64 protein-coding genes, 1 tRNA gene and 1 other RNA gene (1 of these 66 cut by a window edge) are annotated in these 56450 nt (G+C 41.1%); 52 read left to right on the top strand and 14 right to left on the bottom strand.

Annotation, left to right across the window (positions count from 1 at the left end; genetic code table 11):
• The first annotated feature begins 10 nt into the window (after positions 1 to 10).
• The 16 genes from O2Q26_RS10585 to O2Q26_RS10655 all read left to right on the top strand — a co-directional run bounded on the left by O2Q26_RS10585 (position 11) and on the right by O2Q26_RS10655 (position 10205).
• A tRNA-Arg gene (locus tag O2Q26_RS10585) sits at positions 11 to 86 on the top strand.
• Positions 87 to 294: 208 nt separating this feature from the next.
• The gene (locus tag O2Q26_RS10590; RefSeq protein ID WP_289215876.1) at positions 295 to 1287 is read left to right on the top strand and encodes a tyrosine-type recombinase/integrase; all 993 of its coding nucleotides are present in this window, start codon (positions 295 to 297) and stop codon (positions 1285 to 1287) included.
• Between the two features lie 173 nt (positions 1288 to 1460).
• Complete coding sequence (locus tag O2Q26_RS10595) at positions 1461 to 1685, top strand: hypothetical protein (protein ID WP_289215877.1); 225 nt, start codon at positions 1461 to 1463, stop codon at positions 1683 to 1685.
• A gap of 45 nt (positions 1686 to 1730) precedes the next feature.
• Positions 1731 to 2231 (top strand): hypothetical protein, encoded by a 501-nt coding sequence (locus O2Q26_RS10600; RefSeq protein ID WP_289215878.1) that lies wholly within the window; start codon positions 1731 to 1733, stop codon positions 2229 to 2231.
• 76 nt (positions 2232 to 2307) lie between these two features.
• Positions 2308 to 2691: an endonuclease domain-containing protein gene (locus O2Q26_RS10605; protein WP_289216028.1), complete on the top strand. Its 384-nt coding sequence runs from the start codon at positions 2308 to 2310 to the stop codon at positions 2689 to 2691.
• Between the two features lie 379 nt (positions 2692 to 3070).
• Complete coding sequence (locus tag O2Q26_RS10610) at positions 3071 to 3646, top strand: tyrosine-type recombinase/integrase (protein ID WP_289215879.1); 576 nt, start codon at positions 3071 to 3073, stop codon at positions 3644 to 3646.
• A gap of 455 nt (positions 3647 to 4101) precedes the next feature.
• Entirely contained in the window at positions 4102 to 4248 is a 147-nt protein-coding gene (locus O2Q26_RS10615; RefSeq protein WP_289215880.1) for a hypothetical protein, read from the top strand.
• A 279-nt stretch (positions 4249 to 4527) separates the two neighbouring features.
• Complete coding sequence (locus tag O2Q26_RS10620) at positions 4528 to 5046, top strand: hypothetical protein (protein WP_289215881.1); 519 nt, start codon at positions 4528 to 4530, stop codon at positions 5044 to 5046.
• A 163-nt stretch (positions 5047 to 5209) separates the two neighbouring features.
• Complete coding sequence (locus O2Q26_RS10625) at positions 5210 to 5422, top strand: helix-turn-helix domain-containing protein (protein WP_289215882.1); 213 nt, start codon at positions 5210 to 5212, stop codon at positions 5420 to 5422.
• Between the two features lie 578 nt (positions 5423 to 6000).
• Positions 6001 to 6897, top strand: a complete 897-nt coding sequence (locus O2Q26_RS10630; RefSeq protein WP_289215883.1) for a hypothetical protein — start codon at positions 6001 to 6003, stop codon at positions 6895 to 6897.
• Positions 6898 to 6911: 14 nt separating this feature from the next.
• On the top strand, positions 6912 to 7124 hold the full coding sequence (locus tag O2Q26_RS10635) for a hypothetical protein (protein ID WP_289215884.1): 213 nt from the start codon (positions 6912 to 6914) through the stop codon (positions 7122 to 7124).
• A 556-nt stretch (positions 7125 to 7680) separates the two neighbouring features.
• On the top strand, positions 7681 to 8100 hold the full coding sequence (locus O2Q26_RS10640) for an HNH endonuclease (RefSeq protein WP_289215885.1): 420 nt from the start codon (positions 7681 to 7683) through the stop codon (positions 8098 to 8100).
• A gap of 125 nt (positions 8101 to 8225) precedes the next feature.
• Positions 8226 to 8579 (top strand): cysteine-rich VLP protein, encoded by a 354-nt coding sequence (locus tag O2Q26_RS19155; RefSeq protein WP_491624959.1) that lies wholly within the window; start codon positions 8226 to 8228, stop codon positions 8577 to 8579.
• A gap of 138 nt (positions 8580 to 8717) precedes the next feature.
• On the top strand, positions 8718 to 8930 hold the full coding sequence (locus tag O2Q26_RS10645) for a hypothetical protein (protein ID WP_289215886.1): 213 nt from the start codon (positions 8718 to 8720) through the stop codon (positions 8928 to 8930).
• Between the two features lie 322 nt (positions 8931 to 9252).
• Positions 9253 to 9558, top strand: a complete 306-nt coding sequence (locus tag O2Q26_RS10650; protein WP_289215887.1) for a hypothetical protein — start codon at positions 9253 to 9255, stop codon at positions 9556 to 9558.
• Between the two features lie 29 nt (positions 9559 to 9587).
• A complete protein-coding gene (locus O2Q26_RS10655; RefSeq protein WP_289215888.1) occupies positions 9588 to 10205 on the top strand; it encodes a hypothetical protein in 618 nt (205 codons plus the stop codon).
• A gap of 288 nt (positions 10206 to 10493) precedes the next feature.
• On the opposite strand, the gene O2Q26_RS10660 is transcribed toward O2Q26_RS10655, so the two are convergent.
• The gene (locus O2Q26_RS10660; RefSeq protein WP_289215889.1) at positions 10494 to 11126 is read right to left on the bottom strand and encodes a hypothetical protein; all 633 of its coding nucleotides are present in this window, start codon (positions 11124 to 11126) and stop codon (positions 10494 to 10496) included.
• Between the two features lie 254 nt (positions 11127 to 11380).
• On the opposite strand from O2Q26_RS10660, the gene O2Q26_RS10665 reads away from it, so the two are divergent.
• The 13 genes from O2Q26_RS10665 to O2Q26_RS10725 all read left to right on the top strand — a co-directional run bounded on the left by O2Q26_RS10665 (position 11381) and on the right by O2Q26_RS10725 (position 22573).
• Positions 11381 to 11617, top strand: a complete 237-nt coding sequence (locus O2Q26_RS10665; RefSeq protein WP_289215890.1) for a hypothetical protein — start codon at positions 11381 to 11383, stop codon at positions 11615 to 11617.
• 156 nt (positions 11618 to 11773) lie between these two features.
• On the top strand, positions 11774 to 12331 hold the full coding sequence (locus O2Q26_RS10670; protein ID WP_289215891.1) for a DUF3990 domain-containing protein: 558 nt from the start codon (positions 11774 to 11776) through the stop codon (positions 12329 to 12331).
• Positions 12315 to 12575, top strand: a complete 261-nt coding sequence (locus O2Q26_RS10675; RefSeq protein WP_289215892.1) for a hypothetical protein — start codon at positions 12315 to 12317, stop codon at positions 12573 to 12575. The genes O2Q26_RS10670 and O2Q26_RS10675 overlap by 17 nt, the downstream gene beginning before the upstream one ends.
• A gap of 565 nt (positions 12576 to 13140) precedes the next feature.
• Complete coding sequence (locus O2Q26_RS10680; RefSeq protein WP_289215893.1) at positions 13141 to 13368, top strand: hypothetical protein; 228 nt, start codon at positions 13141 to 13143, stop codon at positions 13366 to 13368.
• Between the two features lie 455 nt (positions 13369 to 13823).
• Entirely contained in the window at positions 13824 to 14057 is a 234-nt protein-coding gene (locus O2Q26_RS10685) for a glutaredoxin family protein (protein ID WP_289215894.1), read from the top strand.
• Positions 14058 to 14210: 153 nt separating this feature from the next.
• Positions 14211 to 15239 (top strand): sugar-binding transcriptional regulator, encoded by a 1029-nt coding sequence (locus tag O2Q26_RS10690; RefSeq protein WP_289215895.1) that lies wholly within the window; start codon positions 14211 to 14213, stop codon positions 15237 to 15239.
• Positions 15240 to 15274: 35 nt separating this feature from the next.
• Entirely contained in the window at positions 15275 to 16282 is a 1008-nt protein-coding gene (gene gap / locus O2Q26_RS10695; RefSeq protein ID WP_289215896.1) for a type I glyceraldehyde-3-phosphate dehydrogenase, read from the top strand.
• Between the two features lie 192 nt (positions 16283 to 16474).
• Complete coding sequence (locus tag O2Q26_RS10700; protein WP_289215897.1) at positions 16475 to 17656, top strand: phosphoglycerate kinase; 1182 nt, start codon at positions 16475 to 16477, stop codon at positions 17654 to 17656.
• 20 nt (positions 17657 to 17676) lie between these two features.
• Positions 17677 to 18438, top strand: coding sequence for a triose-phosphate isomerase (gene tpiA, locus O2Q26_RS10705; RefSeq protein ID WP_253935342.1), 762 nt, complete (start codon positions 17677 to 17679; stop codon positions 18436 to 18438).
• The gene (gpmI, locus tag O2Q26_RS10710) at positions 18431 to 19969 is read left to right on the top strand and encodes a 2,3-bisphosphoglycerate-independent phosphoglycerate mutase (protein WP_289215898.1); all 1539 of its coding nucleotides are present in this window, start codon (positions 18431 to 18433) and stop codon (positions 19967 to 19969) included. Before tpiA ends, gpmI begins: the two co-directional genes overlap by 8 nt.
• A gap of 14 nt (positions 19970 to 19983) precedes the next feature.
• On the top strand, positions 19984 to 21270 hold the full coding sequence (gene eno / locus O2Q26_RS10715; RefSeq protein WP_289215899.1) for a phosphopyruvate hydratase: 1287 nt from the start codon (positions 19984 to 19986) through the stop codon (positions 21268 to 21270).
• A gap of 112 nt (positions 21271 to 21382) precedes the next feature.
• Positions 21383 to 21964 (top strand): YdcF family protein, encoded by a 582-nt coding sequence (locus O2Q26_RS10720; RefSeq protein ID WP_289215900.1) that lies wholly within the window; start codon positions 21383 to 21385, stop codon positions 21962 to 21964.
• Between the two features lie 15 nt (positions 21965 to 21979).
• Positions 21980 to 22573 (top strand): nitroreductase family protein, encoded by a 594-nt coding sequence (locus O2Q26_RS10725; RefSeq protein WP_289215901.1) that lies wholly within the window; start codon positions 21980 to 21982, stop codon positions 22571 to 22573.
• A 5-nt stretch (positions 22574 to 22578) separates the two neighbouring features.
• On the opposite strand, the gene ytzI is transcribed toward O2Q26_RS10725, so the two are convergent.
• The 6 genes from ytzI to O2Q26_RS10755 form a co-directional block, all read right to left on the bottom strand.
• Positions 22579 to 22752 (bottom strand): YtzI protein, encoded by a 174-nt coding sequence (ytzI, locus tag O2Q26_RS10730; RefSeq protein WP_289215902.1) that lies wholly within the window; start codon positions 22750 to 22752, stop codon positions 22579 to 22581.
• A gap of 96 nt (positions 22753 to 22848) precedes the next feature.
• Complete coding sequence (gene ptsP / locus O2Q26_RS10735) at positions 22849 to 24567, bottom strand: phosphoenolpyruvate--protein phosphotransferase (protein WP_289215903.1); 1719 nt, start codon at positions 24565 to 24567, stop codon at positions 22849 to 22851.
• A gap of 4 nt (positions 24568 to 24571) precedes the next feature.
• Positions 24572 to 24838 carry a phosphocarrier protein HPr gene (locus O2Q26_RS10740; RefSeq protein WP_253935335.1) on the bottom strand — a complete coding sequence of 89 codons (267 nt, stop codon included), beginning with the start codon at positions 24836 to 24838 and terminating at the stop codon, positions 24572 to 24574.
• A gap of 57 nt (positions 24839 to 24895) precedes the next feature.
• Complete coding sequence (locus O2Q26_RS10745) at positions 24896 to 26797, bottom strand: PTS fructose transporter subunit IIABC (protein ID WP_289215904.1); 1902 nt, start codon at positions 26795 to 26797, stop codon at positions 24896 to 24898.
• 15 nt (positions 26798 to 26812) lie between these two features.
• Positions 26813 to 27727, bottom strand: coding sequence for a 1-phosphofructokinase (gene pfkB / locus O2Q26_RS10750; protein ID WP_289215905.1), 915 nt, complete (start codon positions 27725 to 27727; stop codon positions 26813 to 26815).
• Positions 27724 to 28473: a DeoR/GlpR family DNA-binding transcription regulator gene (locus O2Q26_RS10755; protein ID WP_289216029.1), complete on the bottom strand. Its 750-nt coding sequence runs from the start codon at positions 28471 to 28473 to the stop codon at positions 27724 to 27726. Before O2Q26_RS10755 ends, pfkB begins: the two co-directional genes overlap by 4 nt.
• Before the next feature lie 219 nt (positions 28474 to 28692).
• Here O2Q26_RS10755 and secG point away from each other — a divergent pair, with 219 nt between their 5' ends.
• From secG to rnr, 3 genes are all read left to right on the top strand, one after another.
• Positions 28693 to 28926, top strand: coding sequence for a preprotein translocase subunit SecG (secG, locus tag O2Q26_RS10760; protein WP_253935332.1), 234 nt, complete (start codon positions 28693 to 28695; stop codon positions 28924 to 28926).
• Positions 28927 to 29082: 156 nt separating this feature from the next.
• Positions 29083 to 29829, top strand: coding sequence for an alpha/beta hydrolase (locus tag O2Q26_RS10765; RefSeq protein WP_289215906.1), 747 nt, complete (start codon positions 29083 to 29085; stop codon positions 29827 to 29829).
• Between the two features lie 39 nt (positions 29830 to 29868).
• Complete coding sequence (rnr, locus tag O2Q26_RS10770) at positions 29869 to 32154, top strand: ribonuclease R (RefSeq protein WP_289215907.1); 2286 nt, start codon at positions 29869 to 29871, stop codon at positions 32152 to 32154.
• A gap of 37 nt (positions 32155 to 32191) precedes the next feature.
• On the opposite strand, the gene O2Q26_RS10775 is transcribed toward rnr, so the two are convergent.
• A complete protein-coding gene (locus O2Q26_RS10775) occupies positions 32192 to 32917 on the bottom strand; it encodes a GNAT family N-acetyltransferase (protein ID WP_289215908.1) in 726 nt (241 codons plus the stop codon).
• A complete protein-coding gene (locus O2Q26_RS10780) occupies positions 32871 to 33053 on the bottom strand; it encodes a hypothetical protein (RefSeq protein WP_289215909.1) in 183 nt (60 codons plus the stop codon). The genes O2Q26_RS10775 and O2Q26_RS10780 overlap by 47 nt, the downstream gene beginning before the upstream one ends.
• A gap of 143 nt (positions 33054 to 33196) precedes the next feature.
• On the opposite strand from O2Q26_RS10780, the gene smpB reads away from it, so the two are divergent.
• The 6 genes from smpB (at position 33197) to glpK (ending at position 39664) form a co-directional block, all read left to right on the top strand.
• On the top strand, positions 33197 to 33661 hold the full coding sequence (gene smpB, locus O2Q26_RS10785; protein ID WP_289215910.1) for an SsrA-binding protein SmpB: 465 nt from the start codon (positions 33197 to 33199) through the stop codon (positions 33659 to 33661).
• 94 nt (positions 33662 to 33755) lie between these two features.
• Positions 33756 to 34118: a transfer-messenger RNA gene (gene ssrA, locus O2Q26_RS10790) on the top strand.
• A 314-nt stretch (positions 34119 to 34432) separates the two neighbouring features.
• Complete coding sequence (locus O2Q26_RS10795; RefSeq protein ID WP_289215911.1) at positions 34433 to 36430, top strand: acyltransferase family protein; 1998 nt, start codon at positions 34433 to 34435, stop codon at positions 36428 to 36430.
• 377 nt (positions 36431 to 36807) lie between these two features.
• Positions 36808 to 37107, top strand: coding sequence for a hypothetical protein (locus tag O2Q26_RS10800; RefSeq protein WP_289215912.1), 300 nt, complete (start codon positions 36808 to 36810; stop codon positions 37105 to 37107).
• Between the two features lie 206 nt (positions 37108 to 37313).
• The gene (locus O2Q26_RS10805; RefSeq protein ID WP_289215913.1) at positions 37314 to 38144 is read left to right on the top strand and encodes an MIP/aquaporin family protein; all 831 of its coding nucleotides are present in this window, start codon (positions 37314 to 37316) and stop codon (positions 38142 to 38144) included.
• Positions 38145 to 38170: 26 nt separating this feature from the next.
• Positions 38171 to 39664 carry a glycerol kinase GlpK gene (gene glpK, locus O2Q26_RS10810; protein ID WP_289215914.1) on the top strand — a complete coding sequence of 498 codons (1494 nt, stop codon included), beginning with the start codon at positions 38171 to 38173 and terminating at the stop codon, positions 39662 to 39664.
• A gap of 50 nt (positions 39665 to 39714) precedes the next feature.
• Here glpK and O2Q26_RS10815 read toward each other — a convergent pair whose 3' ends face one another.
• Both O2Q26_RS10815 and murB read right to left on the bottom strand, forming a co-directional pair.
• Positions 39715 to 39990 (bottom strand): hypothetical protein, encoded by a 276-nt coding sequence (locus O2Q26_RS10815; RefSeq protein ID WP_289215915.1) that lies wholly within the window; start codon positions 39988 to 39990, stop codon positions 39715 to 39717.
• Positions 39991 to 40102: 112 nt separating this feature from the next.
• Positions 40103 to 41026, bottom strand: a complete 924-nt coding sequence (murB, locus tag O2Q26_RS10820; RefSeq protein WP_289215916.1) for a UDP-N-acetylmuramate dehydrogenase — start codon at positions 41024 to 41026, stop codon at positions 40103 to 40105.
• 287 nt (positions 41027 to 41313) lie between these two features.
• Between murB and ilvD the strand changes: the two genes are divergently transcribed.
• The 6 genes from ilvD (at position 41314) to hpaB (ending at position 50017) form a co-directional block, all read left to right on the top strand.
• Positions 41314 to 43014: a dihydroxy-acid dehydratase gene (ilvD, locus tag O2Q26_RS10825; protein WP_289215917.1), complete on the top strand. Its 1701-nt coding sequence runs from the start codon at positions 41314 to 41316 to the stop codon at positions 43012 to 43014.
• A 1166-nt stretch (positions 43015 to 44180) separates the two neighbouring features.
• The gene (locus O2Q26_RS10830) at positions 44181 to 45113 is read left to right on the top strand and encodes an aldo/keto reductase (protein ID WP_289215918.1); all 933 of its coding nucleotides are present in this window, start codon (positions 44181 to 44183) and stop codon (positions 45111 to 45113) included.
• 263 nt (positions 45114 to 45376) lie between these two features.
• Complete coding sequence (locus O2Q26_RS10835) at positions 45377 to 45502, top strand: hypothetical protein (protein WP_289215919.1); 126 nt, start codon at positions 45377 to 45379, stop codon at positions 45500 to 45502.
• A 68-nt stretch (positions 45503 to 45570) separates the two neighbouring features.
• The gene (aceB, locus tag O2Q26_RS10840) at positions 45571 to 47157 is read left to right on the top strand and encodes a malate synthase A (protein WP_289215920.1); all 1587 of its coding nucleotides are present in this window, start codon (positions 45571 to 45573) and stop codon (positions 47155 to 47157) included.
• Between the two features lie 12 nt (positions 47158 to 47169).
• A complete protein-coding gene (gene aceA / locus O2Q26_RS10845; protein WP_289215921.1) occupies positions 47170 to 48462 on the top strand; it encodes an isocitrate lyase in 1293 nt (430 codons plus the stop codon).
• A gap of 118 nt (positions 48463 to 48580) precedes the next feature.
• Positions 48581 to 50017 (top strand): 4-hydroxyphenylacetate 3-monooxygenase, oxygenase component, encoded by a 1437-nt coding sequence (gene hpaB, locus O2Q26_RS10850; protein ID WP_289216030.1) that lies wholly within the window; start codon positions 48581 to 48583, stop codon positions 50015 to 50017.
• Positions 50018 to 50038: 21 nt separating this feature from the next.
• Here hpaB and O2Q26_RS10855 read toward each other — a convergent pair whose 3' ends face one another.
• Entirely contained in the window at positions 50039 to 50173 is a 135-nt protein-coding gene (locus O2Q26_RS10855; protein ID WP_289215922.1) for a hypothetical protein, read from the bottom strand.
• Between the two features lie 217 nt (positions 50174 to 50390).
• On the opposite strand from O2Q26_RS10855, the gene O2Q26_RS10860 reads away from it, so the two are divergent.
• Entirely contained in the window at positions 50391 to 50606 is a 216-nt protein-coding gene (locus tag O2Q26_RS10860) for a YozQ family protein (protein ID WP_289215923.1), read from the top strand.
• Positions 50607 to 50622: 16 nt separating this feature from the next.
• Here the strand turns inward: O2Q26_RS10860 and O2Q26_RS10865 are convergent, their stop codons facing one another.
• Positions 50623 to 51015, bottom strand: a complete 393-nt coding sequence (locus O2Q26_RS10865) for a hypothetical protein (protein ID WP_289215924.1) — start codon at positions 51013 to 51015, stop codon at positions 50623 to 50625.
• Between the two features lie 134 nt (positions 51016 to 51149).
• Between O2Q26_RS10865 and O2Q26_RS10870 the strand changes: the two genes are divergently transcribed.
• The 7 genes from O2Q26_RS10870 (at position 51150) to O2Q26_RS10900 (ending at position 56019) form a co-directional block, all read left to right on the top strand.
• Positions 51150 to 51842, top strand: a complete 693-nt coding sequence (locus O2Q26_RS10870) for a response regulator transcription factor (protein ID WP_289215925.1) — start codon at positions 51150 to 51152, stop codon at positions 51840 to 51842.
• Positions 51839 to 53191: a sensor histidine kinase gene (locus O2Q26_RS10875; RefSeq protein WP_289215926.1), complete on the top strand. Its 1353-nt coding sequence runs from the start codon at positions 51839 to 51841 to the stop codon at positions 53189 to 53191. The genes O2Q26_RS10870 and O2Q26_RS10875 overlap by 4 nt, the downstream gene beginning before the upstream one ends.
• A 47-nt stretch (positions 53192 to 53238) precedes the next feature.
• On the top strand, positions 53239 to 53940 hold the full coding sequence (locus O2Q26_RS10880; protein ID WP_289215927.1) for a PepSY domain-containing protein: 702 nt from the start codon (positions 53239 to 53241) through the stop codon (positions 53938 to 53940).
• A gap of 137 nt (positions 53941 to 54077) precedes the next feature.
• Positions 54078 to 54230: a small acid-soluble spore protein P gene (locus O2Q26_RS10885; RefSeq protein WP_289215928.1), complete on the top strand. Its 153-nt coding sequence runs from the start codon at positions 54078 to 54080 to the stop codon at positions 54228 to 54230.
• A 222-nt stretch (positions 54231 to 54452) separates the two neighbouring features.
• Complete coding sequence (locus O2Q26_RS10890) at positions 54453 to 54992, top strand: PepSY domain-containing protein (RefSeq protein ID WP_289215929.1); 540 nt, start codon at positions 54453 to 54455, stop codon at positions 54990 to 54992.
• A 106-nt stretch (positions 54993 to 55098) separates the two neighbouring features.
• Positions 55099 to 55704 carry a serine/threonine-protein kinase gene (locus O2Q26_RS10895; RefSeq protein WP_253935312.1) on the top strand — a complete coding sequence of 202 codons (606 nt, stop codon included), beginning with the start codon at positions 55099 to 55101 and terminating at the stop codon, positions 55702 to 55704.
• 75 nt (positions 55705 to 55779) lie between these two features.
• A complete protein-coding gene (locus tag O2Q26_RS10900) occupies positions 55780 to 56019 on the top strand; it encodes a hypothetical protein (protein ID WP_253935311.1) in 240 nt (79 codons plus the stop codon).
• Positions 56020 to 56068: 49 nt separating this feature from the next.
• Here O2Q26_RS10900 and O2Q26_RS10905 read toward each other — a convergent pair whose 3' ends face one another.
• Positions 56069 to 56450, bottom strand: partial view of a TrmB family transcriptional regulator gene (locus O2Q26_RS10905; RefSeq protein WP_289215930.1) — the 3' portion only. It continues 377 nt past the right edge of the window; 382 of the gene's 759 nt are visible here — the last part of the coding sequence; its start codon lies beyond the right edge, outside the window — the gene reads right to left on this strand; it ends in the stop codon at positions 56069 to 56071.

The following is a 56450-nucleotide window of genomic DNA, read 5'->3' on the forward strand; positions in this document are numbered from 1 at the left end:
GTTTTCATATGCGCCCGTAGCTCAGTTGGATAGAGCGGTAGATTCCGGTTCTACGTCAGTCGGAGGTTCGAATCCTCTCGGGCGCGCTAATTTAACAAAACCACCGGTATTACGGTAATCTAATCCGAAAATTTAAGCGTAATCGTCTTCGAGGAGATGACGGAGGGACCTAAACCCCGGGAAAACGGAAAGCGTTGTTTCCGTTGGGTTACCGTCACCTACCTACTTCGAATATACGCCATTCCGAGGCCTCTCGCCCAACCAAACGGTTGTGGTCGGGAGGCCTCTTTTTGTATGCCGAAAATGAATCGTAGAAACTCACGGAAGTCAGGCGTGATGAAACGGTGGGAGCCGACAACTTATGCAAGGTCCACGCAATTCATTTCCGCCGAGGATGCTATCGAAAAGGTAATGCTCGTCTATGAGACGGAGGGTTACCGCGAGAAAACTTTGAAAGGTTATCGAGCTTATTACGATGAATTTATTAGGATCATCGGAGTCAATGAAGTTGAACGCATCCGCAAAGACGATATAAGGGGTTATATAAAGCATTCGTTGGATGTGAGGAACCTTTCCCCTGTTACCGTCAATATACGTCTTGCGAGCCTTCGCAGCGTCTTTAATCGAATGGTTGCCGAAAACATTATCGAAGAGTCGCCATTTAAAGAAATTCGAAAATTACGTACGGATGAAGGGCAAATTTTTTCCTTGACCGATCATCAAGTGAAGCGTCTATTTTCAGTAATCGACTTAGATACTTACGCTGGTTACCGAGACTATGTAGCGATGCTAACGATGTTGAAAAGTGGGCTTCGCTCGAATGAAATTAATTCGTTGGAGATATCCGACTTGGATTTAGATAACCGTGTGATGTTGTTACCTGGCGCTAAGAACAAGAATCGGAAGACGCGAAGCATTCCTATGACCTTACAGTTAGCTGAGGAAATTCGGGGATTGATCGCAGAACAACGAGAGTATTTCGGGCCTGATCTATCTTTTGTGTTCGTTAATCAATTCGGTCAGCAGTTAAGAAACGATCACTTACGTAAGAGAGTAGATAAATACGCCCGTGAAGCAGGACTAAAAGGTGAATGTAGAGCTTCTCCGCATTCTCTTAGACACACGTTTGCTGTTCGTTTCCTAAGTTCAGGGGGCGACATTAAGACCTTACAATCGATTCTCGGACATTCCGATTTAGCTTCAACAGAAGTGTACATCAAATACACAGACGAAAGGGTGAAGCAGAACTTCGATAAAGTATTTAGTGCAGACGATAAGCGTTTGTAGACAAAAAAAAGGCACAATCGCCGAACAAATGGACTTGCCATCTGCCAACGATATGCACCTACGCCTATAGAGAGCATAACGAAAAACGAGCGGTTAGTCAAATTGGATACGTCTGTGATTTTTTAGAACGTATGTTCGGTTATTGTGCCTTCTATTCAAGGAGGCTAAACGGAATGAATTACGTTACGACCGATTTAAAAGAGCTAGCAGCATACGCAACGTTTGAAAAACAAACGGAAATGGACGAGCAGATTTACGAGTACATCGACACCCTACGGCACTACGAAGTGCCCGAGTCAACTATCGAGGTACTACGTTTCTTCGGACGGTCCAGCCTTCGAGTTCTGGGAGTTTCCTTTGCGAAGTACCAAACGATAGGGGAAGCGTTGCACCTGTAGAAAAGCACGGTTATAAGAGCGATAAACAGATTAGCAGATTTCGGAATGATTGAACGACTGCCAACTTTGAAGAAGTGGAAGAGATACGGAAAGGGACAAAAGCGATCCGTCAATGTAATTCGTATTCTATCGGGCGAACTGCTACCGCAGGCTGACACCGCAAAGGAAGACCGTGAAGCCAACGAAGACAAGGATAGAGCGACAAAAGTCGACATCGAACCATCTAAGTCTAAGCATATTCAAGAGCACGTACTAGATACGACAGATGCGTTAAAACACGCCATTCCTAATAAACTCTACGAGGTGATGAGTCCGTTCTTTAACGGTGAGGGTTTATATGAGACTATCGGAGCCTTATACCGTGCTAAGGCGACAATAGACCCGACTATCCAAGCGGAGGATCACCCCGAATACGTAGAGGCGTTCTTATCGTGTATCAGACGTTACAAAGAGGGGAAAGTACGGAATCTCCAGAGCTATCTGTACTCGGCATGGAACAAGGTTAGTCGAGGTATCTATTTACGCCGAATGGCAGACGTGTATTAGAGTTAGTTTAAGGCGATAATAGTACAGGTGATTAAATATGGTCGAATTCATTGTATCTGTCACACTCTTTTTGCTGATGATCTTTACAGTATTCTGTCTAAATCGGTTTCAACCCGATCCAGAGCCGATTGAGAAATCCGAATACGGGAAATGTGAGTCTCCGATTGAAAGGCGTTTGTACAACGGCTTAGTTTCGTATGGGCTTCACCCACGCACTCAATATCCCGAGGGCAAATTTCGAATTGATATCGCGTTTCCAGGTCTAAAATTAGCGATTGAATGCGACGGTAAGGCTTTCCATTCATCGGCAGCTCAAAAGGCACACGACCGTAAGAAAGACCGATACCTCCGTAGCAAAGGGTGGAAGGTCATGCGTTTTAGTGGATCGAGGATTCATCGGAGCCTTCCGAGTGTGGTAAAGAAGATTAGCGAAGAGCTAACGAAACGGACGAATGTGTAACGGGTAACGTCCTTTACCGAATTAAAGCATAATCGAGTATATAGAAAGAACTCGGAGAAATCGCCCTTTAACACGGTGGAATAGTAAAGTGGTTAGGTTCCCGATAGTTCACAAATATCGCACTCGTGGGGGTAATTGATTACCTCTATATTACGGGGAATCCGGTTCACCAGGCGACCACCTTCGAAAATACCGAGGGGGCAGCACGTATAACGAGTTTGAATAGTGCGAGTTCAACCGATGCTTTTGAATGTATGCTTTTCTGTATTTCCATACGTTATATTTCTTATAATGTAGGCGTTATTTAATTGACCGTCATATGAATGTATGGTATTATTGCGTTAATTACTTAACCGTACATTCGAAAAGGGGAGTTTTTATGACGTATGAAGGCGGAAAGAAGAACGACATTGTGAACGTGGAACCATTACGTACACCTGCGGAAATTAGGGAGTTTCGAGAAGCGCTGAAACTATCGAAGCAGGCGGATCGGAACTTGTTACTCTTTAATCTCGGAATTAACACGGGGTTGAGAATAGGAGACATCGTTAAGCTACGAATTGAGGACGTTAAAGGCGCCTCTAGCATCGTTGTTTCAGAAGGGAAAACGAAGAAGCCTCGGAGGGTTCATTTAAACGCCATCATGGGCGACATAGCCGATTACCTATCTGATAAGCCTAACGAGGGTTGGCTCTTTCCTAGTCGAAAGGGAGACGGGCATATAACCCCAACGCAAGCCTATCGAGTCTATGCAAAGGCTGCCGATTTATTAGGACGGAAGGATATCGGAACCCACACGGGAAGGAAGACGTTTGGATATCATTACTACCAACGTACAAAGGACGTCGCTACTTTAATGGAGATATTCAACCATTCGGATCAGGCGACGACGAAACGGTACATAGGGATACGAGAGGACGAGATAGCGGATACCTTGAAGGACTTCCGTTTATAGCGAACAGTAGGGCTGGCGGTAACACGTCAGCTCATTTTCGTGCATTTAACCCCCCGGGGGCGTAATTTTCGCATGCGTGCTGCCGGGTCTACGAAAGTTTCCGACAAAATTTTAAATACGTCGAAGTGTCGAACGGTTTGATCTTCGAGGAATTGACGTTCAACTATGACGGTACTGACAACGGAGTCCTTATGGACTTCGTTATTTTTTTGCGCCAAAATGTCCCACGCAGAGCTGATTAATTGGTACGTAAAAGTAGAGGACCAAAAATGAATGTCCCATGTGAAGAATGTTTTGGGCTATTAGTAAGTAAGGAGTAAATTTCGGAAATGTGCAACACGAAACGATGCTCCTGTGGTATTAGAAAGTAGGAAGAAATTATCACAAAAATGGTCCACGAAACGACGCTTTTGGGCTATTAGTAAGTAGGCGGTAAATTAACGGAGGGATTACGAATGGAAAACGTAAAGCTAGGTCAACAGGTATTAGTCGGAGGGAAATACGAAAAGGTGGAAATTATACCGTCGGAAGTGGACGAAATGAAGCGAGTTGTAAAAGGCGAGATAGGGGCGAAACTATACAAACGAATGGGAGATCCGTAGTTAAGTAGAGGGATAGAAAGAAGAAAATCAATCGGAGGTGATTTGTAAATGGACAAGTACAAGTGCATTTTGAGTTTACGCGTAGCAAGGGGTTTAATTGCAAAGGATTATAGGTTAGTTGATATTCAACCGTCACATAAACGTCTGGGAAAGTTAGTGTTTGTGTTTGAGAACAGCGAGCAACTGGAGAAGGATCTATCAGAATATAGAATCGGGAGCCGATAACCGGTTTTAATACAGTTTCACACATCCAATTAAACTACCAAAGGGGAATGCAGAATGAGTTACATTAAAGAAGTGCAAAGGTTAATTGATGATGGGCTAAACGAAGAAGCGTCGGTTCAACTGTTCCAGGTGCTAACGAATAGGTTCACGTTTGAAATGCACCGTCCAGAAACGGAAGACTTTCGAAAGGGAATTCTCGAATGCAGAAAAGACCAACGCAAGCATTTCCGAGAGATAATTGACGGAGAATGTCGCAAGTACCCTTTTCCGATTCAATTAAACTGGAGAAACGTAAAGTTCGAGCCTAAGCGTGTGAAGAGGTGCGGTATATGCGGAGGTTATTTCTACGACGTCTCTCGGAATGGAAATAAAATCACCTGCTTTAACAACGGAATATGCGAGCACGAGCACGAGATTCGAAGAAAGCGGAAGGGAACTTTAATGGAGCCGGCTTATAAGCGGAGAGTAGACGAAATACCTATCGACTTTTCACCGGCGGAAGACGACGCTCTAGGGAACGCTATTCTCACCGAAACCGAAATGACAGCGTGGAGAAATCGGGAAACATTCTAAGAAAGTTTCGAAAAATCCTAAGAAACTATGTAAACGAGTGGGAGATCCACAGTTAAGTAGAGGGGTAGAAAGCCTTTACTTATGCATAGTCTGAGTAAGGTTTTTTTATTGTGGAGAAAAGTACCAACTTGATTAGAATGATGCACAAAAGGAGGGGTGAAGGATGAACGGAGAGCTTTTCCGAACGGTCAGAAAAGTGAACGGACTCACGCAGCACGAAATGGCGAAGCGTTTGCGCGTGAGTCGCTCGTTAGTATCGAAAATAGAAGTCGATTCGAGACGAGTTAAGCCGTACATAGTTACGAGGCTATACATCGAGTTTGGCGAAGGGAATATCGCGCAAATCAAACGAGTGATAAGCGATCAAGCGAAATAAGGCAACGTATCAACGGAGGAACGGAATAACGATAAGACAACGGATATAAGCGGAACAACGGCACAACGAGATAAACGATACAACGGATAAAAGAGAAGGTTGTTTACACAACCGAAACAAGTATAAAACTTGTTTCAAACGGAATAACCAATACATAACTCGTACAAACGTTCTGCCCGTCCAGTCGGGAAAGTTATAACGAGTAACCGAATTAAGCGCCGGGGACGATTGGAGCGACTACAATCCTTTTATCGGGAGGCACTTCACCGTGTGAATTAGAGCCGATAGGCGTCCATTGCGCGAGGGTTGGGGTGTACCCGAGCGGGAGCGAAGCTCCTGCACTTGCACTTAAATACGTAAACCGTAATGAACCAGTATATAAGAGAAGAAGGAATTTCCCGAGAAACCGAATGAAAAACGGAGAAAAACCCAGTTAAACGTTGATATAGAAAGGTTTTAGGTGAAAAAGCGGGGTTGTAGAAGAGTGCAAAAAAGGTCATGTATTTAGGGCGAAACGCGCAAAAAAGGTCATGTATTTTATAGGATACCCGGCAAAAACAAGAGGAAGGAAGTTGTTAATGGATGAACACAACAGGAATTTAAGGAATCAAATAGACGATTTGCAGCAAGTAACGGACATCCCGGAAGGCTCGTTAATCCCGATAGGCGGAGGCTACTCGGTAGACGAGAATGGCGAAATGTTCTACTCGGAGTCGGAGAGGTCGCGAGAGGTAAAGCGAAGGCACGCTTACAAGCAACGAGATCAGCGACATTTTACATTTACGCGAATGGCGGAGATTCTCGAAATCACTTACGGCTTATCGAATAAGAATTGTGGTTACTTGCTCATGCTTCAACCGTATGTCCAGTATAAAACGAACATAATCGCTATGAATGGAAGGGAGCCCAAACCAATGAGTAAAAAGCAAATTGCAGAAGTATTCGGAGTACAAACAAGAACAGCGAAAAGCGCGTTGGACAAGCTAGTCGACTTCGGAGCGTTAGAAATCAACGAGGACGGCGATTATAAAATGAATGAACGGTTCCATTTCCGTAGCAAGGTTAAAGGGGACGCGGATCAGCTAGTCAAAACGTTTCATACAACATTGAAGCAGTTAAAGTTAAAACCGGCAGAACTGGGCGCGGTATACAAATTGCTTCCGTACGTCCACTACGAAACCAATCTCGTTTGTAAGAACCCTTTCGAGGACAATCCGAATAAGGTCGAGTTCTACAACAAAAAGGACATATCGAAACTGTTCGGTATATCACCCCGCAAGGCATCCGATTTATTCGCGAAACTTACTCGAGCAGGCGTTATCGTAGAGATTAAACGCAAAGCACCGATGATGTCGGAAGCTTCGGGTGATGGCAGAGAAACGGTTATAGCGATTAATCCGAGCATCGTAACAAGGCTTCGAGGGGAGCACGATCATAAGACGTTATTACAACTATTCAATACATCGGAATTTTAAGGAGGTGCTTCCGTATGAACAAGCGAGTTTATATATCGTCGCCTCGAGTCACTCAAGCACTTCTAATCGACCAGAAAATAAATCGCAGGGCGACCGGGTTGGTTACTTGGATCGGCGGGGACGAACCAGAAACCGAGGTAGAGCGTTTGTTAAAGGAACTATGCGAGCAAAGCGATATTCAGGCAACCAAAAACGGTTGGCTTTTTTATCACGCTTATAACAATTAAAAAATCGCAAACTCACGCCATTATTAATCTTAGAATATCAAACGTTGGGATAAAACGCAAGCTCCGTTGGTACGGCAATAGGAAGCCGGAGGGGCGAAGAGTCACGCATACATAACGATGAAGAGGGGGAAGACGATTGACGAAACTAGAGCAGCTATTGAAGTATCTCGAAAGACTAACGGAGCTAAAGAAGGCGGATGGACAATGCAACGCCGAAATCAATAGGGTTTTACAACGAATTGACGATGAGCTAACGAAACCATAACTAAACGAAGAGGATGAGTGACGATGAAGAAGACGAAATTTGACGAAGCAATCGAGAATAGCAAGGGAATAAGTACGAACATAGAGAAGCTAATCGCACGTATTGACGAGATCGGACAAACGGGCGGTGCTTCGCATGAATAGAGCAACCGAGTTAAAACGCTGTTCAAAGTGCAAGCAGCCGAAGCCAATCGACGCGTTTTATAGAGAGAACCGTTCGCAATGTAAAGAATGCGAAAGGGAGCAGAAGAAGCACTTCCGCGGGAGAATTAAAGGCAAAGCGTCCCAAGCGTTGCAAGACTCGAGAAAAGCTCGGAGGAAAGCGGAAGAGTTAACGGGGGAACCGATTACGGACGAGCTAACGCTTATCCAGGTTGTTTGGACGCTCTCAAGTGCGGAATGTTCCTATTGCGGAAAAGAAATCCCCGAGAGCGAGCGAAGCCTCGATCACATTACTCCGATGAAGCACGGCGGTAGCAACACATTCGATAATATCACCTGCGCTTGTAAATGCTGCAACGCCTCAAAAAACGACCTGCCGGCTATTCTCTTCTTACTTCAATCCGCGGAAAGCAGAGAAGCACGAAAGTTGATTGACGGAGTTTCCCTACGAGGGCACAAGTCCTTTCACGAAGCCTTTATCGAATTGGCCGATTCAGCGAAGTTCTACTTCGACAAACGAGCGGAGCAGGCGTTGAGAGCGAATGAGTAACCCGATATACAGCGACAACAGGAAAATGCTCCGAAAGTTACTCGATGACGGAAGGTACGAAGCTACAGCGGAAGTTTATAGAGAGGGAATATTAATCGCAGCATTGTTTCAGCGAGTCGAGCGAGGTGATTCGTTTGTTAACCGATGATATAAAACGGAAGGTAAAGACAGATTGCGCGACTTATGCGGGGTGTGGTCGCTGCCTACTCGATAGAGCTTGCCCGTTTTTCGAGGACACGGAGGGCGCCCGATGCCCGTACTTCGAAAAATACGTTCTCCCGTCCGACGATCAATTAGAGGTTCGTTACTGGCAATCGTTCGGCGTTTCGTATTGGGGCGATAGCTCGAAGCTATGTAAGAGATGCGAAAACCTCTTTGCTCCTGGCGATCAAACTAAGCGTCAGTATTGCGATAATTGCCGGGTTGAACAGCAACGCGATAAGGATCGGAAGAGGAAACGAGAACAGCGGAAGAAGTAAGGGGTTGTATGTCACGGATAGTAAGGCGAAATAGCCCGTTTAAAGCGTCTAAGAGAACCGTACAGACGTTCTATGAATTGCAGGTGTATTTACCTTCAAACCCCCTATGTCACGTATTTTGAGGGAGGGAAGACGGCAATGACAAACGAACTACAAAACGTGAGAGTCATGCAGAAGCCCGAGAGGGGACGATATGAGAACGAAGAGGTTCATGGAAAGTCCTCCGATATAATCGTCGTTTATAACCTATTCGATCAGACATGGCAAACATTGAAGGAGCACGACCTCGATCGATACTTTGCGGACGAAACGGATTTTAATAGACGTAAGGCAAGGGAGGAGCAGACTTAGCAAGCGCAGGAAAAGGGGAATCGAAATTCGGCGAGGTTAAGGCGTTTGTGGAGGATGCAGCCGATTGGAAGACCAACGTATAAGAACGATTATAACGGAGGGCTTAAATTGCCACGTAATACTAGAAAAGAAATTAAGATGCAAGGCGGTTCATTCTACAAAGGAAGCAAATCGAAACCTAATGACTCTATGCCAAAGTGGATAGAAAACTTCAGTAATAATAATGAAGAGTTTAGTTGGTTGCAAAAGGAAAACAAACCTTGGAGACCTCCCCATAAAAGAGTTATAAGATATTCCAAACAAAAGAAGGAGGCGAAAAACTATGTGGCTAGGAAGAGGGAAAATAGAAGAAAGTGTTAGAGAAGTGGACGGACTTGTTTTAGTGAATATCAAAATTGAACGAAAAGACCGTCAGACGAGAATAGTAAGTATCAGAATTAAAGCCCGTCCCGAAGGTAACAAAGTTTTCGATGCGGAATACGAAACAAGTCAATCGGAAGTTTATGCCTATTATGGAGCCAAAGAGCATGTCAACAAGTTTTTGCAGGATAACGATTATGTCATTGACGTTGAAACAACCAACGCAACGTTACCAACCGTCAGAACTACAAATAAACGAAGCAGATAGAAAACTAATAAAAAAGGGTGGAATTTTAAATGAATATCAAACAAACATTCGCAAAGCAGGTAGAACAAGAAACGAAGCAATTTAGAAAAGACGTTGAAAAAATGGAGAAAAGCGACAACCCCTACTATACAGATGATGTCGTTGCTTACGAAACGGATCAAAGAAGACAGGAACTTGAAAGCCGAGTCAGCGAGATTAATTCTCAATTCGAAAAGGAAATCGATGCGCAAATCGAGCAACAAGAACGAGTAGCAGCGAGATCAACTTTTCGCCCGACAACGGCAGATAAGCAACTAGTCGATGAATACATCCAAGAGCTAATCGCTGATGCGACATTTGCCTATACGGACTCGGATAGACTCGAAGCACTCGATAAGTTTGAAGAGAAAATCGGTCACTTCGAAGAAGGGGGACTGTACGAGGTTAAAAAACGTCTCCCGGAGGTTGCCCGCAGCTTGCAAGGTAACGAGTTTATGCAGAAGAAACTTCGAGGAATACACCGAACGTTTAGCGAGTTACAGACACCTGAGAAAGAATTGTTAGACGATTTGAAAGATGCGAAGTCAACCGGAGTAGATATGACCTTTAGGCGCTTAAAAATGACGCACAAAGCGTACAACGCACAGCAAAAAGCTCGTAAAGGTTAAGTCGGAAGGCCCGGTCGGAGGGGTTTTTATCGAAGAACAGCGCTCCGAACCAACTACTCGAAGGAGTGAGCGATATTACGCATACAATAACGATAACGTGTACTCCACGGAAGAATTTATCGAGCTACGAGAAGCCGTTGAGCGACAGGGCGGGAGAATCGTCGAGCCGACGTTTTTAAGGAATGGACAAGGGATAAGCGTAAGAATCTCGTTTGCAGATTACTAATAGAATCGAATAAATGAACGCATGAACGACCGTCCTCGAAAATGGGGCGGTCGTTTTTGTCGTTATGAGTTCGATATTAATCGATTGATTTGGTAATTGTACAGTTGATATTTAGAAGGAAGTTTATCGAGGTAATCTTGTAAGTCGGCGGAATCATCGAATTGTATTTCTTTCTCTTTTTCCAAGCTGTTTTTTATCTTTCCTAACAGTTGTTCGTGAAGGTCGTAATCTATTTCAATGTAAATTTGCCCGGCGTAAACGTAGTTGTCGACCGCAATATGATAATGTTTAAGTTCATAATAAACATCACCTTCCAATTCGTTAAACTTCCCGTCCAATAGTTTTACTTCATAGCTATTATTTTCTAATTCATTTTCAAGCGTTTGTAATTCGTAATTTAAGATTTTTATTTCCTTTTTTAATTCAAAGATTAATTCATCCGCATAGACTTTCAGTTCCTTCTTTATTTCTTCCATCTCATTCTCTCGGAAACTCGTTTCGAGTTCGCTTTTTATTCGTTTGATTTCGTTTTTACGAAGACTGAACGACGTTATAAAATTCGCAGTTAAAAAGATCGATATGATACCGCCCATAATTCCGAGCGCCCAGAAAAGCGTTTCCCTATACGTCTTATTTTGTTCAGTCAATGCGTTTATTAAATCGCCATTATCGACCGCAGTCGTAAAGATATACATATTATTCCTTCAATCCCTCCGTTAACTAGTGTATAGCCATGATGAACACGCCATCTTTATTATCGATTAACATACGGTTGAGTTCGTTCCTATCAAATTCGATAAAAGGAGGCTAACTACTTGTGAGCCATAATAATCAATTCGACAAATGGAGGGAATTTCCTGTAACCCCCTTAATTTTTTATACGAAAAAGAAGGGGAATAACAGAAAGTGTCGAATATAAACCACGTCACATATAAAAGGAGACGATAATATGAACGATTACCGCAAGCAAATTTTCCTCGAGTTCGCCGGAGCATCACGCTATGAAATCATTTCCACGTTAAAACTACCCGATGGCGACCGTTTTATCGACGTATCAGACCTTCAAAGCAAAGAACCTCCGACAACCTACGTCCAATCGAAGATTCCCGCGATCCCCAACGATGAAGTCCGCAGCTTCCTCTTACGCCAACTAAAGCTAATACAATCCGGTGTGTATGACGATTAATTGAAAGTTACGTAAAAGCGAAAGAGTAATTTGCTATTAGCGTAAGGAAACGATTATGTTCTCTTAACATATCTGTGAAATGGAATTATTTGTGTCTGAATAATGCTATAATATACCAATATGGAGAGGGAAGTGTACATATGGGGAGAGGGTCTTTTGATTAAATTGGATTCGTTTAAACGGTGCTTTCACGGAACTACTGACTTTAATGCACGAAATATTCTAAGAGGAATAGACATAAGTAAAGGTAGGTATTCTACGGATTTTGGTAAGGGATTTTACTTAACTAGTAGTTACGATCAGGCATTAGATTGGGCGAACAAGATGCGAAGAGGTTCTATTGCAATAAAACCTAAACCTGCTTTGGTAGTAATTGAATTGAATATTGATTATTTAAACGAAATCATGTTGGATTCTCAAGGTGAGGTCTTTACTCATCCAAATGAAGAATGGGCAAGGTTTGTTTATAATTGCCGCCAGAAGGGTTATAATAATAGTATGATACACGATTATGACTTTGTTGCTGGACCTTTGGCAGACGGATTAATTGATAAAGAAATGTTTAAGTTAAACAAAGGGAAAATTACTAATTCACAATTTATAGAAAATATAAAACCTAGAGGAAGAATGAAGGATCAAATTTCTTTTCATAAAACCCGAGTCTTGGAATGTATAATTACTAAGGAGGTAATTGAGTATGAGTACTCAGTATAACTTAGATGAGTTAGACAGAGAGTATTTAGACGGGGTTATGAAGCTTATTTCAGTCCAATTCGAGAATAATGAATTGAGCATTGATGAATACAACGAGATATTTAACTATCTAATTGAAATATTAGAGGAAGATCCTAAATACTTTTACCATTATGATAAAAGGTATTGGGCAGATGTTGCATCCAGAAAGATTTTAAATATTCCCGCAGGAACTTTCGATCATGTTAAGAATCCTTCACATTAGTTACGGGAGGATTCTTTTTTATGAGAATCTCTAAGGAATCGATCTATGTACGAATTACTTTCGTTTCAACGTGGGTTCGTCCCTTCGTCGATTAGTCGGCTTTCTCTTGTATTTTCGAATCCCTTCCTTTATAATCGATTTAATTCCGAAATGCCATGCCCGTTTAATCTAACGGTCTACGTCATAACGGAAAATTTCTCGCAATCGTTTCGTTGAGATAACGGATAGGAGCGAGGGGTTAACGGATACATATTTTCGTAAGATTTCCGAATAGATTCCGGTTCTACGTCAGTCGGAGGTTCGAATCCTCTCGGGCGCGCTAATTTAACAAGAGGTCCTGATCGTTTTTACGATCAGGATTTTTTTGTTAATATACCATACAAGGTATATCAAAATAATAAAGCAATCTATAAAAAGATTAAAAAAACATGTGAAGTACAATATTACACGGAGGTTGGAGCCATAATGTTTATTATAATGATGTAGTTTTGTTTGAGGTTACTTTATGTTATAATTAATGGAGTAGTCGAAACTGCTGTTCGCTTTTACACGAAAAGGAGATTTTATGACAGATATTCTTCGATACAAAATTATGTCTACTGAAAAAATTGCAGATGATCGTAGAATACATGTGTTCGATATGCTTAATCAACGAAATTTATCGTTCAATTATGAATCGATAAAACGCTCTCCCCAGAGAAAAGGCGGAGAAGAAGAACTTTCTGAGTTTCTTGACACAAAAAAATACAAAATTGATCATGGTTACTATGATAAAAAGGGACGCGTTTCTTAACGCGTCCCTTTTTATATTTTCATAAATGCTATGTTAAACGTCGTTGTTGATTGTTCATAAAAAGTTATTCAACAATATGGTAGGATTGGGATGAATTGATTTCTAGTAACCGGTATTCGTTGCCAGACTGAGAGTCAGGGGGGGGGACCAGGAGATACTGCCAGCTATTCAAGACGGTCAAGCTGAACTGTATGCCGCGGAAAGCGAGCGATTACCCTGAGCTCTATACGCTGTCAATCATAACGGAAACAGCTTGAACACCTCAAAACGGAGTCTTCTACTTAAGCAGTTTATATAAATGTCAACACTTACAAGAGCCTTCATAAAAGTAAAAATTAAATGCTTACGTTTTATTTTCGAGAGCAAATCACACCGATCGAAAATATGAAGGAACAATAAACCCTTAGTTATATTCATGCATGTATAAATAAAAGAAAACCAGGGAGTGGTACTCTATGAATAAAATTATAATTTACAGGAAAGATAACTGTGGGTTATGTGAAGAGGTGGAAGTGCTGGTTGAGCTTTTGAATATGAATTACGAGATCGAGTTTGAGAAAGTCGACATAATGGGTAATATACTATTAGAGCGAAAATACCTTTTGGAAATCCCTGTCCTAGTAGTTAATGGGTATGAACTGGATTACCGCAGCATTCATTTGGATTCCATAAGAGAGCGTTTACATTAAGTTCTGATGAATTTATAACTTGCGCCCGCTATTTCACACTGTTAATATAGTAGATGAAAAGGATAATTTTTTGCTCCTAGTGGGACAAATTATGACTACCCGGGACAATTCCATCCCGGCAAATGTATTTTGTAATATTAAAGGAGCTATTCCATGAGAGCTTTAATCGATCTTCAAAAAAAATTATTCCCTGATGTACTGGACATCATGCAGCGCCGTTATCAATTATTACACTATATCCAATTGATGCAGCCTGTCGGCAGAAGGACTTTATCTGACAATATCGAGCTCGCTGAGCGCACCGTCCGCAGCGAAGTGGACTATCTGAATAAGATGGGTGCTGTTGAGATTACCTCAAGAGGTATGCATTTAACCTACGAGGGTCATAACATTTTAGAACAGTTAGCCGATTTCATTAAAGATGTTACAGGCATTAAGGTTTTAGAAGAGCGATTAAAGGATACATTAAAATTAGACCATGTCATCGTTGTCCCAGGGGACAGCGACGAGCTAGATTGGGTCAAGCATGAAATGGGAAAAGCCTGCATGGAATATTTGCAAAAACATTTGAAGCCCCATAATACAGTGGCGATTACGGGGGGGACAACAATGGCAGCTGTAGCTGACATGATGACCCCTCTAAAAGATGCAGAGAAATGTATGTTTGTCCCTGCACGCGGCGGCTTAGGCGAGCGCGTGGAGAACCAGGCGAATACAATTTGTGCTGAAATGGCCAAGAAAGCCAGGGGTGATTACCGACTGCTTTATGTGCCGGATCCGCTAAGTGAAAGTTCCTATCATACCATCATAGAGGAGCCTTCTATCAAAGAGATTTTGAATATGATCCGGAATGCGAACATCGTTATCCATGGTGTAGGCGATGCAATGACGATGGCTGAGCGCAGAAAGACATCGAGTGATCAGCTTAAAATTATTAAGCAGAAAAAGGCTGTTGGCGAAGCGTTCGGCTACTATTTCAATCAGCAAGGTGAAATCGTCCATAAAGTGAGGACGGTAGGATTGCAGCTTGAAGACTTGAAATATTCCGATGAAGTTATCGCTGTAGCTGGCGGTCACACGAAGGCACAAGCGATTGCCTCTTATTTTCAGCCAGGTCAAAGTAATGTTTTGATCACTGATGAAGGGGCAGCACAAGAGTTATTAAGGGATTCGTCCCTTTAAATAAATATTGTTTATAATTCAAGGAGGAATTTTGAATGACTGTAAAAGTTGGTATTAACGGTTTTGGACGTATTGGACGTAACGTATTCCGTGCTTCCCTTAAAAATGATGAGGTAGAAGTAGTTGCAGTTAACGATTTAACTGATGCTAACATGCTTGCACACTTACTGCAGTATGACACTGTTCACGGAAAGCTTGATGAAGAAGTAACTGTAAATGGTGACAATCTTGTAATCGGCGGTAAGGAAATCAAAGTACTTTCCGAAAAAGACCCTGCACAACTTGGCTGGGGAGATCTTGGCGTAGAAGTTGTTATTGAATCTACTGGCCGTTTCACACAAGGTGAAGATGCTAGAAAACACATCGAAGCAGGCGCTAAGAAAGTTGTTATCTCCGCTCCAGCTAAAGGTGAAGACTTCACTGTAGTTATGGGCGTTAACGAAAGTGATTACAACAAAGATGAGCATGATGTTATCTCTAACGCTTCATGTACAACAAACTGCCTGGCACCATACGCTAAAGTTCTTAACGACAAGTTCGGTCTTAAGCGTGGAATGATGACTACAGTTCACTCTTACACGAACGACCAGCAAATCCTTGACCTTCCGCACAAAGACTACCGTCGTGCACGTGCGGCAGCTGAAAACATCATTCCAACAACAACTGGCGCTGCACAAGCAGTTGCTAAAGTTCTTCCTCAACTTGAAGGAAAACTTACTGGTATGGCTATGCGTGTACCAACTAAGAACGTATCTCTAGTTGACTTTGTTGTGGAACTTGACCAAGACGTTACAGCTGAAGAAGTAAACGAAGTTCTTAAAGCTGAAGCTGAAGGTAACCTTAAGGGTATCCTTGGTTACAGCGATGAGCCGCTAGTTTCTTCTGACTACAACGGTAACACTCAATCTTCAGTTATCGATGGTCTTTCTACACTTACACTGGATAACAATATGGTTAAAGTCGTATCTTGGTATGACAACGAATTCGGTTACTCTAACCGTTGTGTAGACCTTGCTGCTTTCCTTAAGAAACAAGGCCTATAATATCCATTTAATTTTAGGGTCATAATAAGATAGAGTATAATGGAAAGGAGGGGGTCTCATGTCCTCCTCCTTTACCCATGTCTTAAGAGATTTTCCTTGTTCATATGGTTTCTACGTCATCTAAATGTGGAAGGTACATAGTGGGCAGGGGTGAGATGTAATCCTGACTAAAATGAAGGAGGTTGTCGAATCATGAATAAGAAAACAATTCGTGATGTTGAGGTACAAGGAAAAACCGTATTTTGCCGCGTTGATTTCAACGTGCCAATGAGCGGAGAAGAGGTAACAGATGATACGAGAATAAAAGCTGCACTACCAACCATCAAACATTTGACTGGGAACGGTGCGAAGGTTATTCTTTCTAGCCACCTCGGACGACCTAAAGGTGAAGTTGTCAACGAATTGCGCCTTGACCCAATAGCTGAACGCTTAAGTAATCTTCTTGAGCAGACAGTTACGAAGACGGACGAAGTACATGGCCCGGAAGTGAATAAAGCTATTTCTGAAATGGAAAATGGCGATATTCTCCTCATCGAAAATGTACGTTTCCACCCTGGAGAAGAAAAGAATGATCCGGAACTAGCTAAAGCATTTGCTGATATGGCAGATCTTTATGTAAATGATGCCTTTGGTGCAGCTCATAGAGCTCATGCATCTACAGCTGGTATTGCTGAGCATATTCCAGCAGTCGCTGGTTTTCTAATGGAAAAAGAACTTGACGTTCTTGGGAAAGCTTTAACTGAACCGGAACGCCCGTTCACGGCTATTGTCGGCGGTGCTAAAGTTAAAGACAAGATCGGTGTCATTGATAATCTTCTTGATAAAGTGGATCATCTTATTATTGGCGGCGGCCTGGCTTATACTTTCGTTAAAGCTCAAGGACACGAAATTGGAAAGTCACTGCTTGAGGAAGATAAAATTGACCTCGCCAAGGAATATATGAAAAAAGCAGAAGAAAAAGGCGTGGATTTCGTCATGCCTGTAGATGTCATTGTAGCTGATGACTTCTCTGATTCTGCAAATACGCAGGAAGTTTCAATAGATAGTATTCCTGCTGATTGGGAAGCACTGGATATTGGACCGAAAACTCGTGAAAAGTATGCTCAAATCATAAAAGATTCCAAGCTTGTAATTTGGAATGGTCCTATGGGAGTCTTCGAATTAGAAACATTCGCTAATGGTACAAAAGATGTAGCTAGAGCTCTGGCTGATACAAAAGGTTATACAGTCATCGGAGGCGGCGATTCTGCGGCAGCTGTTGAGAAATTCGGATTTGCCGATGATATGGATCACGTTTCAACAGGCGGCGGTGCATCTCTGGAATTCATGGAAGGTAAAGAACTTCCAGGCGTGAGTTTACTAAACGATAAATAATTTGGAGAGGTGATGTTACAATGCGAAAACAAGTAATTGCAGGTAACTGGAAAATGAACAAAGTTCATACAGAAGCAGAAGATTTCATCCAGACGACGAAGAACGAAGTACCATCTTCGGATCAAGTAGAATCTGTAGTTTGTGCACCTTTTCCTTTCTTACAGAAGTTAGTAGAAGAGACAAAGGGGACTTCTCTTAAAATCGGTGCACAGAATATGCACTTTGAAGAGAGCGGAGCTTTCACAGGTGAAGTAAGCCCGGTCATGCTGAAAGAGCTTGGGGTCTCCTATGTTGTACTGGGACACTCAGAACGTCGTGAGATTTTCAAAGAAACAGACGAAGAAGTAAACAAAAAAGTTCATGCTGCATTTAAACATGGGTTGACTCCTATTGTTTGTGTCGGTGAATCTTTAGAACAGCGTGAAGCGGACAAAACAATGGATCACGTGGAAGCGCAAGTTAAGAACGCACTTGAAGGCTTAAATGATGAGCAGGCTGCTCAGGTCATTATCGCTTATGAGCCTATTTGGGCGATTGGTACAGGACGCACAGCTACTTCTGAGCAAGCTAATGAAGTATGTACGCACATTCGTCGTGTCATTATCGACTTTTACGGTTCTGAAGTTGCTGAAGCAGTTCGTATCCAGTACGGCGGCAGTGTGAAACCTGCTAATGCTGACGAACTTCTGTCTCAATCCGATATCGATGGCGCACTTGTAGGCGGAGCAAGCTTAGAAGCAGATTCTTTCCTTAAACTCGTGGAGGCAGGTAAGCATGAGTAAAAAAGATTTGGCAGCTTTGATTATCCTGGATGGCTATGCGATCCGGGAAGAAGAAAAAGGAAACGCCGTTAAACAAGCGAATACTCCTAATTTTGATAAGTACTGGAACCAGTTTCCTCATTCTCAGCTGCAGGCTTGTGGAGAAGCAGTTGGACTGCCGGAAGGCCAAATGGGTAATTCCGAAGTAGGCCACTTGAATATTGGAGCTGGACGTGTAGTTTATCAGAGCTTAACACGAATTAACTTATCAATCCGTGAGAAAGAATTCATGGAAAATGAAGAGTTAGTGAATGCTGTGCAGCACGCTAAAGACAACGACAAAGCTTTTCATATCTTTGGGCTTTTATCTGACGGAGGCATTCACAGTCATATCGAGCATATGTACGCCCTGCTTCAATTAGCAGCGGACCATGGCCTTGAAAAAGTCTATGTGCATGCTTTCCTTGACGGACGGGATGTCGGTCAGCAATCAGCCAAACAATATATCCAGCAGGCTCAAGATAAGATGGATGAGATTGGGGTCGGTCAATTTGCAACAATTGGCGGCCGTTACTACGCTATGGATAGGGATAACCGCTGGGAGCGTGTGAAAAAATCGTATGATGCTATCGCTTATGGCAAGGGTCCTACATCTCACGATCCAATCCAATCAGTACAAAACTCTTATGATCAAGAAATCTTCGATGAGTTTGTCGAGCCATTCGTCGTAACTGATGAAAGTGGCAAACCTGTAGGAAACATGGAAGACGAAGATACGATCTTTTTCTATAACTTTAGACCAGATCGAGCCATTCAATTGTCCCGTTCTTTTGCTAACGATGACTTCGAAGACTTTGATCGTGGTGAAGAAGCTCCTAAAAATCTATATTTTGTAGGAATGACTCAATACAGTGATGCGGTTAACGCTAAAGTAGCTTTCCCTCCAAATGACTTAAAAAATACAGTTGGAGAAGTGCTGGCTAACAACGGCATGAAACAATTGCGTATTGCTGAAACTGAAAAGTATCCTCACGTCACTTTCTTCATGAGCGGGGGCCGGGAGCAGGAATTTGATGGGGAAGAGCGCATCCTTATCGATTCTCCTAAAGTTGCCACTTATGATTTGCAGCCAGAAATGAGCGCCTATGAAGTGACTGATGCTTTATTACAAGAACTTGATGCGGATAAGCATAACGCCATTATCCTGAACTTCGCTAACCCGGATATGGTAGGTCACTCAGGGATGCTTGAGCCTACTATCAAAGCAATTGAGACGGTTGACGAATGCTTAGGAAAGATCGTTGATAAGATCCACGAAAAGGGTGGACATGCTATCATTACGGCTGACCATGGTAATTCTGACGAGGTGACGACCCCGGAAGGAAACGCTATGACGGCCCACACAACGAATCCAGTTCCAGTTATTGTAACGAAAGACGGAGTTGAACTTCGTAAAGATGGTGTGCTTGGAGATCTATCTCCGACTCTTTTACAACTACTAGAAGTAGAACAACCAGAAGAAATGACAGGTAATTCATTAATTAAAAAATAGAGGAGAGATTATTAATGCCTTATATTACTGATGTATATGCACGTGAAGTCCTTGACTCCCGTGGTAACCCAACCGTAGAGGTAGAAGTTTACACTGAATCAGGGGCGTTCGGTACAGCCCTAGTTCCAAGTGGAGCATCTACTGGAGAGTACGAAGCTGTAGAACTTCGTGATGGAGACAAAGACCGTTATCTAGGCAAAGGTGTACAGAATGCAGTTGATAACGTAAATGAAAAAATCGCTCCAAACCTTTTAGGAATGGACGTTACTCAACAAGTGATCATTGACCAAATGATGATTGAACTTGATGGTACTGAAAATAAAGGAACGCTTGGAGCTAATGCTATTCTAGGTGTATCTATGGCTGTAGCTCATGCTGCTGCAGATGTTTTAGATCTACCTCTTTATAAGTACTTGGGAGGATTTACTGCTGCCACTCTACCGACTCCAATGATGAACATTCTTAACGGCGGAGAGCACGCTGATAATAACGTAGATATCCAAGAATTCATGATCATGCCTGTTGGCGCGCCAACGTTCAAAGAGGCTGTGCGCATGGGTGCTGAAATTTTCCACTCGCTGAAAAAAGTTCTTAAATCTAAAGGCTACAATACAGGCGTTGGTGACGAAGGTGGATTTGCACCTAACTTAGGATCAAATGAAGAAGCACTATCTACAATCATTGAAGCTATTGAAGAAGCTGGCTACAAGCCTGATGAAGAAGTTAGACTTGCTATGGACGTAGCATCTTCTGAAATTTACGAAGACGGTAAGTACAACCTTAAAGGCGAAGGCGTAGTCCGTACTTCCGAAGAAATGGTTGATTGGTACGAAGAGCTCGTTAATAAGTATCCAATTGTTTCTATTGAAGATGGACTTGATGAGAACGACTGGGAAGGTACTAAACTTCTGACAGATCGCATTGGAGACCGCGTCCAGCTTGTAGGTGATGATCTATTCGTTACAAATACGAATAAATTGAGCCGTGCTATCAAAGAAGGCGTAGGAAACTCTATCCTTATTAAAGTTAACCAAATTGGTACCCTTACTGAAACGTTTGAAGCTATTGAAATGGCTAAGCGTGCAGGATACACCGCAGTTATTTCTCACCGTTCTGGTGAAACAGAAGACGCGACTATTGCTGATATCGCAGTTGCTACGAATGCTGGTCAAATTAAGACTGGTGCTCCATCCCGTACGGATCGCGTAGCGAAATATAATCAGCTTCTTCGTATAGAAGACCAACTATTAGGTACAGCAACTTACGCTGGAAACCAGGCTTTCTATAACTTGAATAAATAAGAATGAAAAGCAAAATCAAAAGCCTCCCTCGTACTTTCGAGGGAGGCTTTTTTTTTCGTTTTCTAGTATGATAGAAAAAGAGATTATTGAAATTAGTAGGAGACTTTAGACCATGAAGAAACTAATAAAATATATTGTCATCTTATTTATCATATATGTAGCTTATACAGGGTATTCGATCTGGACCTATGGTGCAAATAACGAAGACGCAGATGCTGATGCAGCTATTGTTTTAGGTGCTGCACAATGGAATGGAACACCCAGCCCGGTGTTTGAAGGTCGTTTAAAACAAGGCATAGAGTTATATAAAAAAGGTCAAGTCGATTTTTTAATTGTAACCGGAGGTACTATAGATTCGGCTGAAGACTCAGAGGGAGAAGTAGGCAAAAGTTATGCGATGGAACAAGGAGTTCCAGAAAAAGACATCATAGTGGAAGATAGGTCGCTGGAAACGGAAGAGAATTTATCTAACGCTAAAACCTTAATTAAAAATCGTGATATTCATTCTTTTCTTTTAGTCAGTGATGCTTTTCATTTAAAACGCGCTGTTTCTCTTGCCGATGAAAGAGGAATGGATGCGGAAGGCGTAGCCACAGAGTATTCTGCCTATGAGTCGTTAGAAACTAAGCTGCCATTTTTCTTTGAAGAATGGGCGTATTATGTAGGGAACCAAATGTTAAAAGTATTCCGTTAAATAACTGGGGTGTGCATGTTGGACATAATTGAAGCGATTAAGGAGCGGCGCTCCATTCATGAATTCTCTCCAAAAAGAATAGAAGAAAGTATCCTGCAGGAAATTTTCAATATAGCCAGCTGGGCTCCTAATCATCGAATGAAGCAGCCGTGGCAGGTCCTTCTGTTCCAGGAATCGGGAAGTGATGATTACGCAAGTCTTGTCATTGAAAGCTATGTGAGAAATGGTCTCACAGAAGGTTATTCAGCAGATAAAACGGAAAGAATGATGAAGGGGATCAAGAAATTTTTGGTAGAGATTCCTCACCATGCACTTATTTATATGGAAAAAGATATGGATGACCATAAATACGAAGAAGATTATGCTGCAGTCTGTGCGTTCATCCAAAATGTCCAGCTTGCTGCCTGGGCACACAAAATAGGCGTACTTTGGACATCTAGCCCTTATATCCACGATAAGAAATTTATTGAAGGTATTGGCTTAAATAGTGATCAACATAAAATTGTAGGGGTACTGCAAATGGGCTATCCTAAAAAAATACCCCGGGCTAAAAATAGGGGCACTGTATCCATCAATATAAAAAAAGATTCATTCATCCAAAGAAACTGACTCTCTTATTTTTGAGAGTCAGTTTCTTTTGGTGGAATTTCATTGTCCGGTGATTGGTCATCCGGATGAGGGTCAACCGTATGCTCATAAGCGTAGCCCTTGGAGATAGCTGCCCAGAAGGCTCCTGCAATGCCTAAGACGATAGCAATACATATGATCATCACAATAGTTAATGTCATGAAGTCACTTCTTTCTTAAAGCATTTAAAGAAGGGAGGAACCAGTGGCTCTCCCTTCTAGTTATAATGATAGTTTGTCACGATTAGGTGAAATTATTTAAGTTTGGTTCGTTTTTTCTTTGACGAACGCTACTACTTCTTCAGAAGTACCCATGGAAAGAATCTCATCTTTAAAGCCAGCCAATTCTTGTTTAGATAGTTCTTTTAATTGTGTACGAGCTGGTAAGATTGATGTAGCACTCATACTGAATTCGTCCAATCCAAGACCGAGAAGAATCGGAATAGCGATTTCATCGCCAGCCATTTCTCCGCACATTCCAGCCCATTTGCCTTCAGCATGAGCTGCTTCGATAACATTATTGATTAAACCTAAAATGGCAGGGTTGTATGGTTGATATAAGTAAGATACCCGTTCATTCATTCGGTCGGCAGCCATTGTATACTGGATTAAATCATTCGTGCCAATACTAAAGAAATCAACTTCTTTAGCGAACTGACGAGCAATGACAGCAGTTGCCGGAATCTCAACCATCATGCCGACTTCAAGTGATTCAGCGACATCTTGTCCCTCTTCGATCAACTTCTGTTTTTCTTCTTCAAGCATTGCTTTTGCCTGACGGAATTCATCAAGAGTAGCAATCATAGGGAACATGATTTTTAAGTTGCCGTGTACACTTGCGCGTAGAAGAGCACGGAGCTGAACACGGAAAATATCATCCCGTTCTAGACAAAGACGGATTGCACGGTAGCCCAGAAATGGGTTCATTTCTTTCGGAAGGTCTAAATAGTCAAGCTCTTTATCTCCTCCGATATCAAGCGTACGGACGACAACAGGCTTGTCTCCCATTTGCTTTAATACAGAAGAGTATGCATCAAACTGTTCTTCTTCTGTAGGAAGCTGATTTTTTCCCATATAGAGAAATTCTGTACGATAAAGGCCTACGCCTTCCCCTCCATTGTTAAGCACTCCAGCCACATCTTCAGGAGTTCCTATGTTGGCCGCAAGCTCTACGTGTTCACCATCGGCAGTTTTTGTAGGATCATCTTTGAGCTTAGCCCATTCTTTTTTCTTCTCTTCAAAATCAGCTTGTTTCTGCTCATAACGGCGGATTTCCTCAGCTGATGGGTCTACAATCACGTCTCCGTTAATACCGTCTACAATGATCATGACGTCTTTCTCTGCACGGCTGGTAATATCCTTAGTTCCAACTACAGCCGGAATTTCAAGAGAGCGGGCCATAATCGCCGAGTGAGAAGTTCGGCCACCGATGTCCGTAGTAAAACCTTTGACATACTGCTTATTAAGTTGAGCTGTATCTGACGGAGTTAAATCATCCGCAACGATGACAACTTCTTCATTAATCAATGCAGGGTCAGGGAACGTAACGTTCAATAAATGAGCCATAACCCTTTTTGTAACGTCCTGTATGTCCGCAGCACGCTCGCGCATATATTCATTATCCATGCCTTTAAACATGTCGATGAACATGTTAGCTGTCTCGTCTAGAGCAGCTTCCGCATTAACGTTGTCTGTTTTGATTTTATCCTCGATCGGTTTGATAAGTTCTGGATCACTTAGCACAAGCAGATGAGCTGAGAATATTTCGGCATGCTCATCACCTAGTGAATTTTTAGTATGAGCTTTGATTTTTTCCAGTTCATTCTTAGAAATATCTAAAGCATCATGTAGTCTTTTGACTTCTTGTTCCGGTTGGTCTACATCTGTCTTGCTGTAAGAAAGATCTGGAGCCTCCAGACGGTATACTTTAGCGATCGCTATACCACTGGAAGCTGCAATTCCTTGAAGTTGTGTCATGAAGTTATTCCCCCAGCCCTTCATTCTTTAAAGTCGTTGCAAGGTGGTCGATTGCTTCTTGTTCGTCACTGCCTTCAGCAGTAATTTTAACATCCGCTCCTGAAGGAATTCCCAGGCTCATGATTCCCATGATGGATTTAAGGTTCACTGATTTCTCTTTGTAGTGAAGGTTGATGTCTGACTCATATTTTCCTGCATTTTGTACAAGCACAGTTGCTGGACGAGCATGTACGCCGTCTGAAGATGTGATGTGAAAAGTTTTTTCTACCATTCTAATTCCTCCTCATAATAATAGGTCTCTAAAAAAGAATACCCTAACTCTCTTATTTTAAGCTTTTCTTAGGTCCTTTTTCAAGAATCCTACCATAAATGCTGCAACTATTGAACCAACTAAAATAGCGAGAATGTACAGAGCAGCTTGTGTAATCCCACCTTGAACGAGACCAATGACTACAATACCGCCGTGTGGAGCAGTTAATCCAATGCTGAAGAGCATAGTCAAAGCGCCAGTTATAGCTGAGCCAACAACCATGGATGGTATAACTCTGGCAGGGTCAGCTGCTGCAAACGGAATGGCGCCTTCCGTAATGAAGAACGCTCCTAGTGCATAAGCGGTTTTTCCAGATTCGCGTTCTTGTTTTGTATATTTATTTTTAAAGATTGTACTTGATAGTGCCATAGCTAACGGTGGAACCATTCCTCCGGCCATTGCAGCTGCAATGATAGAGAAGTTTCCAGCATCTAGTGTAGCAATACCAAACGTATAGGCAGCTTTGTTGATTGGACCACCCATATCGACAGCCATCATGCCGCCTATAATTATTCCGAGAACGGCTACGTTGGCTCCTGTAAGTCCTTCTAACCAACTAAGCAGCCCTGTGTAAATGCTTGTCAATGGAGGATTGATCAACAGCATGATCATTCCTGTACCAAATATGGCAAGTACGGGATAGAAGAGTACCGTCTTTAATCCATCTAAAAACTGAGGTAAGCCTTCCAACAATTTTTTAATACCTAGCGTTAGATATCCTGCTAAGAAACCAGCAATAAGTCCTCCTAGGAAACCGGAACCTCCATCAGCACCTTCGACTCCTGAAGTGGTAGCGATCAAACCGCCAATCATACCAGGAGCAAAGCCAGGGCGATCTGCAATACTAGAAGCAATGAAACCAGCTAGTACAGGAACAAGAAGGAAGAAAGCATTGCCGCCACCGATCGTGTTTAGCATCTCTGCGAAACGATTATATTGTTCACTATCTGGATCTGCAGAGTTAATTCCGAAGAAGAATGAAAGTGCTATGAGAATACCGCCACCAACAACAAACGGAAGCATGTTGGAAACACCATTCATCAAATGTTTATAAATACCGCCGCGTTTTTTACCGCCGCCATCTTCTGAATCTGAACTTCCACCTTCATGGCTGTAAATTGGCGCATCTTTATTTTGAGCTTTCGTAATTAATTGTTTAGGTTCGTGAATCGCTTTTGCCACAGGAACTTCAATTACTGGTTTACCATCAAATACGCTCATATCCACTTTAGTGTCGGCGGCTACGATGATGGCAGAAGCTTGCGCAATATCGTCAGCGGTCAAACGGTTCTTTACACCGCTCGATCCATTTGTTTGCACTTTGATTTCAACGCCCATTTCTTTTGCTGTTTCTTTCAGTTTATCAGCGGCCATATACGTATGGGCGATCCCTGTCGGGCAAGCAGTTACAGCGAGTACTTTTCCTTCAGAAGTAGAAGAATCTTCAACCTCATCTTCATTTTCCTCTGCTTCTTTCGCGTTGATCGCTTCTATAACCTCATCTTCCGTTTTAGCTGTCTCTAGTTTTTCACGGAAATTCTTATCCATTAAAAAGGATGAAAGGCTGGACAGTGTTTCTAAGTGAGCTTGGTTGGCTCCTTCTGATGCAGCAATCATGAAGAAGAGGTTCGTAGGCTGCCCATCTAATGATTCATAATCCAGGCCTTCCTGTGAGCGGCCAAACGCGATGGCTGGTTCTTTTACAGAAGCCGTTTTTGCGTGAGGGATAGCGATTCCTTCTCCGATCCCTGTTGTACTTTGCTGTTCGCGTTCTTCAATGGCTTGTTTATATCCGTCCCGGTCATTCAGCTTACCGGCTTGATCCAGCTTTCCAATCAGTTCATCTATGGCTTCTGGCTTGGAAGAAGCTGTCATGTTAAGCAAAATGGTATCTTTCGTCAACAAATCTGTAATTCTCATTGTATCTTTCCCTCCTTAGATAATAGGTGAAATATTGATCTCTTCTTTTAGGCGATCGACGTCTTCCTTTTGACATAAGTCATCTTGAAAAGCAGTGGCACTTCCTGTAGCTACACCATCTCTGAAAGCTTCTTCAACAGACTTTCCTTGACTTAGTGCTGCGATGAATCCAGAAACGACGGAGTCGCCGGCGCCAACAGAGTTTTTCACTTCGCCTTTCGGAACGTTCGCATAAAATTTATGTTCACTGTCTACATAAACGGCACCTTTCCCTCCCATGGAGACGATGACGTGTTTTGCACCTTGCTCAACAAGTTTGCGCGCATAGTAAGCGGCTTCTTCCACTGAAGAAATCGTAGTATCGAACAATTCGCCGAGTTCATGTTCATTCGGCTTTAGAAAAAATACTTGTTTACCTAATAGCTGCCTAAGTGCGTCCCCTGAAGTGTCTGCAACTAGTGGAATGTTTTTTTGCAAGCAAATGTCAGCTATTTGGTTATAAAAGTCCTTAGGCATTGATGAAGGGACGCTGCCGGCAAGAATCAGGTAATCCTCTCCATGTAATGATCGAACCTGATCAAGAAGCTGGGTAAGTTGTACTTCAGAAACATTTGGGCCGGGCCCGTTGATTTCTGATTCCTGTTCACCTTTTAGTTTTACATTGATCCTTGTATAGTCCCCCGTCTCAATAAAGTTGTGCTTAATCCCTTCTTGTTCGAGGGAATTTATAATGAATTGACCCGTGAAATTCCCTATAAACCCGAGAGCTATAGTAGAAACTCCCAGTCTTTCCATTACTCTGGAAACGTTGATCCCTTTCCCTCCGGGGTAATAAAAAGTTTTATGAGATCTAGTCAGCCCTCCCGCTTGAAATCCATCCACATGCATGATGTAGTCGATGGAAGGGTTAAGTGTACAAGTGTAAATCATGGAGTCACAACCTTTATATTCGTTTTATCTTGAAATTCATGGAGAAGGGGTCCATTATAATCTGTAATGATGTTGGCTTCTTCAATGTTCGCAATTTGAGAAAAAGTCACTTCGTTAAATTTTGATTGGTCTGCTAGAACATATCTGTTCTGTGACAGTGCCAATGTCGTTCTTTTTATAGCTGCCTCTTCGGGGTCAGGAGTAGTGTATCCATCTTCGAGGCTAATTCCATTCGCACCCATAAAACACTGGTCAAAACGATATTGCTTCAGGTTTTGCAAAGCACTTGTTCCAACGACAGCTCGTGTTCTCTCCTTGACGTATCCACCGAGTACAAATGTTTTAATATGATAATCAGTGAGGGCGTCTAATTGGTTAAGACCATTCGTTACGACTGTAATATCTTTACCGGATAAGTAAGAGATCATTTCGTATGTCGTTGTTCCGGCATCAATGAAAATAGATTCTCCATCCCTGACTAAAGAAGCGGCCGCTTCCGCAATCAACTTTTTCTCTGGATGGAACTTAGTGGATTTTTCATCAATCGTCGGCTCTACACTAGTTGCGTGGCGCAGCGAAGCACCACCATGTACCCTGTGAAGCTTGCCTGACAGTTCCAGTTGGTCAAGGTCTCGCCTAATCGTAGACTCGGAGGCTTGCGTAAGCTGGACAAGTTGTTTCAATTTAATTGTATGATGCTTTTGAAGGAGCTCTAAAATATGCTGGTGACGCTCAGCTGTTAACAGACTAAGACCCTCCCTTCATGTCTCTAAGTTCATTTTAAAGTAAGCCCTTTCAGAAATCAATCAAAAACGTTCATTAACTTTCAAAAACTATCAATAAATGTGTCAAATTCATTCACATTTTATAATAAGCCACATACAAATTATCATGTTGCTGTCTTTAATGTTTTATGCTACATTTATAATAGTTTATTGTGCGTCTTTAGGAGGTGTTGGCACATCATGGAAACACTTGCAATTACTTTATTAGTTATTGATACTATTGCTTTAATCGTACTTGTGCTACTGCAATCAGGAAAGAGTGCTGGTTTATCTGGAGCGATCTCCGGGGGAGCTGAACAACTCTTCGGTAAGCAAAAGGCTCGTGGAATCGATGCGGTTTTACATCGAGCGACAGTTGTCACTGGAGTTCTCTTCTTTGTACTTGCTTTCTCGGCAGCCTACATCTTAGGATAACCTTATGCCTGCTTACAAGGCCGCGCTTTTATACGAGCGCGGCTTTTTTGTGCAGATTTTGTGTTTAGTGAATTTGATTTTGGTAAAATAGAAACATTGTAATTACGAATGAAATTTAAATTTAAGGAAATAGATGAAGTAAGGAGAGAGATCAGAATGAATATCAAACAACCAGAACCATTCACATTTGAAGGAGAAGGCGAAAGAGCAGTTTTACTATTACATGGTTTTACAGGTCATTCAGCTGACGTACGCATGCTTGGACGCTTTTTGCAAAAACACGGATACACTTCTCATGCCCCTATTTATAGAGGTCACGGAAGAGAACTAGAAGCCCTTGTAGACGCTACTCCAGAACAATGGTGGGAAGATGTGATGTCATCCTTGAACCATCTAAGAGAATTAGGTTACAAAAAAATTGCGGTAGCCGGACTTTCTCTAGGGGGAGTACTTGGACTAAAACTTGCATATTCTGAACCGATAAAGGGTATTGTCACGATGTGTAGTCCTATGTTTTTCGATAATGAGGAACAATTGACCCAGGGATTCACATTTAAAGCCAGGCAATACAAGCAGTTAGAAGGAAAAGATAAGGAAACGATCGATAAAGAAGTGGACGAATTACTCGAAGAATCCAAAGATATGTTTTCACAATTAGGAGACTTTATAACCTCTGTCCATGATGAAGTCGATCAAATCTATACTCCGGCTTTTATCATACAAGCCGAAAAAGACGAAATGATAAACAAAGAAAGTGCAAACTATATTTATGAAAACATTGAATCTGATCAAAAAGATATTAAATGGTACAAAAACTCCGGCCATGTGATCACAATGGATAAAGAAAAAGAACAACTACATGAAGATGTTTTGGAATTTCTTGAATCACTGGATTGGTCATAATCGGTCAGAGTCTTGTCCATCACTTGAGGAGGTAAATAAATGAATACAGATTTAAAACAGAAAATTGTGCAGCATTTTAACGAAGCTGCCTCAAAACCTCTTTCAGTCGAAGAGCTAGAAGAAGTTCTAGAATTAAAAGACTCAGAAGATTTTAAGGTATTAGTGAAAGTCTTGAACGAATTGGAAGAAGAGGGTGAATTAGTCCGGACGAGAAAGAACAGGTTCGGGCTCCCTGAAAAAATGAATTTAATCCGTGGGAAGATTCAAATGCACGCGAAGGGGTTTGCATTCCTAATCCCGGATGATGAGGGGAAAGATGATGTATACCTGCATCATTCTGATCTCAGCTCTGCCATGAACAATGATAAGGTGCTCGTCCGTGTTGAGAAAAGGGATGAGAATGGACAGCGCCCTGAGGGGACTGTTATCAGGATTTTAGAACGCGCTACTAACAGGGTAGTCGGAACGTATGAATCAAGCCGGAATTTTGGATTTGTCGTAGCGGATGATAAGCGTATCCCTCACGATATATTCATCCCTAAGTCCCAGGTAAATGGAGCAGTGGATGGACATAAAGTGATTGTGGAAATTACGAAGTTTCCTGAAGATCGTATGAGTGCTGAAGGGGAAATCGTAGAAATCCTTGGGCATAAGAATGACCCTGGTATCGACATCATATCCATTATCCATAAGCATGGAATCAAAACCGAATTCCCGGAAGAAGTTTTGGAACAGGCAGGGAATACGCCTGAGCAAATAACTGAAGAGGAAATTGGGAGCCGCAGAGACTTACGTGATGAAACCATCGTAACGATCGATGGAGCGGATGCTAAAGATTTGGATGATGCTGTCACCGTGAAAAAGCTCGATAACGGAAACTATAAGTTAGGAGTTCATATCGCGGATGTCACTTATTATGTAGGAGAAAATTCTCCGATTGATAAAGAAGCAAGGGAACGCGCTACAAGTGTGTACCTAGTTGATCGTGTCATTCCGATGATTCCGCACCGTTTATCTAATGGAATTTGTTCTTTGAACCCGCAAGTCGACCGACTGACTCTGTCTTGTGAAATGGAGATAGATTCCAGTGGTGTCGTGGTAGGTCATGAAATTTTCCAAAGTGTCATTAAAACAAATGAACGAATGACCTACTCTGATGTGAATGCTATTTTAGAGCATAACGATGAGGAATTAATTGAAAAGTACAAAGAGCTTGTACCGATGTTCCGAGAAATGGAAAGCTTAGCAGCCACTCTTCGTAAAAAACGGTTCGGTCGCGGTGCAATAGATTTTGACTTTAAAGAAGCTGGGGTCATTGTAGATGATGAAGGAAAAGCAGTCGATGTGAAACTTCGGGAGCGTTCTGTTGCGGAAAGACTGATTGAGGAATTTATGCTGGCCGCGAACGAAACTGTGGCTGAACATTTTCACTGGATGGAAGTTCCTTTCATCCACCGTATTCACGAGGATCCAGATGAATCCAAGCTGCAAAACTTCTTTGAATTTGTGGCCAACCTTGGATATTCTGTAAAAGGCTCAGCAGAAAATGTACATCCACAAGCACTTCAGCAAGTACTGGAGACTGTCAAAGACTCTCAGGAAGAGATGATCATTTCCAAATTGATGCTTCGTTCGATGCAGCAGGCGAAGTATGATCCGCAAAGCCTTGGTCACTTTGGGCTATCTACTGAATTCTATACACACTTTACGTCACCTATACGACGGTATCCCGACTTAATCGTCCACCGGTTAATCCGCACGTATCTTGTTGAAAAGCAGCTCGATTATAAAACACGTAAACATTGGAAGGATCAGCTTCCTGAAATTGCCAAACATTCATCTGCAAAAGAACGTGCGTCTGTAGATGCTGAACGTGAAACGGATGATTTGAAAAAAGCAGAATTTATGCAAGATAAGATTGGGGAAGAATATGATGGTGTAGTCAGTTCTGTAACCAGTTTCGGTCTGTTCGTTGAATTACCGAACACCGTAGAAGGACTTGTTCACGTAAGCACACTGACTGACGATTATTACAATTTTCAAGAAAAGCAGTTTGCGATGATCGGTGAGCGAACAGGAAATATGTACCGGATTGGCGACGAAATCACGATCCGTGTAGCCAATGTGAATCTCGATGAAAGAGTCGTGGATTTTGAAGTTGTTGGAATGAAACCAAGAAAACAAAAGGAAAGACCCGCAAGGCCAAAGCAGATTGATGCCAGAGGGCCTGAAAAAAAGAAAGATAAAAAGAAAAAACAAAAAGGGAACAAACCTTTTTACCGAAATAAAGGTGTACCGAAAAAAGGCAAGAAAAAGAAGAAATAAGCGAAAAAACGCGCACGGGTCATCCCGGCGCGTTTGCTTATGTCCATAGTCCGTAAAGAATCCAGGGTTCCTGAACGTCATAGGGGCTAAGGTCTGTGATGTTGTCATAAGCCTGCTTTGAAAAATCAATCCAGCATCCGACGTTGTCCGGGTTTTCATCCCAGTGGTAAAGGATCGTTTCAAAGAATCCTGGCTGAGTATAATGATCGTTCCAGAAATATTTAACGTGTGAGTAATCATATTTTTTCGTGTCATTTTTGATTATAACGAACCTGGTTTTATCATGATTGATGTATACTTTAGATGAATCTAAATAGTCATCGGTGAAAAATGCTTCATCATAGGGGAAGGAATAATAGCATTCGTATGGAAATAAGCCTAAATGATTTTCATTCAAAGAAAGTAGAAGGTCTCGCTTTTCATAAATGGTGTACACCTCATTCCATCTTTCCCCGGGAAAATGATCTTTCAACTTTTCAGGTTTATTAAGCGTTAAGTAGTAGGATATTGTATCAGCTTGAAGTGAAGATTTCTCCAGGAGTCTCCTCGCTGAATGATTGTGGACGTGCGTGTTTGCTCCAATCCATTTGACTTCAGGACTGTTTCTTAACTGGTCAATAACCGGTTTGAGCAGTTCGGTCGCATAACCTTGCGAACGGTACCTGCGATCACTGCGGAGTCTGCCGATCATGGCAAAACGATTTTGTCCGAAAAGACTATAGGCCTGCAAGCGAGAGAAGCTGATCCTCCTGGAATAAGCCATAAAGCTCCTGAGAAGGAGAGGCGACCAGGCGATCAAAGATACGAATGACATAATCATCTTCAATCCCCGTATCCATCTGGGTTAAAGCAGGTAAATCATTAAGAGTCAATTTTCGGACCTGGACTAATTGTTCCATGGATCAAGCTCCTTTACTTATACTATGCAAACATATATTCTCACATTAATTGTAAAAAAGTCCATCACATTGCTTCTTTCAAAATTGGATTGCCCGATCATTTTTGATACAATTAAGTGGATGGTTATTAGGAGGAAGAAGTTATGCCAAGAGGTCATGGGAAAACAATAGCACAAAATAAAAAAGCTGGTCACGATTATTTTATAGAAGAAACGTTCGAAGCAGGCATCGTTCTGCAAGGAACGGAAATTAAAGCGATTCGTGCCGGAAGAGTTAACTTGAAAGAGAGTTTTGCCAGAATAAAAGACGGAGAAGTTTATATTCACAATATGCATATCTCCCATTACGAGCAGGGTAACATTTACAATCATGAACCAACTAGAAGCCGCAAATTGCTGCTTCATCGTAAACAAATCAACCAACTGATTGGAGCTACCCAGCAAAAAGGTTATGCACTAGTCCCTCTGAAAATGTATATCAAGAACGGTGTCGCTAAAGTATTAATCGGATTAGGCCGAGGGAAGAAGAAATACGATAAGCGGGAAGACTTGAAACGCAAACAAGTCAATCGTGAAATCGACCGTGCCATTAAAGAAAGCCTTAAATAGTTCCGACTTGATTTTTTAAGTGGCTATGGTATAATAATTGATGTCGCGAAAGTGATGATTCGAATGAGTTTGATGCTATCTATTTAATCCTAACGGGGACGTTACGGATTCGACGGGGATAGTTTGAGCTCGGGTTGCAGGTCGAGGCGACGACTCGTACAACGTCATTTGCCTAAAATAACTGGCGAATCTAACGATAACCTAGCTGTAGCTGCGTAAGTAGTCTATAGCTGATCCTTCCTGGCATCGCTCGTGTGCCAGATCGAAGGGTCTCAAACTGAAGCGAGCTACGCGTTCTTCCACCACCTGAGGAAGGACGAAGAGACTAATCAGGTTAGCTGCTCGGAAGCCTGTTGATAGGCTGAAGAGTAAGCGAAATATAATATATCAACTAAGCTTGTAGAAGCCCGAGTGCCGATATCTCCGGACGTGGGTTCGACTCCCACCGTCTCCACCAATACATATTGGTGGTTTTTTTATGTCTAATTTTAAATGTTTCCAGCACCAGTTGATCACAACCTAGTAGCTAATACTAATCTTTAACAGAATCTATTTCTAAAAGTATCGAGCTGCCATAAAAAAAGAAGAAGTATTACGAACCTTATACAGTGTGCAGTTATTTTATTTTAGCTTTTCCTATAATCTTAAGATAATATAGGGTTTGTACAAATTGATTTGAGAATATTAAACTAGTATTTCAGAATACCTTAACATATGAAATCGTCGTAAAATCGGCTATTTAAATGAATTTATTGCAATGGAGATGTGAATATGAGTGATTTAACAGCACCAGAGAAAAGGTTTCGCCCTGAAATAGAAGGTATAAGAGCTGTTGCGGCATTATTAGTAGCAATATATCATATTTGGTTAGGCTCCGTATCCGGCGGGGTAGATGTCTTTTTTATTGTATCGGGCTACTTAATTACTACCTCTTTATTATCGCGAATGGTAAGAGAGGGTAAAATTAACATTTTGGAATATCTCTTAGGATTGGCTAGAAGACTTTTTCCGATAGCATTCATCGTAATCCTGGTTACGGCACTGCTGTCTATTCTTATTATGCCTCAATCTCAATGGGAACAAATTATAGCCGAAACGTTCGCTTCGGCTTTCTACTTCCAGAACTGGCAGTTAGCTACTAGTGCGGTCGATTACTTGGCTCAAAATAATGATGCCAGTCCGTTTCAACATTTTTGGGCACTTTCGATCCAGGGACAATTTTATGTGACTTGGCCGATTATTATATTCTTGGCGTACTACCTGGCAAGAAAAATATTGAAAACACCTGTCAGGAAAACTCTCTTAGGTGTTCTAATCGTCATTTTTACTATTTCTATTATTTATTCTATCTACATTACTTCTGCTAACCAGCCGTGGGCATATTTTGACACTTTCGCCCGAGTTTGGGAATTCAGTCTTGGCGGAATTCTAGCATTATTGATCCCTTACGTTAATATTAATAAAACCATAAGTATAGTCATAGGCTGGCTCGGCCTTGCGATCGTCTGCTTGACTGGAATTATTTTGCCCGTTTCCAGTGTTTTTCCAGGCTATGCGGCCCTGCTGCCAACGACTGGGGTTATTCTAGTGATCATTTCAGCTGAGAAAGGAAGCCGCTTAGGAGTAGAGAGGTTATTAGGTTCAAAGCCATTTCTTTATTTCGGCAGTATTTCGTACGGTTTTTATTTATGGCATTGGCCGCTGCTTATCTTCTATTATGCTTATTTCGGCACCGATAAGGCCTCGATACAAGCGGGTATGGCAATTTTGCTATTAACACTGATTCTATCTATTCTGTCAGTCAGAATACTTGAAACACCAGTCCGCAAAATTAACATTAAACAGTCGAAGCTTAAGCTTTCGGCAATATTGTTCTCTTTAATGCTTCCTGTTCTCGTAGTCTACTTTTCATGGGGGGCTTATTCTGAACAAGTGCAGGATGAACTCAGTGGGGAATATAGTGAGGAAGAATATCCTGGCGCCCTTGCTATCCATGAAGGTATAGAACCTCCTTCTGATGTCGAGCCAATTTCTAATACGAACGATGCAGAAAGTAATCTTCCTGATTTTTATACGGAAGATGGATGCTTTACAAGTATAGAAGGGGCAGAGGTGAGCTATTGTTCTTTCGGTGAAACGGAGAACCCTGAACATACCATTGCTCTGGTAGGAGGATCCCATACGGGTCACTGGTTCCCAGCTTTGGATGAACTATCTGAAGAAATGGACTTCCAGATCGATGTATATAATAAAGATGGTTGTCGGTTCACTACTGATGATTTTGGCGGAGCTATGAACGAATCATGTATGGAGTGGAATGAGAAAGTGATAGAACCACTAAGAGAAGATCCGCCGGATTTAGTATTCGGCACAGCGACGGTGAACCGTGGAAATAAGGTGCCACAAGGGTACATCGAACAGTGGGAAAAGTTAGAAGGGGTAACGGAAGTATTTGCAATCCGTGATAATCCGAGGATGAAAGAGAAGATACCTGCATGTATTGAAACAAAATCAGAAGAAGAATGTTCCATACCTCGAGAGGAAGGACTTTCTGAAGTGACGCCTTGGGAAAATACAGAGGGCATACCGGATAATGTGACGTTCGCTGATTTATCAGAGTATTTTTGTGACGATGAAACTTGTCATTCTGTCATTGGAAATGTTCTCGTTTATCGTGATCAGCATCATCTTACTAATTTATATTCTAAAACTTTGGCTGAACCATTAAGAGAGCCACTTGCTGAAGCACTGGAAAGTTTAGGAGAATAATATGTGACAAATGTAAGAGTAAAGAAATAACAGCCAGAGCTAAGTATCGTTTCAATCAATCAAATGAACAAGGTGCCAATCCTCCCATATCAATAAGAAACTATCTATTAAAAATCTACACCTGGGTTTAACACAACTGAAAAAAATATAATTAAAAGGCATGAATCAGTCGATAATTTTCTAAGTTCGACTTGTTCATGCTTTTTTATATGATAAGAAAACTAACTTTTTGTGTGACTTTCTATTATTTTTTATAGTCATCTTCCTCTATTAAAAGAATAAGGGGTTATAACTATACCTTGTAAAGAGTCCGGAATATGTTATTGCTGATATAGAGCTTATTTAGGACTTTTTTTAAAAATAAAGGAGTAAATAAAATGACGAACGACAAAGTCCAACTGGATAGAATAGTAGAGTTTGCATCCAATTTAATTGAGGGGTTAGAAAATACAGATAGCTTTCCAGTCATTGCAGAAGAGAAGAGCATTGAAACAGACTCACTCATTAAAGGTAGTGAAATTATTGATAAGAAACATAATCTTCAAAATGCTGAAAGTTCAGACAATCTTATACATGAAGTTTACAAATTTAATAAGCAAGTCCAAGAATTGAAAAATCAAATGAGTGAAATTCGAGCTCAATATACAAAGCTTACAAAATTACTAAAAAATTCTTGATTAGAACATTCCATGATTCCTTATAATCTACTTACTATTGACAGCGTTTTCAAAATGAGTTAAATTGATTACAACAAGTTAACTATGTGACGGAGATACGGAGACTCACACGAGATTTAGTACTGCATATGCGCGGAGTACTTTAATTTAGTGTGGGTCTTTTTTGTACTAACATAGTTGACTGGGAAAAAGGAGGAGAAAAAAACATGTCGGAATTTGCTGCAGAATTGATTGGGACGATGATTCTCATTATTTTCGGGGGAGGAGTCGTCGGAGGAGTCGTACTAAAGGATTCTAAAGCTGAAGGGGCCGGCTGGGTCGTCATCACGATCGGATGGGGACTAGCAGTTGCGATGGGGGTATATGCAGTAGGTAATTTTTCTGGTGCGCATATCAACCCGGCAGTGACCTTAGGATTTGCAGCTATCGGCGAATTTGAATGGGCAAAAGTCCCTCTGTATATTACCGCCCAAATGATTGGGGCTTTCATTGGAGGAGCTATCGTATTTTTCAACTACTTACCACATTGGAAGAAAACAAAAGATCAAGGAGCGAAATTAGCAGTGTTTTCAACCGACCCTGCAGTAAGAAGTCCTTTTTCAAACTTAGTCAGTGAAATGGTCGGAACGTTTGTTTTATTAATGGGTTTACTATTTATTGGTGCCAATGAATTTACTGATGGTTTGAACCCGCTTATTGTAGGTGCATTGATTATAGCGATTGGGATGTCCTTAGGCGGCGCTACTGGTTATGCGATTAACCCTGCGCGAGATTTGGGGCCAAGAATTGCACACGCCCTTCTTCCTATTCCAGGTAAAGGCGGATCCGACTGGGGATATGCCTGGATTCCGATTGTAGGACCGATTCTCGGAGGAATTTATGGCGCTGTATTTTACAATGCCCTGTTCCTAGGAAACTTTAGTGCACTGTTTTGGATAATGAGTATTATCGTTGCTGGTATTCTACTAGGAGCCGCTTCGTCAGAGCTTAAAAAAGAGCATACACCAGCCGATCAAATCGAAGAAAAAGTAGTCTAATTATATAATAATGGAGGAGAAATTTTATGAGTGAAAAATTCATTTTATCTATCGATCAGGGGACAACAAGTTCAAGAGCCATTCTATTTAATGAAGCAGGAGAAATCGTAGAAACCGGTCAAAAGGAGTTTGAGCAATTTTTCCCGAAACCGGGCTGGGTAGAGCATGATGCCAATGAGATTTGGACGTCTGTTCTTGCTTGTATTGCCGATGTACTGCGAAAGTCAGATGTCGATCCTGAACAAATAGCTGGTATAGGAATAACCAACCAAAGAGAAACAGCAGTTGTTTGGGACAAAAATACAGGCAAACCGATATATAAAGCAATCGTATGGCAGTCACGCCAAACTGAAGATATTTGTAAGGAGCTCCGCTCTCAAGGACATAATGATCTTTTCAACGAAAAAACCGGATTGCTGCTTGACCCATATTTCTCTGGCACGAAAGTGAAATGGATTCTAGATAACGTTGAAGGAGCACGTGAAAAAGCAGACAAAGGTGAGCTTTTGTTCGGTACGATGGATACGTGGATCGTCTATAAGTTATCCGGAGGTAAAACGCACATTACGGATTACTCAAATGCTTCTCGTACTCTCATGTTTAATATATATGATTTGAAGTGGGATGAGGAGTTATTGGATATTTTAACTGTACCTAAAAGCATGCTCCCTGAAGTGAAGCAGTCTTCTGAAGTGTATGCGAATACCGTAGACTATCATTTCTACGGACATGAAGTACCGATTGCCGGTATTGCAGGTGACCAGCAGGCTGCTTTGTTTGGACAGGCATGCTTTGAAAAAGGAATGGCTAAAAATACGTACGGTACTGGGTGCTTCATGTTAATGAATACAGGGAAAGAAGGTGTGAAGTCTGAACGAGGATTGTTGACCACCTTGGCCTGGGGTGTTGATGGTAAGGTTGAATATGCCCTTGAAGGAAGTATATTTGTTGCTGGTTCTGCTATTCAATGGCTTCGTGATGGATTGAATTTAATTGAAAGCGCTCCAGCAAGTGAAAAGCATGCGCTTAACGTTAAATCTACGGATGGTGTATATTTAGTTCCGGCTTTCGTCGGACTAGGGACTCCGTATTGGGATAGTGATGCTAGAGGAGCTATGTTCGGTTTAACGCGAGGGACATCGAAGGATCATGTCGTCCGTGCTACGCTCGAATCATTGGCATATCAGACTAAGGACGTATTGGATGCAATGATCGCAGACTCTGAAATCGACTTAAAGACACTGAGAGTCGATGGCGGGGCAGTAAAGAATAATTTCTTGATGCAGTTCCAAAGTGACATTCTTGGAGTACCAGTGGAACGCCCGGTCATTCAAGAAACAACAGCTCTAGGTGCAGCTTATTTAGCTGGACTGGCCGTGGGGTATTGGAAAGACAAAGAGGAAATAGCAAAGCAATGGCATGTTGAAAAAACGTTTGAAAATGATATGGAAGAGTCAGAACAAGAAAAGTTATATGGTGGATGGAAGAAAGCAGTAGCTGCTACAAGGGAATTTAAATAATAGACGAAAGAGCAGTCGATGGTATCGGCTGCTCTTTTTGAAACGGGCAATTAGATAGTGTCAGTGTCTATTAGAGTGTCAAATAGTTTTGAAGCTTCCTCTAGTAAGTCATTATTATTGTTGAGAAGACTAAAAACGGTGTTGGAGTCCAGGTTATATAACACCAAAAATACGATCAAGAAAAGTAAATGGTCGGTATTACTATCTTCTTCTTTGGAATAATTGCTTCCTCCAACACTATTAGAGTTTTGCTGAAGCTGTTCTTTTAATCGTGTAACTTCCGCTTCCAGTTCATATATTTTTTTGTGATTATCGTAAGCAGTCATTCAAAATCCCCCCTTTTATTTATACTATGAGCAGGATGGATAAAAGAAAGGGTGGGTGACTGACATTGGACATAAAAATACCCACTCCCTTGCAAAGGAATGGGTATTTTAATTATGAAGAAAGGTCTTCGCCGATAATGCGTACTTCTCTCTCCAAATCAACTCCGAATTTTTCTTTGACCGTCTTTTGGACGTGTTCAATCAAGGAAATATAGTCGGATGTCGTTGCGTTATTTTTATTCACAATGAAACCAGCATGCTTAGTAGATACTTCTGCTCCGCCGATCGTTGTACCTTGTAACTGGCTATCCTGAATAAGTTTTCCAGCAAAATAACCTGGGGGCCTTTTAAAAACACTTCCGCATGATGGATATTCTAAAGGTTGTTTTGATTCTCTTTTATAAGTCAGGTCATCCATTACCTCTTTAATGTCCTCATACTTAGCAGGCTTCAAGCTGAATGTGGCTTCAATGACGATGTCTTTATTTTTTTCGATATTACTCGTTCGATAGTCGAGTTCCAGGTCGGAAGCGAGGCGTTTGACTAATTCACCATGTTTATCAATCACATATGCGTAGTCAAGCACGTCTTTGATCTCTCCACCGTAAGCACCGGCATTCATGTATAAAGCTCCTCCGACAGTCCCAGGGATGCCGCAGGCAAATTCCAGGCCCGATAATTTTTCATTTAAGGCATGACGAGAAGCGTCAATGATTCTTGCACCGCTTTGAGCAACTACAGTTGTGCCGTCTGTTGAGATGTCGTTCAGCTGTTTCAAGCTTATAATGATTCCACGGATTCCTCCGTCTTTAATGATCAAGTTCGAACCATTTCCTAGCAGCATAAACGGAATATTTTCTTCATTTGAAAATTTCACGACTTTTTGAATCTCTTCAAAACTAGTAGGTGTTATGAAAAAATCCGCTCTGCCTCCAAGCTTCGTATATAAGTGATTTTTCAGCAATTCATCTACTTTTACATTATCTTTTTTCACTAATTCTAATAACTTATCGTGAATTTTTTGTTTGTTATTCATGCACACCATTCCTATAAAATAGTTATCTTCATTATTGAAGTGTATAACAAAAAGCTGAGGAATCAAAGCATTTTAACAAATTTTAAGTATATAAAACAGCAAGTATATGCAATTTATTATATTATATGGATTTTTTGAAAAAAGTTACACTTATTTTGAAAGCGCTATATCAACAAGAAAGTTCCTTATATTCAGAAAATTGATTGCGAACCCTGTCGTAAATCTGTATCATCATTGTAAGTGGATGTTTTTATTCAAATTAAACCATGCATTTCATATAAGGAAGGATGAGAATAGTGGACGAAAAAAAAGACTTGAGAATCAGAAGTAAAGTCATCAGTGAAGGTGTTAACCGAGTCCCTAACCGTTCGATGCTGCGAGCTGTAGGATTTAAGGATGAAGATTTCAAGAAACCAATGATCGGGATTGCGAGCACATGGAGTGAGGTAACCCCATGTAACGTACATATAGATGATTTGGCCAGGCATGCAAAATCAGGTGCCGCCAATAATGGCGGTGCTCCAATGATTTTTAATACGATAACCGTTTCTGACGGAATTGCGATGGGGCATGAAGGAATGCATTATTCCTTACCGAGCCGTGAAATTATCGCTGATTCGATTGAAACGGTCTCCAATGCAGAACGCCTGGATGGCGTCGTAGCAATTGGAGGGTGTGATAAAACGACTCCGGGTTGCTTAATGGCCATCAGTCGGATGAATGTTCCTTCCGTTTATGTATATGGCGGCACGATACAACCTGGAAAATTGAATGGGAAAGATATTGATATTGTATCTTCCTTCGAAGCTGTCGGGCAATATCATGAAGGGAATATAAATGAGGAAGAATTACACAACGTAGAGTGTCATGCGTGTCCTGGAGCTGGAGCATGCGGAGGAATGTATACAGCGAATACCATGGCTTCAGCTGTTGAAGCATTGGGAATGAGTATTCCTGGATCTTCTTCCACTCCAGCTGTTAACGACTACAAAGAAAAAGAGTGTGAACAAGCTGGTGAAATGGTCATTAATTTACTTGAGAAAGAGATTTATCCAAGCGATATCATGACAAAGGAAGCTTTTGAAAATGCTATAACTGTAGTCATGGCTTTAGGCGGGTCCACGAATGCATTTTTACATTTAACAGCAATGGCTCATTCTGCAGGTGTAGATCTATCGCTTGACGATTTTGAGCGAGTGCGTCTAAATGTTCCTCACATCGCAGATATGAAGCCGAGCGGTAAATATGTCATGCAGGATTTATACGAGAGCGGTGGAGTTCCGGCTGTCATGAAGCTGCTACACGAACAAGGACTTCTTCACGGAGACTGCTTGACCGTAACTGGGAAAACAATAGCTGAAAACTTGGCGGAAGCGGAACCTTTAAAAGAAGGACAGAAGGTCATCGTACCTTTTGATGAGCCAATCAAACCGAATGGCCCACTTGTTCTCTTGCGCGGGAACCTTGCTCCTGAAGGCGCTGTAGCGAAAATGTCCGGTCAAAAAGCAAGCCGCTTTGAAGGCCCGGCACGCGTATTCGACAGCGAAGCGGAAGCTACCACTGCTATTGTGGACAACAAAGTGAAAGAAGGCGATGTCGTCGTTATTCGTAATGTCGGCCCTAAAGGTGGACCAGGGATGCCTGAAATGCTTTCCATTACAGCGATGATTGTAGGAAAAGGACTGGGTGGTAAAGTGGCTTTATTGACTGATGGCCGATTCTCAGGAGGATCGCACGGGTTTGTCATTGGACACGTAGCTCCAGAAGCCTTTGTCGGCGGACCAGTAGGATTGCTGCAAGAAGGAGATACTATTACTATAGATAGTGAAACACAGCAAATCAATTTCGATGTTACTGACGATGAGCTTAATAAGCGGCGAAAAGAATGGGTTCAACCTGAACCAAGACATAAGAGAGGTATGCTTGCGAAGTATACACGTCTCGTCTCTTCTTCTGCTAAAGGTGCAGTTACGGATCTTGAAGAATAAACTTACAAGGGGACCTCATAAGGAGGCCCCCTTTTTTATTTGAAAAATAAATTTCCTTGAGGGTTTTTAAGCGAATCACTTACGAGGAAAACTTTAATTCAAACATTTTCGTGAAGATAGAAAAATACTCGCTTTTAGGTGGAGGAACGTTTAAGCGTCGTCTATTCGTTTTTTCCTTTATTAAATTTCAATGTTGATTATCATATAAGCTCCCTTTAGTGGAAGACTCAGTTTCGAGATGCTTGGACTGTTGTTTCCGCTATGTTTAACAGAGGGAAGAGCTCCGGGAAATCACTCCCTTTCCGTGGGAGCGCAGTGAGCCTCCTCGAGCTTCGCTCTCCGGGGTCTCACCAAGCACTCTCTTCCCACAGGAGTCTCGCGATTTCCCGGAGCTCTTTGCGATGATTAAGGGGTACGGAAACGCCGATTTCAGTATGACAGATGCTGCTGCGCTACAGTTATGATAAAAGCTTGATATTGAGCGGTTTATTCCCATAAACAATCGCTTCATCAAAAAACAAACAAGGATGTTAGTATGCTGATTGTTATAAACATGCGGTCCATGTTGAACACTTTGATGTGGAGCACAATATTCTCACTGGACAGGGATAAAGAAGACGCTCCTTCTTGCAAAACGGGTTCATTTCTAGCTTACTTTCATGTAAATGAAAAGCCTATTGGATAGTTAGTTTTTTTAAAAACAACCGGTTGAATTATTCTGCAAACGTTGGTAAAAGGGAGTTTCTGCTTCTCATTTCTTAGATCAGTCCCGTTTTAAGTTAGGGATTTTAGGAATGTGTTGGCGGAGATAAAGATAATTCAAAGAACTGTATAAGGGGGTTCGTTCATCTCATATCGATTGGTGTGGTTGGGAAGCTGCGAGACTCCCGTGGGAAAAGGATGTAGGCGAGATCCCACAGGGCTGAAAAGCCCGAGGAAGCTCGCCACTTCCCCCCACAGGAAAGCGAGTAGCTTCCCAACCACACCTAAATCTCAATACGGCAACGAACCCAGGTTATCTCGAATCTGAGTATTAAAGTATTCTGCCATATTGTGTAATAATCTTTATTTTTAATAGATTTAAGTCTTGTATTTACCGGGTAGTTTCAGATATCCATATTGTGGTAAAGTACCGTGTGACTTACACTTAAGAAAGGGATGGATTCATGATGAAACGGACAACTCTTGGACAATCAAATATTGAAGTAAATCCGATTGGACTAGGAACGAATGCGGTCGGTGGTCATAATATTTATCCGAATCTAGATGAAGAAGCGGGAAAAAGCGTAGTAAGAACTGCACTTGAGAATGGAATGACCTTTCTTGATACGGCTTTCATTTATGGTCCGGAGCGTTCTGAAGAACTTGTAGGTCAAGTAATGAAGGAATATGGACGCCGACATGAGATTATCCTTGCTACAAAAGGAGCTCATCAATTCAAGGGTGATGATGTCGTGTTCAACAATTCTCCAGACTTCCTGAAGGAGTCGGTGGATCAAAGTTTGCGTCGCCTCGGAACGGACTATATTGATTTATTTTACATTCACTTTCCTGATGAAGAGACTCCGAAAGATGAAGCAGTGGGAGCATTGAAAGATTTAAAAGATGCAGGGAAAATTCGTTCTATCGGTGTCTCCAACTTTTCTTTGGAGCAATTGAAAGAAGCGAATAAAGATGGTCATGTCGATGTTATACAATCAGAATACAATTTATTAAATCGGGAAGCAGAAAAGGAAATGCTGCCTTATACAGCTGGCAATCAAATATCCTTTGTACCCTATTTTCCATTGGCTTCTGGATTACTTGCAGGAAAATATAATAAAAATACAACCTTTGATGATATCCGTGCAAAAAAACCAGAATTCCAAAGAGACCGATTCAAACGTAACTTAGAAAAAGTCGAACGGGTACGGGAAATCGCAGATTCCAAAGGAGTGGAAACAGCTCATGTCGTGCTGGCGTGGTACTTGACCCGAGAGTCGGTGGACGCTGTCATTCCGGGAGCGAAACGAAAAGAACAAGTCGTAGATAACCTGCGTACTTTAGAAGTCGAATTGACGAATGATGAAATCAAAAAAATTGATGAAATTTTTAAGTAATATATATAGATGGCCCGCCTCTGTTACAGGCGGGCTTTTTATTATGGAGTCTTTCTTTTATTGAATGGGAGCGGGCTCGATTTTCACGTGCCTATATAATTTTTAAAAAATTCACTGCTGTAAACCGCGCTATCAGTGCACTCTTGAATTAATTGTCAAAAAAATTAAAATTTAGGGTTGCAATTTCAGATCATCAATCGTACACTGTTTTATAACAGATAGTAAATATTAAAACTGTTATACAAAAATAGGAGGAATAGAAAATGAAAACAAACCAAACAAGAAGAAACGCAGGAGTACCTTGTCCCCAGTGTGGAACTGAAGTAGAAGGCGGAAACTACACATATATGATGGAATGTAATCGTTGTCTTTCAAAGACAGAAGAATAGTTATGTAATATCTGTTATATAACATAAAGATAAAATAGTTATTAATATATAACAAAGGTGGTTTGTGAATGAGAACAGAAACAAAGGGAGTACAAATAAAAGGACCAATGAACAAACAGTTTGAGAATATTTTAACTGAAGATGCTCTATCTTTTTTAGAGCATCTTCACAATACATTCGAGTCAAAGAGAAAAAAACTGCTGACGAGACGTCACGAGATTCAACAGCAGTTGAACAAAGGACAAAAGCTTGATTTCAAAAAAGAAACGAAACACATACGAGAAGGAAATTGGACGGTAGCTCCGATCCCTGAGGATCTTAAAGATCGTAGGGTAGAGATAACAGGTCCTGTAGATAGAAAAATGGTGATCAATGGTTTGAACTCTGGAGCTAAAGTATTCATGGCTGATTTTGAAGATGCTAATTCACCGAGTTGGGAAAATAATATAAACGGCCAAGTCAATTTAAAAGATGCAGTAGACCGAAAGATCGATTTCAAGAACGCCGACGGAAAACTGTACCAGTTGAACAATAACCCAGCTGTACTTAAGGTCCGTCCTCGAGGATGGCATCTGGTAGAAAAGTACTTAACAGTAAACGAAGAACCTGTTTCAGCGAGCATCGTCGATTTTGGATTATATTTTTTCCACAATTCAAAGAGATTGATTAAAAATGGATCTGGTCCATATTTTTATCTTCCAAAGTTAGAACACCACGAAGAAGCTAAACTATGGAATGAAATTTTTATAGAGGCTCAAAACTATTTGAAAATACCTCAAGGTACTATTAAGGCGACTGCCTTACTGGAAACACTGCCGGCAGCTTTTGAAATGGATGAAATTCTCTACGAGTTGAAGGAACATTCAGCTGGACTGAATTGTGGAAGGTGGGATTATATTTTCAGCTATTTGAAAATGTTCCGTCAGGATCCAAACATGATCTTACCGGACAGATCCCAGGTGACGATGGAAGTCCCGTTTATGCGAGCATATTCTCAACTAGTTATTAAAACGTGTCATAAGCGAGGTATTCATGCGATGGGCGGCATGGCAGCGCAAATTCCTGTTAAAAACGATCTTGAAAAAAATGAATCCGCTTTCGAAAAAGTGATAACTGATAAGCATCGTGAGGTTAGGGATGGCCACGACGGGACGTGGGTCGCCCACCCGGGCATGGTGGGGACAGCATTGGAAGTGTTTAACACAGGTATGCCGGAAGCGAACCAAATATCTAAAAAACGAAACGATGTTCATGTGACTGCTGAGCAGTTAGTCGAAGTGCCAGAAGGAGAAATTACCGAACATGGTCTCCGTACGAATATCAATGTAGGTATTCTTTATATTGCTTCATGGCTCGGAGGAAAAGGAGCGGCACCAATTCATAATCTTATGGAAGATGCAGCGACTGCGGAAATATCAAGGGCTCAAGTATGGCATTGGATTCGCCACCCCCAAGGAAAAATCGGGGATGAAGACATTACTTTAGAGCTAGTGCAGGAAATTTTAGAAGAGGAATTGGCGAAAATTAAGCAGTTAGTTGGGGAGCAGCAGTATAACAATGGGCATTACCATCAAGCTTCACAGATTTTTAAAGAACTGATCGAAGAAGATGAATTTGCTGAGTTTCTTACTTTGAAAGCCTATAAATATCTTTAGGGAGGAATACGAATGAGAAATGAAAGAATTGAGAATTTGCGCGATGAGTGGGAAAACAAAGAACGCTGGAATGGGGTTACTCGTCCTTATAATGCGGAAGAGGTCATCCGCCTTCGTGGCTCGATGGATATTGAGCATACGCTTGCAAAAAAAGGATCAGAAAAGTTGTGGAAACTACTCCATGAAGAAGATTATGTCCACGCTCTTGGGGCTTTGACTGGAAATCAGGCGATGCAGCAAGTAAAAGCTGGCCTGAAAGCCATCTACTTGAGTGGCTGGCAGGTAGCTGCCGATGCTAATTTATCTGGACATATGTATCCTGACCAAAGTTTATACCCGGCAAATAGTGTTCCTCAAGTAGTAAAAAGAATCAATCAAGCACTTCAGAGAGCTGACCAAATACATTACATGGAAGGAAAAGAAGATATCGACTGGTTCGCGCCAATCGTTGCCGATGCCGAAGCTGGGTTTGGCGGACAACTGAATGTTTTCGAATTGATGAAAGGAATGATTGAAGCAGGAGCAGCAGCTGTTCATTTCGAAGATCAATTGTCTTCTGAAAAAAAATGCGGACATCTTGGCGGAAAAGTACTTCTTCCTACTCAAACTGCAGTTAGAAATCTGATTTCAGCGAGGTTTGCAGCTGATACAATGGGAGTACAGACATTGATCATTGCCCGCACAGATGCAAATGCTGCCAATTTGATCACTAGTGATATAGACCCAGTCGATCATGAATTTATAACTGGGGAGCGGACGGCTGAGGGCTTTTACAAGACTAATGCCGGCATTGATCAAGCGATCGCCAGAGGTCTCGCTTATGCTCCTTATGCGGACCTAGTATGGTGCGAAACATCAGAGCCTAATTTGGATGAGGCCCAGAAATTCGCCGAGGCTATCCACTCAGAATTTCCTGGGAAATTGTTAGCCTATAATTGTTCTCCATCTTTTAACTGGAAGAGTAAATTAGATGATGAAACAATTGCTCAATTTCAGCAGAAATTAGGTGAAATGGGATATAAATTCCAATTCGTAACTCTTGCCGGCTTCCATTCCTTGAATCATGGGATGTTCGAACTGGCCCGCCAATATAAAGAACGCGGAATGGAAGCTTATTCAGAATTGCAGCAAGATGAATTTAACAGTGAGAAGTATGGCTATTCTGCTACTCGCCATCAGCGTGAGGTAGGAACAGGATATTTTGACGAAGTTGCCCAAGTCATTTCAGGTGGAACTTCTTCCACTACAGCATTGAAAGGTTCAACGGAAACCGATCAATTTAAGAGTGAAACTGTGAAATCATAATAGTTTAAGCCCGCCAGATAGGCGGGTTTAATTTTTGTTTGCATGTCCTTTGACACTTTTATCGCGCCTCCACATAAACTGCTGTATTCAACTATTTTTAGGAGAGCAGGGAGTGCCTATGGCAATAGTTACAGGTGCGGAGTATGTAGATAGGATAAACAAACTTCAAACGGAGGTTTGGATCGAGGGAGACACTGTTAAGGAAAAAATATCCGATCATCCTGTTTTTAAAGGAGTAATAAAAAGTCAAGCAGAGTTATATGACATGCAGCACCAGGACCATTTAAAGGAAATTATGTATTACCAGTCAAAAGGAAAAGGTGAAAAGTTCGGGACTTCGTATTTAATTCCAAAATCGCGGTCTGATCTTGAAAAAAGACGCAAGATGAGTCAGGTATGGGCCAGACATACAGCAGGATTGATGGGAAGAAGCCCGGACTATATGAATACGGCTTTGGCTGCTTTTGCAAGCTCTGTCCACTTGTTGAAAAATCAACCGAATTGTTTTCCCGAGCATTTAACGGCTTTTTATGAATACGCGGCTTCGAATGATTTGTCTTTTACCCACACCTTCATCAATCCGCAAAACAACCGTTCTTCTTTGTCCTGCTTTGAAGATGACACTACAAACGCTAGGGTCATAAAGAGGACAGAAAAAGGAATTGTCGTTAGAGGAGCGAAATTATTAGCTACGCAGGGCGGAATCACGGATGAAATTATTGTTTTTTCAGCACCTGGTATCCAGGATGAATCACATGCTTTCGCCTTTTCGATTCCTAGTAACACTAAAGGATTGCGATTCGTATGCAGGAAACCATTGATCGGCGATGGAACAAATTTCAATTCCCCTCTCAGTTCACGTTTTGAGGAAATGGATTCACTTGTTCTTTTCGATGAGGTACTCGTTCCCTGGGAAAGAGTCTTTTTCTATAATAATATTCGCATGGCGAATGAGTTTTATAAGAGTGGGAACTTTGTTCCTTTCGCTCTTCATCAAATTGTTTCCAGACAGGTTGTAAAAACAGAATTTATTTTAGGAATTGCGCAGCTTGTCATTGATACGATTAATATCGGGAATTATCCCCACGTTCAAAATAAAGTTACAGAAATTATAAAGGGATTAGAATCTTCAAAAGCTTTATTATTGGCATCTGAAGTTCAATCACTTAAAGATAAAAATGGCGTGATGCTTCCTGACCGAACTCCATTGTACGTTGCTGTTAATCAGTTTCAGGGAAATTATCCGCGATTTACGGAAATTCTTCAATTATTAGGGGCAAGCGGAATGATTAACCTTCCTCAGGAAAAACAATTTGATTCAGCGATAGGCGAAAAACTCGATTATTATATGCAAGGGTTTGAGGTGAATGGGAAGGAGAGAGTCCAGCTCTTTAGCCTGGCATTTGACCTTTGTATGAGTTCTTTCGGATCAAGACAGACATTATATGAGCGATTCTTTTTTGGGGACCCGGTGAGATTATCGCAAACCATCTATCAAACATATGAAATGGAATGTGCCAAAGATTTTGTGAAAAATATAATGAATAAAAAATAAGCTGACACTTAAGTCAGCTTATTATTTTCTATTTGATTTCTTGGCTTTTTGTTCTAATTGTGAATGGGGTTGTTGATCTGCAATATCTTCAGTCAGTCCTTGAGGGCTTACAGTCTTTGGATTTTTGCTTTTATCTGCATTACTCTTCTTGCTCATCGTATCACCACCTTCTTCGCTGTTCTTTCTTTCGACAGCTTGACGCTGCTTTTAGTGATGAGAAATTTCTTTCAGCATTCGTTCATTAAGAGATTGGAGTGGCTTCATGAATTTTTCTTCTCCATCCTCCATGTATTGAATGACTGTAGTTTCCACTTAAATATAGATGTTTATTCATAAGATAAATGCAAATAAATAGATAGAGGAGGGTTCAATCATGAAGAAGGAAAAAGGAAAGACAATTGGTGATCGCAAGTATGACGTTCAGGATTACGAGAGGAAAGACTCCGTGTCCCAGGGGCTGGCTGTAACTCATGAACAAGTAACGGACACATTAACAGAAGGCACATATGATGCAAAGGTAGACAAGGTAGATGAAGACGGTAACTTGAAAAGTCATGAAGTAGAAAACCTTTCATCTCGAAAAAAGTAAAAAAAGAACCCCGCGCTTAAAGAGCGATGGGGTTTTTGCTTTTTGTAAAAGAATCGATCAAGTGATTCACTTTATTCAATTTGTCGGCAAATAATTCAAATTGTTCTTTGGCATTATCATCGAGTGATTGGTTAATTTTATATTGAAGGTAATTCCTTTCTAACACTAAATCATCATAGGTAGTAATGAAGCCCTTACGATAATATTCATCGAGAGTATCCGACGATAAATGAAACGCGCAACGGTCATTTGCTAAAGGAATATACCACCCCATTGGGTCAATGTAATGTGGAGGATCTGTTAAATTGATTTTTTCAAATTTATGAAAATGAATAGTTTTCTTAAGTTCTTCATAGGCCGCATTTTGAACATGACTAAAAGGTTGAGTAACGATTAAAGGTTGATTCATTAAATTCACCTCTCTTGCTATGGTTACATATATTTTAATTGATAATGATTATCATTGTCAAGTGATTCCTCTATACTAAAAATGAGCATGTCATGCTAATATACGATAAAGAAGACGAAAAAGGAGGAGTTCTTTTGAACAGGCCTGCCATTCTAGTAGTTGAAGACGAAATGAAAATAGCCCGTGTTCTGGAATTAGAGTTGGAATTTGAAGGATATTCCGTAACGAAAGCTTTTGACGGAAGAGAGGCTCTGCAATTATATCGTGACAATGAATGGGATTTGCTGCTATTAGATGTCATGCTCCCTGGGATCAGCGGGATTGAATTGTTAAGAAGAATCAGATCAAACGATGATCGGATTCCTATCCTTTTACTCACGGCTAAAGATTCGGTGGAAGATAAAGTGTCCGGGCTGGATTTAGGAGCGAATGACTATATTACAAAGCCATTTCAAATTGAAGAGTTATTAGCCAGAATCAGAGCAGCTTTACGACAGAGTCCCGAGAATGATAAAGGTGAAAAAAAATGGCTTCAAGCTGCTAATTTAAAATTGAATGAAAGTACGCACGAGGCTTATCGTGACGGTAACCTCATTGATTTGACCCCGAGAGAATTCAATTTACTTGCATACTTGATGAAAAATCAGCGGCAGGTTCTAAACAGAGAGCAAATTCTGGATGCCGTGTGGGGGTACGATTACTACGGAGACACGAAGGTTGTCGACGTATATATTCGGTACCTTCGCAATAAAATGGACAAACCTTATGAGCCGTTACTTATTCATACGGTAAGAGGTGTCGGTTACATTCTGAAGGATCCACGATGAAATTACAAAACCGAATCCACTTATTCACGACTGCCTTGTTTTTTGTCTTATTGATTTTGATCAATATGGCCATCTACTTTTCATTCAGCCGTATACTGATATCAAGTGAATTGGAAGATACGGAGGAAGAAGCGGAAAGAATCATAGAAGAAATAAACCGGGGAACGAACGATGTACCTCTTACTGATTTTCTAAGGGCTTATGTACCTGTCAACGGAATGGTGCAAGTCATAAACGAAGAGGGAGGAGTAGAAGCAGGTATTGCTGCGACTGGGAAGCAAAGGCTTCAGGAACTCCCGGAAAATTATTTCTCCGGCGAAATTACTGAGGTACTTGAATACAATGAAAACCAGCATACCTTTGTATCGACTCCCATCATTCAGGAGGACGGAGGAGTAGCTGCCCTGCAAGTGACTGAGGAAATTGCTTCTACTCAGGAGAATCTTCAAACGCTTAAATTTGTACTGATTGCTGCGACTATTATAGGAATGATACCTCTCTTTTTATCTTCAAGGTTACTGAGTAATTTAATCATTCGGCCGATAACATCGATGACCCGAACCATGCAGGAAATCAGAAAGAGCGGGAATTTTAAAAGGATCGACTTATCGAACAAATCCAGAGACGAACTTCATACAATGGGTCAATCATTCAACGACATGATTGAATTACTTGAGGAAAATTACAAAAAACAAGAACGATTTGTTTCTAATGCTTCCCATGAATTAAAGACGCCGTTAACAGTAGTGGAATCGTATTCGAGTCTGCTAAAGAGAAGAGGGTTATCTGACCCGGACATTTTTCAAGAATCCGTAGAAGCCATCAACTCAGAAGCTGAAAGGATGAAAGAATTAACTGAACAACTCTTGATGCTTGCTAAAAAAGATGCACAATGGAACGTAAACATGGAAAAGGTCTCTTTGAACCAACTGGTGAAAACCAGTGTGCAGGCATTTGTTAATGCTTATGACCGTAATGTAGATATTCAAGCTGATCAGGAAGTAAATGTAACGACCGATGAACAGAAATTAAAGCAACTGTTATATATATTCATGGACAATGCTAAGAAATACAGTGAGGATAAGATAACCGTGAGAATCACTGCTATGGATTCTTTTGGAGTATTAGAAATCATCGATTACGGAATAGGCATTTCTAAAGAAGATCTGGAGAGAGTGTTTGATCGGTTCTACCGTGTAGATGAAGCAAGGAATCGTAAGAGTGGAGGTTTTGGGCTGGGACTTTCTTTAGCAAAAGAATTGGAACAAGCTTTAAAAGCTGAGGTCTTTTTATCGAGTGAGCTTGGTTCGGGTACAAAAGCCATGATAAAGGTTCCTCTTTCTCATTAATTTCTCATTATTCTCCTATATAATGATGTTAAGGAAAGGGGGGATTCATGTTGCGAACGACCTCAGGAAGAGTAACGATTGTATTTGTATCACTTCTTTTACTTACTGTACTCATATGGCAAATTGTATCTAGTGTCACAGCAGCAGACCCTCTAAGTGAAAAAGAAGCTATCGAACACGTGGAAATTCAATATAAAGGGAATGTAGTTGAAAAGCAATTAGATGGTGATGATTCCATTTTGACACTGGAAACAGAAACAGGAAGGTATGAAATTGTCTTTGACCTGGAACGTGCAGAAGTGAAAAATGTACAACAAATTCAAGTGAATGAAAAAGAAGGGCAATCATCGAAAGAAGAAGAAATCAAAAAAATAGCAAATGAGCGATATAATGGTGAAATTACCTCTTTCACTTCTCAAGAAAATGATGAAGCCATATCTTATGAGGTCATCATTGAGGAGAAAGAGATCAGTTATTTCATTACTCTAGATGAAGAGGGAAATATTTTGAGCACTGAAGAGAAATTAAAAGTAACCCAGGGCCCTAATACTCGAATTTCCAAAGAAGAAGCAAGCGAAATTGCAGCAGAAGAAGTCGAAGGGACAGTAGATGATGTAGATTTCGAGGAAGCTGTAGATGGAAAACCTCCATATTTTCTCATAGAGGTTGAACGAGGAGATGATTTGGAGGCCGAAGTACAGGTCCATGCCATCTCCGGCGAGGTATTGTCCGTTAGCTGGGAAGATTGATTACCTATTATTTCCTCTTCATTTAAATGTACACTCACTGTGCGTTTGAATGGAGGGGTTATTTTTTTGAGATGGAGAAAGGCATATTTAAAACCTATCTTCACATGCTAGTTATGAAAAAGGAAGGAGGTAATTTAATGCCAATGCGGCCCAAAGGACCTAAGCAGCAAGAAGAACCGAATCTGCCAAAAAGCCCGTCCCAACCATACGGCGAGCCAATGAAAGGAAATCATAAATCGAAGCAAGCGAACCATAGTCGCCAAAACAGCAAGTCATCTCACGATTTATAATAGATGGAACAACCATGGTGATTTTCATCATGGTTGTTTTTTTTTTTGCGATTTATTTAGTAGCTGGGCGTAAGTCACTACTTAACCGACAAAATTACAAATTAATACACACCATATAAAAGAACAATTTAGCCTATTCTCATCAAACTCTCATTTTACTCTAGGGAAGTTCTCATATTCAGTGGTTATAGTGTAATTAACAACAACAAGGAGGAGATAGCATTGAAAAAGAAATTAGTAACCGGTGGTATTGTAGGAATGGTTTTATTAGGAGGAGCAATGAGTGCTGGAGCCTTAACGAATAACACAGAAACTCCTGAAGTAACAACGAATTCTACAGCTTCAAATGAACAAAAAAGTTCTAAAGAAGCAGAAGAGGCGGCAAAAGAAGAAATATCTGGAGAAGTTACAAAAATTGAAAAAGATGAAGATGATGGACGAGTTTATTATGAGGTAGACATTCTGGATGAAGATGGGAAGAATATTGAAGTTGAAGTTGATGCCAATACTGCAGAGATATTGAAAGTCGATCGGGATGATGATGATCGTGATGAGCAATCGAAGAATTACAATGTAACGATCGACCGTGAAGAGGCTGTGTCTATTGCAGAAAACGAAGCTGAGGGGAACCTGAAGGAAGTCAAGTTGGATGATGGTCACTATGAGCTTGAATTCAGAGATGGAAACATTGAATATGAAATAAAAGTAAATGGAGAAAACGGCGAAATCATTGATTTTGAGAAGGACCGGGATGAAGATTAAAGGAGCTGCCTTTTGGCAGTTCTTTTTTTGAAGTCGAAAGTTTTAGGAAATTTGATAATATTTGGTATAATAATTATATATTAGGTTAAGGACAGAGGGGATGACCATGAATACTAAAACAATAAAAGAATTGGTTGAAGAAACCCTTTTTATTCATCAAAAAGTAGACACAGTACCTAATGAATTCACCTTGATTGGCCAAGGTAGAAGTGCTGCAGTATTTAGAATGGAAGGCTCACCAGATTATGCTGTGAAAGTTTTTTATCCTGAATTTAAACAGTTAGCTCACCAAGAAGCGGCTGTATATGAAAGACTGTCCCACAATAAGTATTATCCTGAACTTGTAGAAGTCGGAGAAGGATATTTGGTACTTGAATATTTAAATGGTATGACATTCTACGAGTGCCTTGTAGCTGGTATCCCTATTACCCCGCTCATGGTAGCTATGGTAGATGATGCTTTAGGTTACGCGAGATCACAAGGCTTGAACCCATCTGATATTCATTTAAAAAACATCATGCTTACAAATAACAATCAGATCAAAGTTATTGATGTCGTCAGATTCACCCAGGATAAAGATTGTCCACACTGGTCAGATTTAAAAAAAGCCTATTTTACGTATTACCAGAAAAAATATTTCCCTAAAAGATTCGCTCCTATCTTCCTAGAATTAATTATACGGCTATACCGAAAGCGTTTATTACCTATTTAAAATATCCCTACGTTTCAACCTTCATTTTCATGGGAACAGTCCTGTAATGAAGATAAGAAAGGCGGGAATTTAATCATGTCACAATATCGTTTAAGCAATATTGAGGTAGGAAAAAATTATCTTGCAAAAGAATTAGACAGTTTTGTAAGTACAACAGATGTAGTTGTTTTATCGAACAATGAGTCTCAATTATTCACAGATCCTGAACGCCAATATAAAGTCACAGGTGCTTTTGACGGATTTTTTGAACATTCTTCAAACGATGGAGAGAAATACTTCCGAGAGAAGAAAGCGTACATTGTGGAAAAAGTGTAAATGGGAAGGAGACCTTTTTTAGTTCAAACTAAAAGAGGTCTCCTTTTTTTTAATATCTTAACTTCATAAGAATATCTTTAATCTCTTCGTCCTGCATCAGAACAGCATCATACTTCTTTGTGATTTCTGTCAATGCTACATCATGGTAGAAAAACTCAATGAAAAACTTGACTAGAGGGCTTGATGCAGTAGTTATTCCCTGCCAGCTCCCCTGTTCTACTCCTGCAAATACAATGTCTTTATGATCTATGATCAACAACCTGTGCTGCTCCAATGCTTCATGCTTTTCATCAGGCAGTAATATGTGGAGAGGGTGTAACTTCGTCTTCAGACTCCCCACAGATAATACCTCAACCTCCAGTCCTTCGCTTTTTTTCTTTTCTAAAAGAGGGAGATAATCTTCTATGTCTTTATTCCACCCTGTTAGGTAA

The organism is Halobacillus campisalis, from assembly GCF_030345335.1.
Classification (GTDB): Bacteria; Bacillota; Bacilli; order Bacillales; family Halobacillaceae; genus Halobacillus_A; species Halobacillus_A campisalis.

Bases quoted from the DNA above. Each gene is read 5' to 3' on its own strand.
- O2Q26_RS10590 (WP_289215876.1), top strand. From the start codon at position 295: ATGCCGAAAATGAATCGTAGAAACTCACGGAAGTCAGGCGTGATGAAA.
- O2Q26_RS10595 (WP_289215877.1), top strand. From the start codon at position 1,461: ATGAATTACGTTACGACCGATTTAAAAGAGCTAGCAGCATACGCAACG.
- O2Q26_RS10600 (WP_289215878.1), top strand. From the start codon at position 1,731: ATGATTGAACGACTGCCAACTTTGAAGAAGTGGAAGAGATACGGAAAG.
- O2Q26_RS10605 (WP_289216028.1), top strand. From the start codon at position 2,308: ATGATCTTTACAGTATTCTGTCTAAATCGGTTTCAACCCGATCCAGAG.
- O2Q26_RS10610 (WP_289215879.1), top strand. From the start codon at position 3,071: ATGACGTATGAAGGCGGAAAGAAGAACGACATTGTGAACGTGGAACCA.
- O2Q26_RS10615 (WP_289215880.1), top strand. From the start codon at position 4,102: ATGGAAAACGTAAAGCTAGGTCAACAGGTATTAGTCGGAGGGAAATAC.
- O2Q26_RS10620 (WP_289215881.1), top strand. From the start codon at position 4,528: ATGAGTTACATTAAAGAAGTGCAAAGGTTAATTGATGATGGGCTAAAC.
- O2Q26_RS10625 (WP_289215882.1), top strand. From the start codon at position 5,210: ATGAACGGAGAGCTTTTCCGAACGGTCAGAAAAGTGAACGGACTCACG.
- O2Q26_RS10630 (WP_289215883.1), top strand. From the start codon at position 6,001: ATGGATGAACACAACAGGAATTTAAGGAATCAAATAGACGATTTGCAG.
- O2Q26_RS10635 (WP_289215884.1), top strand. From the start codon at position 6,912: ATGAACAAGCGAGTTTATATATCGTCGCCTCGAGTCACTCAAGCACTT.
- O2Q26_RS10645 (WP_289215886.1), top strand. From the start codon at position 8,718: ATGACAAACGAACTACAAAACGTGAGAGTCATGCAGAAGCCCGAGAGG.
- O2Q26_RS10650 (WP_289215887.1), top strand. From the start codon at position 9,253: ATGTGGCTAGGAAGAGGGAAAATAGAAGAAAGTGTTAGAGAAGTGGAC.
- O2Q26_RS10655 (WP_289215888.1), top strand. From the start codon at position 9,588: ATGAATATCAAACAAACATTCGCAAAGCAGGTAGAACAAGAAACGAAG.
- O2Q26_RS10660 (WP_289215889.1), bottom strand. From the start codon at position 11,126: ATGTATATCTTTACGACTGCGGTCGATAATGGCGATTTAATAAACGCA.
- O2Q26_RS10665 (WP_289215890.1), top strand. From the start codon at position 11,381: ATGAACGATTACCGCAAGCAAATTTTCCTCGAGTTCGCCGGAGCATCA.
- O2Q26_RS10675 (WP_289215892.1), top strand. From the start codon at position 12,315: ATGAGTACTCAGTATAACTTAGATGAGTTAGACAGAGAGTATTTAGAC.
- O2Q26_RS10680 (WP_289215893.1), top strand. From the start codon at position 13,141: ATGACAGATATTCTTCGATACAAAATTATGTCTACTGAAAAAATTGCA.
- O2Q26_RS10685 (WP_289215894.1), top strand. From the start codon at position 13,824: ATGAATAAAATTATAATTTACAGGAAAGATAACTGTGGGTTATGTGAA.
- O2Q26_RS10690 (WP_289215895.1), top strand. From the start codon at position 14,211: ATGAGAGCTTTAATCGATCTTCAAAAAAAATTATTCCCTGATGTACTG.
- gap (WP_289215896.1), top strand. From the start codon at position 15,275: ATGACTGTAAAAGTTGGTATTAACGGTTTTGGACGTATTGGACGTAAC.
- O2Q26_RS10700 (WP_289215897.1), top strand. From the start codon at position 16,475: ATGAATAAGAAAACAATTCGTGATGTTGAGGTACAAGGAAAAACCGTA.
- tpiA (WP_253935342.1), top strand. From the start codon at position 17,677: ATGCGAAAACAAGTAATTGCAGGTAACTGGAAAATGAACAAAGTTCAT.
- gpmI (WP_289215898.1), top strand. From the start codon at position 18,431: ATGAGTAAAAAAGATTTGGCAGCTTTGATTATCCTGGATGGCTATGCG.
- eno (WP_289215899.1), top strand. From the start codon at position 19,984: ATGCCTTATATTACTGATGTATATGCACGTGAAGTCCTTGACTCCCGT.
- O2Q26_RS10720 (WP_289215900.1), top strand. From the start codon at position 21,383: ATGAAGAAACTAATAAAATATATTGTCATCTTATTTATCATATATGTA.
- O2Q26_RS10725 (WP_289215901.1), top strand. From the start codon at position 21,980: ATGTTGGACATAATTGAAGCGATTAAGGAGCGGCGCTCCATTCATGAA.
- ytzI (WP_289215902.1), bottom strand. From the start codon at position 22,752: ATGACATTAACTATTGTGATGATCATATGTATTGCTATCGTCTTAGGC.
- ptsP (WP_289215903.1), bottom strand. From the start codon at position 24,567: ATGACACAACTTCAAGGAATTGCAGCTTCCAGTGGTATAGCGATCGCT.
- O2Q26_RS10740 (WP_253935335.1), bottom strand. From the start codon at position 24,838: ATGGTAGAAAAAACTTTTCACATCACATCTTCAGACGGCGTACATGCT.
- O2Q26_RS10745 (WP_289215904.1), bottom strand. From the start codon at position 26,797: ATGAGAATTACAGATTTGTTGACGAAAGATACCATTTTGCTTAACATG.
- pfkB (WP_289215905.1), bottom strand. From the start codon at position 27,727: ATGATTTACACTTGTACACTTAACCCTTCCATCGACTACATCATGCAT.
- secG (WP_253935332.1), top strand. From the start codon at position 28,693: ATGGAAACACTTGCAATTACTTTATTAGTTATTGATACTATTGCTTTA.
- O2Q26_RS10765 (WP_289215906.1), top strand. From the start codon at position 29,083: ATGAATATCAAACAACCAGAACCATTCACATTTGAAGGAGAAGGCGAA.
- rnr (WP_289215907.1), top strand. From the start codon at position 29,869: ATGAATACAGATTTAAAACAGAAAATTGTGCAGCATTTTAACGAAGCT.
- O2Q26_RS10775 (WP_289215908.1), bottom strand. From the start codon at position 32,917: ATGGCTTATTCCAGGAGGATCAGCTTCTCTCGCTTGCAGGCCTATAGT.
- O2Q26_RS10780 (WP_289215909.1), bottom strand. From the start codon at position 33,053: ATGGAACAATTAGTCCAGGTCCGAAAATTGACTCTTAATGATTTACCT.
- smpB (WP_289215910.1), top strand. From the start codon at position 33,197: ATGCCAAGAGGTCATGGGAAAACAATAGCACAAAATAAAAAAGCTGGT.
- O2Q26_RS10795 (WP_289215911.1), top strand. From the start codon at position 34,433: ATGAGTGATTTAACAGCACCAGAGAAAAGGTTTCGCCCTGAAATAGAA.
- O2Q26_RS10800 (WP_289215912.1), top strand. From the start codon at position 36,808: ATGACGAACGACAAAGTCCAACTGGATAGAATAGTAGAGTTTGCATCC.
- O2Q26_RS10805 (WP_289215913.1), top strand. From the start codon at position 37,314: ATGTCGGAATTTGCTGCAGAATTGATTGGGACGATGATTCTCATTATT.
- glpK (WP_289215914.1), top strand. From the start codon at position 38,171: ATGAGTGAAAAATTCATTTTATCTATCGATCAGGGGACAACAAGTTCA.
- O2Q26_RS10815 (WP_289215915.1), bottom strand. From the start codon at position 39,990: ATGACTGCTTACGATAATCACAAAAAAATATATGAACTGGAAGCGGAA.
- murB (WP_289215916.1), bottom strand. From the start codon at position 41,026: ATGAATAACAAACAAAAAATTCACGATAAGTTATTAGAATTAGTGAAA.
- ilvD (WP_289215917.1), top strand. From the start codon at position 41,314: ATGAGAATAGTGGACGAAAAAAAAGACTTGAGAATCAGAAGTAAAGTC.
- O2Q26_RS10830 (WP_289215918.1), top strand. From the start codon at position 44,181: ATGATGAAACGGACAACTCTTGGACAATCAAATATTGAAGTAAATCCG.
- O2Q26_RS10835 (WP_289215919.1), top strand. From the start codon at position 45,377: ATGAAAACAAACCAAACAAGAAGAAACGCAGGAGTACCTTGTCCCCAG.
- aceB (WP_289215920.1), top strand. From the start codon at position 45,571: ATGAGAACAGAAACAAAGGGAGTACAAATAAAAGGACCAATGAACAAA.
- aceA (WP_289215921.1), top strand. From the start codon at position 47,170: ATGAGAAATGAAAGAATTGAGAATTTGCGCGATGAGTGGGAAAACAAA.
- hpaB (WP_289216030.1), top strand. From the start codon at position 48,581: ATGGCAATAGTTACAGGTGCGGAGTATGTAGATAGGATAAACAAACTT.
- O2Q26_RS10855 (WP_289215922.1), bottom strand. From the start codon at position 50,173: ATGAGCAAGAAGAGTAATGCAGATAAAAGCAAAAATCCAAAGACTGTA.
- O2Q26_RS10860 (WP_289215923.1), top strand. From the start codon at position 50,391: ATGAAGAAGGAAAAAGGAAAGACAATTGGTGATCGCAAGTATGACGTT.
- O2Q26_RS10865 (WP_289215924.1), bottom strand. From the start codon at position 51,015: ATGAATCAACCTTTAATCGTTACTCAACCTTTTAGTCATGTTCAAAAT.
- O2Q26_RS10875 (WP_289215926.1), top strand. From the start codon at position 51,839: ATGAAATTACAAAACCGAATCCACTTATTCACGACTGCCTTGTTTTTT.
- O2Q26_RS10880 (WP_289215927.1), top strand. From the start codon at position 53,239: ATGTTGCGAACGACCTCAGGAAGAGTAACGATTGTATTTGTATCACTT.
- O2Q26_RS10885 (WP_289215928.1), top strand. From the start codon at position 54,078: ATGCCAATGCGGCCCAAAGGACCTAAGCAGCAAGAAGAACCGAATCTG.
- O2Q26_RS10895 (WP_253935312.1), top strand. From the start codon at position 55,099: ATGAATACTAAAACAATAAAAGAATTGGTTGAAGAAACCCTTTTTATT.
- O2Q26_RS10900 (WP_253935311.1), top strand. From the start codon at position 55,780: ATGTCACAATATCGTTTAAGCAATATTGAGGTAGGAAAAAATTATCTT.